The organism is Helicobacter japonicus, from assembly GCF_000762845.2.
GTDB classification, from domain to species: Bacteria; Campylobacterota; Campylobacteria; order Campylobacterales; family Helicobacteraceae; genus Helicobacter_C; species Helicobacter_C japonicus.
This window is the reverse complement of the sequence record NZ_JRMQ02000010.1, coordinates 1-57,671: the sequence shown is the minus strand read 5'-3', so window position 1 is coordinate 57,671 and position 57,671 is coordinate 1. Positions and strand designations below refer to the sequence as shown.

Below are 57,671 nucleotides of genomic sequence, written 5' to 3'. Positions count from 1 at the left end.
TTTGAGGTAGAGTGCTTTTTGTTTGTTGTCATCATTAATATTTTTATTGAGGAGATTGTCAAGCACAGCAATAGCCTCATCTATACGTTGTGTGCGCGTGTAGCTTTGTGTGAGAGCAAAATCCACATAAGGAGAATCTGCCATATCTTTTGTAAGCTTTTGCAGACGCAAAATATCTTTAGCATAAATTTCAATACCTGCCTCGTCTCTTTGGGTTTCTGCGTCTTTGAGGAGGCTAAGATTTACGCGAAACATTTGGGGATTGTCTTTTTGGTTAGCTGTCAAAAATGCATAAGTATTGAGCGCACTCTCTTTGTCATTAAGCTGTGTGAGTGCGTCAAAAAGCACAAAACCCACATCATAATATTGTGTTTTTTGTAGATTTTTAGCAAGTTCTAGTGCATCTCGTCCTGCCCTTGCCGCACTTTTGCTATCGCCGAGTTTAGAGAAATTTAATGTATCACGATAAAGCCATTCAAGCTTTTGGGACAAATCTTTAGAATCCTCTGCCATATTTGCAGAGATTTGAGCTGCTTCTTTGTTGAGTGCTTGGGAATAAAAGCAGTCAAAAAGTTGCATTTTTTTGTCTTTATCAATCTCCACTTGTGGATATTGTAAATAGATAGAAGCCATACTCTTACAATCATTGTTATTAAGAGCATTATTAAGCATTGCAGTATAGCTTTGCCCTATGAGTGGAGTGTTTTTAAGTTTATCTTTAAGTGCTAAAACTTCTTCATACTTACCCTCGTCAAAAAGTGTTTGAGCTTTAAGGGCAAATGCTTTTTCTTGTTCGGGAGAATTGGCGTAATTTTCAATAATATAGTCATATTTTTCTATTTTTGAATCTGCACTTTCATCAGCTGCTAAATCAAAGAGGAGTTTATCATCTCTTTCTTTAACTTCATCTGCCAAGGGGCGATGTTCAAATTCTTGCATAAAAATTTTATTGATTCTATGTGCATCTTGCACGGCATTAGCAGCTTGATACCATAAGCTTACATTGTTTAAAAGTTCTTCTTTATTAATATCATCACTTAGGAGATGTTCGTAGAGATATTCACCAAGAGCTGCAGCGATAGGGTAAAGCCCCTCTTCTGCTAGGAATTTTAAGAAATTATAATTTCTAATAGGATATTTTGTAATGTAGCTTGGATTGACTTTTAACATTGTTTCAAGGAGTTTTTGGGCTTGGTCTTTTTCGTGATGAATAAGATGAAAATTACTCCACTCGATTGCTATTTCACTTGCACTATCTAAGTCTTTTGCTTCTTGATAGGCTTGAGCAAAGAGTTTAGTAGCGACTTTTCCATCAGTGCCGCTGTTAAAGTGTTTTGCAAGTGCCATTTTGGCAAGGGGCATATAGTGTGATTGCGGATATTCACTAATCAGTCTTTCAAGATAATATTTTGCCTCATCTGGGATTCTCATCTCTGCATACGCATTGCCAAGATAGTAAAGCACTTCAGGTACATTTGCATCTGTTGGGTATTTTTTTATCCATTTTGTTCCCATATCGGCGATCATATCACTATTTTCAGTAGAATCAAAATGCTCTAATGCGCGAAGACGGAAGAGGAGAAGGTCTTTTGCAAAAATTGTTTTAGGATAAGCAGTGAGCGTCTCATCAATAAGTTTTACAGCTTCTATATGGGCGTGATTTTTTATTAAAGTTTTGATTTGGCTATAAGTAGCAAAATCCTCACCTTCATCATAGTGTAATGGTCCTCTATTAATGTCAAGATCATTAAAAAAGAGTTCATTGTTTTTAATAATTTTAATAGGAAAATTTAAGCCATTTGGCTTTTTTTGATGTGCGTAATCATTGAGGAATGGAATCTCATTTTGATAGCCGATAATTTGCCAAGCTGAACTTTTGCGTGGCTGTTCTTTGGTGATGAGAGTAGATGTCTTTAAATCACTGGGTGTGGCAAAAAGTTTGATTTTATGTTTTGGTTCAATGTAGAGATAGAATCTTCCATCAACCACACGACTCCAAAAGCGAAAGAAAAGCGTTTGTGTAGGAGAAAAACTTGCAATAGGTGTGCGATCAAGAGTGCAAACAATGTGAGTAACTTCATTTTGTGTGTTATGGTTTTCTACACATTCTAAGGGCTCACTATGTGCAATATTTAACACAGAAAAATACTCTTTTAATTCTTTGCCATAATTGATTGTAACATCAAGTCCGAGGGCATAGAAAGGAAAAAGACACACAAAAGCCACCACAAATTTTTGCACATACACTCCTAAGGTGGCTTAAAAGTGAGACTTAAAAACCACCACTTCCAATATAGTTTGCAATAATATCAAGCAAATTTTGGACCATAAATATACAGCCTATGCTCACAATAGTGGTGATACCTAAAGCAAATATACTTGAAGTTTCAAGTGATGCACGATGAGGGATAGCATCTCGTGGCTCTTTAGCAAAAACATAAATTATTACTTTAAGGTAATAAAAGGCAGCAAGTATGCTGTTTATCGCCATAATGACTGCAAGATAAACATAATCAGCACTCAACACGCTTTGCATAAGATACATTTTTCCCCAAAATACACAAAATGGAGGAATACCACCGAGCGCAAACATAAAGAGTGTGAGTAAGATGGCAAGTGTAGGATTTGTTTTTATCAAACCACTAAGAGATTCAAAGGTATGGCTATCATTATTTGTGTCTTTGCAATCTATACTTAACCATAAGATTCCAAAAGCACCCAAATTTGCAAAAATAAAGAAAAACCAATACAAAAATACAATTTCGGGAGCATTGATTAAAATCGCACCAAGAACAAATCCTGAATGCGATATAGAACTATAAGCAAGCATTCTTTTAACATCTTTTTGCACAAGAGCTATAAGATTTGGCACACTTATGGTGAGAACAACAAAGGCATAGAGTGTATATTCTACAAATGGGTTGTGAGATTGGGTGAATACGCCCAAGATTCTAATAAGCACTCCAAGAGTTGCAATTTTTGGTGCAATAGCGATAAATGCAGCGAGAAGTGAGTTTGAACCTTCATATACATCTGGTCCCCAAGTGTGAAAAGGCACAATAGAGATTTTAAAGCCCAAAGCACAGAATAAGAATATAAAACCTGCAAGCACTAAAAAAGAGAATTTACTTGATTCTTTATCAAGGAAAAGTGCAATATGTGATATTTCTATACTGCCTGTGGTAGCATATAAAAGAAGTGCGCCAAAGGCATATAAGGCTGTGGCTAAAGCACCCATTACAAAATATTTGATGGCAGCTTCAAAAGCTTGTGCTTTATTATGAAGTGCAATAAGTGTATAAAGACTTAAAGAAGCACATTCTAGCCCCAAGAGGATAAGAATAAGATTCTCACTTGAAACCATAAAGCCAAATCCTGCAATGGCGAATAAAAGGAGTGCGTAAAATTCGGCGTGTTGCGTTTCTTCTAATGTATTTTTATGCATTAAAAAGAGCAGGATTATAAAGGTAGAGATAAGAATAATAAACTGCACAAGGAGAGAATATCCATCGACAAGCAAGAGATTAAAAAAGCCAAATTGACGTGTAGGATTTCCCTCAAGGATTAAGAATCCAAGATTTAAAATCACAAAAAGCATACTGATAGCAATATAGAGCTCACGTGATTTTGTTTTACTGAATATGCCTACTCCAAGCAGCACAATGCCGCCAAGAAGTGAAATACACATAGGAATGAGGAGTGGCAAGTTAAGTTGCATAAATGAAAAATTCATAGATTCTGGCATATTAATCTCCTATGTTTGGGATAATAAGCACCCCTTCATCATCAAAGTCATTAGGGATATGTTCGTAAGAGTAAGGATTTTGCCCTTCTATCATACGATCAGTAACGTTGCTAGGTTTTTTGAGCTCAATCATTTGAGTAAGCGTTTGTGCGCTTGTATTGATAGGGTTAAGCAAGGGTTTTGGATACACACCAAAGGCTATGATGATTGCTATAATAGGTGCAAAGACAATTTTTTCTCGCAAACTAAAGTCCTTTAAAGTGCTGTATTGAGGTGATGTAGTGCCTAGAAAAGTTTTCTTAAAGACAATGAGCATATAAATTGCTCCTACAAAAAAGCTACTTCCGGCTAAAAATGTCATTATTGGATTAACTTGAAAGAATCCATATAAGCAAAGCACTTCTCCTACAAAACCCATAGTCAAAGGTAAGCCAAGAGAACACATCATTACAATACCAAAAGTGGCACTTAGATTTGGCATACTATGCGCTAAGCCTTGAATCTTGCTTATTTGTTGGGTTTGAATTCTCTCATATATACAGCCTATGAGGAAAAAGAGTGCAGCTATTACGAGTCCGTGTGATACCATAAAGAATGTAGCTCCACTTATTCCTTCAGTATTGAGTGAAAAAATACCTAGCACGATGATACCCATATGTGAGATAGAACCATAAGCAAGAAGGGTTTTGATATCTTTTTGCACAAGACTTAGCATTGCGCCATATACTATCATTAAAACACATATAATACTGATAATAAAGCTCATCGAGTTGCTTGTATCTGGAAAAAGAGGCAGGACAAAGCGTAAAAGCGCATACGTTCCCATTTTGCTTACAACTCCTGATAAGAGAGCAGAACCTATGATAGGTGCTTGTGTATAGACATAGGGTTGCCACGAATGAAACGGAAAGAGCGGAATCTTGACTGCCATACCAAGAAAAAATGCAATAAAAAGCCATTTTTGAATCGAAGCATCAAGAGAGAGTTGATACCAATCAAGTAAATTAAAATTCCACGCACCCATAGTGAGCTTATATTGATAAGCAAAGTATAAAATACCTACAAGCATAATAATTGAGCCACTAAAAGCATAGATAAAGTATTTGATACTTGCGTAGATTCTCTTCTCACCACCCCATATACCAAGTATGTAGAGTATAGGTAAAATTGAAATCTCCCAAAAGATATAAAAGAGTATAACATCAAGCACACAAAATACACCCATTGTAATGCTTTCAAGGAATAAGATTGCAATGGCTACCGAAGTTTTGATATATTTAAAGAGGCACAAAGCAAGGAATACGACAAATGCGTTAAGTGCGATGAGGAAAAGAGAAATACCATCAATTCCCACAGAATAGCTTATACCATAGGAATGGACAATTTCTATATGGTTAAGGAATTGAATCCCTCCGTAATTGACATTAAATTCATTCCATAAAAGCAGGACAAAAAGCAATTCAAGTGCTGAGACTATAATCGCAAATATGCGCCCTTTTTCACCTTTAAGTATATATAAAATAACCGCGGCAAATGCTGGGAAAAAGATAACAATATTTAAAAGATAATTCATAATTGCCTCCATATAAAATAAGACACACACGCAAGGAGTAAGACACACAAACCTCCAATAATGAGTTTAAGCATACGCGTGAGTGAGCCATTTTGTATAAGGGAGAGTTTGCCGCCCAATGCTTTTGTATAACGCGCAAGAGAATCTACAAAATAATCAATACAGCCCAATTCTATTTTTTGCCATAGGAAAATAGCACATTTATGATAAGGTTTGATGAAAAGATTCTCGTAAAGTTTGGGGATATAGTAATTATTACTAAGAATCTTGTAGATAAAAGTATGTTCCCAAAAGCTTCCAAAGCCACCTTTAGCATATTTGATAATACTAAAAAGAGCCACAAGACATACAAGAGTGAGCGTAGAGCCAATAAGGAGCAAATGTGTTTGTGTCGGTAATTCAGGAAGTGCGTAGGGTAAATGTATGCTTAAGAATTTTTCAAGTATAGCTCCGAGTCCGGCAACCATAGAGAGGATAGCAAGAGGTAACATTGCAAGAAGCATATAAGAATAGGCTTCATGTGGGTTTTCAGAATGAGATTTTGGCACAAAAAATACAAGCATAAGCAACCTAAAGCTATAAAATGCTGTAAAAAGTGCTGAAACAAACAAAATTGCCCATATAAAAGTATGTTGAGAAAAAGCGACTTCTAAAATTAAATCTTTAGAGAAGAATCCTGCAAAAGGATAGATTCCAGCAAGTGCTACAGAAGCGATACACATCATAATCATTGTATAACGCAATGGTTTATATAACCCACCCATTTTTGTAATATCAAGCTTATCATTCATAGCGTGCATTACATTGCCAGCACCTAAGAAAAGGAGGGATTTAAAGAATGCGTGAGTGATGAGGTGGAAAAGGGCAATCCAATACGCCCCAAAGCCTGCTGCCACAAACATATAGCCAAGTTGAGAGAGTGTGGAATAAGCAATAATGCGCTTTAAATCTTTATTTACAAGTGCCATACTCGCACCAAAGATTGCTACAAATGCACCAAGAGAAGCAATAAAAAAGCCAACATCAGGAATCATTTGGTAGAGTGGATTTGCACGCACGAGAAGATATACACCCGCAGTTACCATCGTTGCTGCGTGGATAAGTGCTGATACAGGAGTTGGACCTTCCATAGCATCAGCAAGCCAAGTATGGAAAGGGAATTGAGCAGATTTACCCATAGCTCCTACAAAGAGCAATGCACCAATCCATAAAAGCAAGCTTGTATCAAATTGTTCTGTTTGTAATAAAGCAAATATTTCTTCATATTTGAGACTTTCGCAATGATAAACAATCAGGAAAATACCTATAATTAATGCAAGATCGGCTATTCTGTTCATCACAAAGGCTTCTATGGAGGCAAAATTTGCACTTTCTTTTTCATACCAAAAGCCAATAAGGAGATAAGAGCACAGACCTACGCCTTCCCAGCCTGCAAAGAGTCCTAAGAAATTATCGCTCATCACGAGAAGCATCATTGAAAATACAAAGGCACTAAGGTAGCTAAAATAGCGATTAAATCCCTTATCGTGTTTCATATAGCCGATAGAATATATATGCACAATTGTAGAAATGAGACTTACGACAATCATCATACTCACGCTAATGCTATCAACCATAAAACCAAATGAGCTATAAAAGTCTCCTGCTTCAATCCAATCTAAAAGGTCAATATAAATGACAATATCGGTTGTATATACAGCAGCAAAAAGTAGGCTTGAAGCGACAAAAGAAGCACAAAGCAAAAGTGTAGGGACAATACCCGCGAAGAGACATTTTTGTCTATGTCCAAAAAATGCGGCAAAAACTGCTCCTACAAGAGGAGCAAAAAGCGCAATATATACCATTTGAATGAGAGTTTCACTTGTCGGTATCATATTTTATCCTTTGAGATTCTCTAATGAGCTTATATCAAGCGTGTGGTGTTTTCTATACCAAATAACCACCAGCCCTAATCCTACAGCAATTTCTGCTGCGGCAATTGCAATGATAAAAAGTGCAAAAATCTCGCCTTGTAAATCATTAAGATATGAGGCAACCGCAACAAATCCGATATTAACACTATTGAGTAGGATTTCGGTTGAAAAAAATAGCATAATAATATTGCGCCGTCTCAATATGCCAAAAAATCCTATACAGAAGCATATTGCTGATAAAATCAAATAGTGATTAAGACTGACCATTATTGCTCCTTTTAATGCTGAGTATAATCCCTGCTACCATAGCTACAAGGAGCATAAAAGCAGCAATTTCAAAGGGAATGAGATATTTTGTGAAAAGCACATAACCAATCATTTGAATATTGTTCATTTCTGCAATATCAATGAGTTTTTGAGAATCTGCAACGATTTCTAGATTACTTCCTATTGAAGGCATACCGAAAGCTCCAACAAGCACGATAGCAATGCCCACACATAGCACACACGCTACCCATTCATTTTTGCGAGATTCTATAACTTCTTTTGAAGTATCAAAAAACATCATTGCAAACGCATAGAGTGCAACCACAGAGCCTCCATACACGACAATTTGCACTGCACCTAAAAATTCTGCATCAAGCACAAAGAATATGCCAGATACAAAAATCATTCCGCTTGCAAGTGCTGTCATTGCATAAAGAATCTGCGATGAGCTTACAACGATGAGAAAGCTTACAATACATAATGTGCTAAAGAGATAAAAAGCAATTGTTTCAAACATTTGCACCCTCCTGTGTGGGAGATTCTGATATTTTTGTATTCGATTCCGAATCTGTGCTGTTTGCTTCTTTTGTTAATACATAGCTTAATGGTGTTTGTTTGACAAGTTTATCAGCATTAGGGGATACTGACCCATAGCCATCAAATTCAAGTAGCGAGGAGGTGGATTCTAAAAGAATATCTTTATAGCCAAACAATGCTCGTTGTGTGCTTGCACTTTCAAATCGATCAGTATGCACAATAGCGAGTTCAGGGCAGACTTCTGCACATAATCCACAATAAATGCAACGTCCAAAATTAATGCTATAATCTAAAATTTTTTTACGCCCATCTGTATCCTGATCAGTAATAATGCGTATGCAGTTGCTCGTGCAGATTTTTTCACATAATCCACAACCAATGCAACGTTGTATGTCGGATTCTAGAAGTCGTTGTAGTTTATGTACAGCTCTATATCGAGGGCTTAAAGGAATTATCTCCAAAGGATAATGAATCGTTGCTTTTGGCGCAAAAAATGCTCCTAAAGATTTTTTAAGCCCAGCAAATAGGTCAAGACTTAAAGTTGTTTTGAGTGTGATACCTACGCGTGTAAGAAAAGCTTGTTTTTCACGCCTCTTACGAGGAGCTAAGACATAATAATCTGTTTTCATTTTATCTCCTAAAATAATAAAATGCAGCCTGTGAGAAGCACATTAAGCAACCCGAGAGGAAGCATAATTTTCCAACACATACGCATAAGTTGATCGGGGCGAACATGTGGAAATGTTGCTCTTACCCACATAAATAAAAAGATAAAAAAGCACACTTTGAGTAAAATTGCAATTCCACCAGGGATAAAGCCCCAGTCATTGAATCCACCGCAAAATATAAGGCTTAAAATAAAAGCAGTGGCAAACATATTAGCGTATTCGCCAATGAAAAACATTCCCCATTTTAAGCCGCTATATTCTGTCGCAAATCCTGCGGTAATCTCTGATTCGTGTTCAAGCAAGTCAAAAGGTGTGCGGTTAAGCTCAACATATGCTGCAATAATAAAAAGTACAAAGGCGAGAGGCTGTTTAAAAATAAGCCAATCAAGCACACCATCTTGCTGATAATTATTAATATCTACAAGAGATAGAGAACCAACAAGCATAAGAGGGGCAAGGAGTGAGAGAAAGGTAATGACTTCAAAACTTAGAAATTGTAAAGCAGCTCTCGCTCCACCAATAAGCGACCATTTATTGCCAGAGCTTAATCCTGCAAGAAGCGGCGCATAAATCCCACAAGAACTTACTGCTAAAACAAAGAGAATCCCTACATTGATATCAGAGATAATGGGCGTAATGGTATGTCCAAAAAGCTCAAATTGAGGGAAAAAGGGTATAGGAGCCATAGCAATAAATGCTGTGATAGCAGCAAGTGAGGGTGCTAGGATAAAGATAGGTTTAATGGCATTTTGCGGAATAATATCTTCTTTGACAAAGAGTTTGATACCATCAGCAAGCACTTGCAATAAACCATAAGGACCTACATAATTTGGTCCAATGCGTCTTTGAAAAAACCCCAATATTTTACGCTCTAAATATGTGCCAAATCCTGCAAGTGCAGAAAAAATAAGCAACACAACGATAATTTTTAATATTGTTTCAATAATGCCACCTGTCAAATCGCTCATATTTGTTCCTTATGTGAAATATGTAAATTCGTCCAAGCACTGGAAGCAAATATATCGTTTGCACCTTGGAGCATAGGACTAACGAGGAAGCAAGGCATATTGAGATAATAATCAATATATACTGTTCCACTAATATGGTGCGTAGAATCTGTAAGTGTAATATATTGACCTTCTTTTAACCCAAGCTCTTGCAAGAAAGATGCACTCACATAGATACCAACTTTGTTTTGTAAATGCACACTTTTTGCCGTATAAGTATTGAATTGTGAAGGAGAATTTAACATATAGGCATTATATGTGCGTTCATATTGAGGTAATGTAAGAGTGAGAGAATCAAGAGACGTTAAAGGCGTAAGGGGAAGATTCTTGAAACGATAACCACGCATATCTGTGCCATCATTTAAGAACTTATTGTCAAAATCATCAAACTCGCAACCACAGATAAGACTTGTGTAGTCAATAAGATAATCACCTTTCATATCAAAAGCTTTAGCAATATCACTTAAATCATAGCCTTGAAATGTAAGAGCAGGTTTAAGAGGTAAGATTCTGCAATCAATGCTTGTGTAAGTGCCTTCAAGTTGGTTGATAGCAGGGAGGATAAAATCCGGTGTATCTTGGGAAGATTTGGTTATATCCTTTGTGGATTCAGTGTATGGAGAATCTATGCTTATAAAATCAGATTCACATACAAAATCACCACTATCGCGGTAACCAATAATAAAATCCTCTTGTTGCTCAGCTTTTTTAGGACTTAAATCACAAATCATTGCTAAACCGAGTGCATTAGCAAATGGTGGCACAAGAATTACATTGATGATATTTTTATATTCTAAAATACCAAGTATTTGTGCGAGGATTTGTGCTTGAGAATCTGCATACACATCAGCTCCAAGCACGAGAGTTGGTTTGTTTTGACATATTGTGCTAAGTGCTGCAAACTGCTCGGGGCTTATTTGTGAATCTATAAGGGCTTGATAGATGATTTCTTCTTTCATCTCTTCAATTGTTTCTGTAACTTCTGTGCTTACTTCCTCGCCAGCTTCATTTTGTGAAGTAATTGTTTTTTTTACTTCCTTTTGTATAGGCGTTTTTATTATGCGTTTGCTTTCAAGGAGGGGTTGAATAATACTTTTTAATGTTTGAGTATGTTCATCATCACTCGGATTTGTATGAAGATAAGCAAGAGCCAAGCTTGCAACCGCAATACTTAGTGCATCTGGGTGGTAGCTTATGCTTGTAACACTCTTACTTAAGGCTGGTATAAGTGTGTCATTAAGTGGGTGCATATATACAGCTTGCGAGCCTTTAAGAATCTTAAGCTTATTATTTAACATATAGCGCAATGTAGGCACTTGATAATTAATCGCACTTCCTATGAGAATCACATTTTGAGATTCTTTAAAGTGAGAGAGGTGGTTTAGCATTGTTTTGTGTGCATAAGTAAGAAACGCATTGATAAAATGCTTAAAGTTAAGGGCTTCTTCATTATACAAAGAGTAGTTATTAAGCTTAGCGAGATGATTAAGCACAAATGCTTCTTCATTTGTTGTTTGATTGCCTACATTAATACCTGTCGCTTTTTTAAAGGCTTGAATGGCTGTTTGCAAATTTTGTGCTGGATTCACGCTTGAGCTTACATCATATGCATATCGCCCAGTGCCACAAATAGGATTAAAGTAAAAGTCATTTTTTACACGATAAATATGAGGTGTGCCGAGCATATCGTTATGGCGCACTTCATAGGTAAGCTTACAACCCATAGGGCAGTGGATACAAGTAGATTCTATTTTTTTAAGCTCCCACGCATTCGCCTTGTATTTAAAGTCATCTGTGCTTAAAGCACCTACAGGACATACACTAATACACTCACCACAATCAAAACAAGGTGTATCACTTACAAAATCAATTAATGCCTTTTGCTTTCGCGACCACACACTTAGAGCATCTTTTGGCATAGAATCTTTCCATAATGCACTATCAAGTGGCTCTAAATCAGCTTTTTGTGCTTTGAGCTTAGCTTCGCCAAGATTATCTTTACAGGTTGTTGCACAACGTTCGCACATAATACAAAGATTTGGGTCATAAACTGCTTTTGCCCAAGATTTGTGAGGTTTGTAGCTTTCTTTGATATGATATTCTTGAGTGCTTACTTGCATTTTTAAGGTATAGTTTTGTAGCTCACATTCACCACTTTTATCACATACACCGCATTGGAGTGGGTGATTTACATCATAGCTTTGCATAATGGCATTGCGTTCTTTTATAATTTCGGGTGTATGTGTTTGGATATTCATACCATCTTTTGCTTTAGAATTGCAAGAATAATTGCGTTTGCCGTCAATATCTACCATACAAAGCTTACACGCCATAGTAGGAGAACAACCAGAAAGATAGCAAATTGCAGGGATTTCAATACCCTCTCTGCGTGCTATTTGTAAAATGCTCTCTCCCTCATTGCAAGAGAGAGTTTGTCCATTGATTGTGATAGTAATTTTGCTCATATTATCACCTCGACTTTCTTATAAGGATAGCCCATATCGCCTATTTTTGAGAGATACAATAAAGCAATTGTGCCTTTTTTTGTATCATCACGCTCGCATATTGCTTCAATATGTTGAGATTCAAAATTAAGCGTAATGTGTTGTTTGTCTTTTAGTTTGAGTGTTGGGGCAAAAAGTGGCGGAATTTTTAAGGTATTAAGTGTAACAGAAGAGGGCATAATATACACAAAATTTCCGTTAGATTCAGGTAAATCTTCACATAATTCAAGTGAGATATGTTGTGGTGTTGCATAATCTTGAGAATCCTCGTATTCAGGCATAATAATGTTAATCTTATCACTTGCGCCAAGTATGCCACAAATGAGAGCAATATCTTGTGCGTGTGGATGAAGGGCTAATTCTTTTCCTAGAATAAGGGCTAGAGGTTTTTTGAGCGTATTTAAATATTTCATAATAGATTCCAATTCTTCTTCAGCGAGATTAGTCTCTGAAGAAAGATAGCCCACATCAATAAGTTGCAATTTTGTCTTAAGTTCTTGCGTAAAAGTATTTGTTGTGTTGAGCAATGGAGAGAGAGAGTAAGCTAAAAGCCAAGCAATACCGAATTCTGTGCCAACTTCATAGCGCAAGCATTGAATAGATTTATTTTCTGGCATAAAGAGTGGGTGTAAAGCAAAAAGCTGCCTGCAAGAAGGCATATCTTCCCAAAAGTAGCCAAAACTTATAAGAGTATCATAATTAGCAAAATCTTTTTTAACGGGTTTTTGTGAGATTTTGCTAATGAGTGAGGCAAATGCTTTCATTACTTTTTTCTCCTTATCACAATACTCCAATCTACTTCATTAAAGCGCAGACTATTTAAAAGCTCATCACCGCGTCCTAAAATGCAGTCAATAGCTTTTTGCACATTTGTAAATTCACGTACCTCAAAGAGAAAGATACCTACCTCTCCATTTTCTAAAGTATCACATAATTCATTTAAACGCTTGTCAAAATCATTGGATAAATGTCGTAAATCATATCGTTTCATATCAATCCTTTATCTATCGATTTCACCAAAAACGACATTTGTTGAAGCTAAAATTGCAGGAATATCAGCAAAATAATGCCCAACCAAAAGGTCTTGTAATGCACCTATGTGATAAAAGCTTGGTGTGCGGATTTTTAGGCGATGAGGCGATGGAGCACCAAGAGAATGGATAAAAAATCCAAGTTCACCTTTAGGAGATTCTGTTGGGACATATACTTCACCCACAGGAGGGCGCATACCTTGTGTTACAAGCACAAAATGTTGCATAAGTGAGTAGTTTTGTGTCATTATATCTTCTTTAGGCGCAGATATGTAACGAGCATCTCTTGCCATAAGCTCACTTGGAGTGCTAGGATAAAGAGCTATGAGTTGTTTTAGAATCTTGAGAGATTGATATACTTCTTCAATATAAAGTTGGTAACGCGCATAACAATCACCTTCAGTTGCCACAGGCACTTCAAAATCTAGTTGTGGATAGAGTTCATAAGGATTATGTTTGCGAATATCCCATTTGATACCGCTTCCTCGAGCCATAATCCCGCTTAGACTCCATTGCTTGACAAAATCCTGTGATATATAACCAACATTTTCAAGGCGAATGCGCCAGATTCTATTTTTATCGAGCAATCCACGCACAAGGTCAAGTGTTTTTGGCACGCTTTGTGTCCATTTTTCTACACTTTCTAAAAAATTATGGGGTAAATCAAGTGGCACACCACCAATACGAATGGCATTATGTGTGAGTCTTGCTCCACAATAATCTTCCATCAAATCTAAGCCATATTCACGCTCAATAAAGCAATACAAAAATATAGACAATGCACCCACATCCATTCCGTGTATGCCAAGGAAGAAAATATGTGAGATAATACGATTAATCTCTAAAAGCATAGTGCGGATAACTTGCGCACGCAAAGGTACTTCTACACCAATGAGTTTTTCTACACTTGCTGCAAATGCGTAATTATTGCTTGTCGCAGCAATATAATCAAGTCTATCAGTTGTAGGCATAAATTCATTATAAATCATATTTTCAGCCATTTTTTCTACACCACGATGCAAATAGCCAATATCAGGAGTGGCTTTGATAATTTTTTCGTGTTCAAGTTCTAAAATAAGACGTAATTGCCCGTGTGCAGATGGGTGCTGTGGTCCAAAATTTACTACCATTTTGTCATTTTCTTGCTCAAAAAAGATATTTTCAAAATTTGGCTTTAGTCTTGTGTAATTTTGTTTCATCGTCTTGCCTTTAGCTTTGTGCTATGTTTGAAAGATTTGATAAGTGGAGGTGTATTGTTTTCTTGATAAGTAAGATTAAAATCAATTGCTCCAAAATCTTTATCATTTTCTCTATCTATTCTTGCACTATCACGTTGTTCTGGACCAATAATATCACGATATTCTTTGCCAAAAATTTTATCTACTTCATACCAAGCAGCATATTCATCGCCTTTCAAGGGGTAGGATTTAAGCAATGGGTGTCCTACCCAATCTTTTGGCATAAGAAGTCTTTGGAGGCAAGGGTGTCCATTAAAAATAATGCCAAACATATCATAACATTCCCTTTCACTCCAATTTGCACTTTTGAAAAGTGATGCAAGCGAAGAGATTTGTTGCCCTTTTTTGATTTTTGTTTTAATTTTAAGACGTTTAGAGCTTGTATCTTCAAGATTCAATAAAAGATAAAACAATTCAAATTCATTACTTTCTTCTAGCTTGTCAATCGCACTCATTTCTGTGAGAATATTGTAACCCAAAGCGTGAAGCTCACTCATAAGTGCAAAGAGATGTGTAGATTCTATCCATAATGTTGCAAGGTCATTTTCTATGTAACTTTCAGCAATAGGGGTATGAATGGCTTTCATTTCAGAATCAAAACCATTAAGAGGGAGCTTTGGTGATATAGGAGCAACATCAAAACGATGTGTGTAATATACTGATTTTTGCACATTGGCTTTTGGTGGATTTTGTCGTATCATCTTGCCTCCTTCTTAAGATCCTATATAAGTCGCTTTTTTGTGCTTTGCGGCACGATTTTTTGTCTGCGAATTTTTTGCTGCAAGACCATTATTGCATACTGCAAAGTTTCTGGACGCGGTGCGCAGCCGGGCAAATAAATATCTACGGGGATGATTCTATCTACGCCTTGCACGGTGGAATAAGTGTTAAACATTCCACCAGTATTAGCACAACTTCCCATTGATATTACCCATTTTGGTTCGGGCATCTGGTCATAAAGTCTGCGAGCAAATTCTGCATGTTTTTTAGTGAGGGTGCCTGATATAATCATCAAATCCGATTGTCTAGGAGAGGCACGAAAAATCGTGCCAAATCTATCAAGGTCAAAACGACTGCCACCAGTTGCCATCATTTCAATGGCACAACACGCCAAGCCATAGGTAAGCCCCCATAATGAATTGCTTCTTCCCCAATTAAGTAATTTATCCACACTACCAAGAGCAATGGGTAATCCTGCACTTTGAGCATAATTTACTTGATGTTTTGCCATGAGAGAGCTCCTTTTTTCCACGCATAAATAAACCCTATAACTAAAAGGGCGATAAAACTAAGCATTTCAAAAAATACAAAATTACCAAGCCCTATGTATGTAAATAGTTTGAAGTCAATCGCCCAAGGAATCATAAAAATTACTTCAATATCAAAGAGGACAAAAAGAAGGGCGAGGATAAAAAAATGCGTTGAGATTTTGTTTGGTTGTCTTGTTGGAGTAGGACCGCATTCATACGTAGAGAGTTTGAGTTTTTCTCTATCCTTTTTGGCAAGTTTTCTTGAAAGAATACGCTGCAAACGGAGAGTGAGCGTAAAAGCAACGCAAGTAAGCACAAAGAGTATAAATACACCAAAGTAAGGGTGCTCAAAGGTAGAATGACTCATTTTTCTCCTTCATTTTGTTTTTGTGTGGAATTGTAATGTGAAGTTTCTAATAAAAAGCTTATTTGGTAAAAAAATATTTTACAAATAAAATAATCAAGTTACCTTTTTGCTTTGAGAAACTTTTTCATTATTGAATATTGGTATAAACTGCTTGCACATCATCATCGTCTTCAATCTTGTCAAGGAGTTTTTCAATCTCTTGTATTTGTGCCTCATCAAGGTTTATGGGCGAAGTAGGGATTCTTTGCAAACTTGCCTTAAGAATTGGAATCTGTAGAGATTCAAAGCCCTCATTTAGCGTGCCAAAATCTTTATAATCACCATAGGCGATATAATAATCTCCTTCTTCATCTTCTCTATGTTCTAATTCTTCAAGTCCATAATCAATGAGCTCTAGTTCTAGCTCTTCAAGGTTTTTATTTGTGCGAAACTCAAATGCACTTTTGCGTGCAAACATAAAATCAATAGAACCATTCGTAAGAATACTTGCGTTTGGTGTTTTATTGAAGTAACTTTTGATATTAGCAATTGTGCGTGTAGGGTTATCGGTCGTGCATTCTATGAAAATTAGCACACCATAGGCTGCTTTACCTTCATAGGTAATCTCACTAAAGACACCATCTTTACCGCTCGCACGTTTGATAGCAGCATCAATATTATCTTTTGGCATATTTTGCGCTTTGGCATTGGCAATAGCAGTGCGGAGTTTTGCATTCATTGCTGGGTCTCCACCACCTTCTTTAGCGGCAATAGTAATGGCTTTTGCAAGTTTGGGAAAAACTTTGCTCATTTTGTCCCATCTTTTTTCTTTTGCTGCACGGCGGTATTCAAATGCTCTTCCCATAAAATTCCTTTGAGTATCAAAATGTAGCAGATTCTAAAATATTGTATTATAGCCTAAAGCTTTTAAAATAATCTTTAGGATATGTTTTAGAATCTATATCTATTGCAAAAGTTTAGCCACTTCTTTTGCGTGATAGCTAATGATAATATCAGCTCCTGCGCGTTTAAAACCTGTGAGCGTTTCAAGCAATACACGTTCATAATCAATAAATCCTGCTTGTTGAGCGCATTTGAACATAGCATATTCACCACTTACATTATAGACTGCTAAAGGAAGTAAAGTGTGTTCGCGTATGTCGCGCACAATGTCTAAGTAGGCGAGAGCAGGCTTTACCATAAGAATGTCTGCTCCTTCTGCTTCGTCTGTTAGGCTTTCTAAAATTGCCTCTCTACGATTTGCCGAATCTTCTTGATAGGAGTTTCTATCGCCAAAGCTTGGTGCTGAATTTGCTACATCACGAAATGGTCCATAATAAGCACTTGCAAACTTAGTTGAATAACTCATAATAGGGATATGTGTGAATCCAGCCTTGTCTAAATAACTGCGAATAACGCTTACCATTCCGTCCATCATTGCACTTGGAGCTATCATATCTCCTCCACAACTTGCAAGCACTACGGCTTGTTGTCCTAAAATTTCAAGTGTAGCATCGTTATCAACACTTTGAATCTTTTCATCAAGTATCCCACAATGCCCGTGGTCTGTGTATTCACAAAAGCATAAATCAAGCGTAACAATCATTTGTGGAAAATGCTTTTTAATTGCTTTTATGGCTTGTGCCACAATATTTCTATCACTTAAAGCTCCGCTCCCACAAGAATCTTTATGTGTTGGCACACCAAAAAGGATAATATGGTATATACCAAGATTTAAAAGTTCTTCACATTCTTTGAGAACATTATCAACACTTAATTGGAATACTCCGGGCATAGAAGGAATACTATTCTTAATAGATTCTCCCTCTACAACAAAGAGTGGATAAATAAAATCTTCTTTGTGCAAATGATTTTCTCTCACTAATGCTCTCATTTGAGGTTTTAAACGGGTGCGTTTTAATCGTCTAAACATAATTTCTCCTTATTGCTTTGGTTTGGCATTAATATGGCAATAATTTTCTACTACGCAATGATGAATGATAAAGATATTGTAACCATCTTCGTGTTTGTAACTCAAATCAAAACCTTGGTTATCAAGTGTATTTTTAATGATATACATACCAAGACCAAATCCCTGTGATGAGGGATTTTTATCGTTTTTAAAGTAGGGTTTAAAATAATCTTCTAATGCGTGGGCTAAAGGTTCACCTTTAGAGCTTGTGTAGAGGCGATCATTTTTTGCATACACCCTTACTTTTCCGTCATTGCTATATTTCATAGCATTGTCAAGAAGATTTTTAAGTGCAATGGCAAAGAGGTCAAAATCTGCCTTGATAAGAGTATTTGGGGTTTCAAGTGTGATAGGATTAGATTCATCATCAATAAGGAGCATATCTTCGGTATGATTTATCAAGTCAGAAAGGAGAAATTCTTGCTTGTTGATATGATAGTTTTTAGAAGTAATTTCTTCTAGCTTTGCAAATTCATTAATGAGTTCATTAAGTCTTATAAATGCAGAGCAAAGTTGTTTTTTTTGCACATTATCTTGCACCATTTCTGCAACAATGCGTCCTTTTGTAATAGGAGTTTTAAGTTCGTGCATAATGGAGCGTAAAAGCAAACCACGAGATTCATTAAGAGATTTAATCTTGTTTGAGGCTTTGTAAAACTCTTGATAAAGTTCATCGATTTCATCTTTTGTGTGTTGTTTGTGGTGCATATCAAAATTACCCTCTGCGAATTGCTTAATCCGTTCTTTGAGAACCTTTATAGGCATAAGACTTTTTAATACAATAAAAAATACAAAAGTTAAAAGCACGATACCAATGAGCGTAATGATATAAAAATTTTCATAAGATTTACGGGAATTATCTTTGTAAAGAGTAGTTTCATTACTTGTTTCAAGGAGAATGTAAATACCATTTTGTGTATTAATCGCCTTAGCAAAAATACCATCAAAATCATAAGGAATTTTATTGATTTCCTGCAATACGCGCTTAATCTCTTCTTCCTCTATGGGGATAAATTGTATATTGTTTAAATATTGTTTGATTGTGTGGAGGCTGCCCCCGTGTTGCATAATTTCATTGATAGTTGCAGTAAATTGCTCATAACGCACTTGTGAGAGGAGATCCTCATTTTTGATATGGTCTTGAATAAAGTAGTAAGAGACTGCAAAGAATCCAAATAAGGCACATAAAAAGAGGACAACGATTTTAAAAAAAATAGAGTGTCGAAATTGAAACATATAATACGAATCCTATGTTTCGAGTTTATAGCCCACACCACGAACAGAAATAATATATTGTGGGTTTTTTGGATTTTCTTCAATTTTGGAACGCAATCGTCCAATAATCACATCAATACTTTTATTTGAACTTTCAGGATTGATTGATTCAGATTCAATAGCAATAGCTTCACGCGAGAAAACATGTCCCTTTTTGCTTATAAGTAAGGTAAGAATTTCATATTCTGCGCGAGTAAGTTCAAGTTTTTTGTCCTTAAAGAATACTTGTCGGCTATATTTATCAATCTTAAATACACTATCTTTTTCTTTATCTTGCTCTTTGATACTTTTTTTATTGTAGCGTCTAAGGAGGGACTGAATCCTTGCAACCAACTCTTTAGGGTCATATGGCTTTGAAATATAATCATCAGCACCAGATTTGAGTGCTTCAACTTTATCATCAACATCGCTTCGTGCAGAAGAAACAATGATGGGCACACTATTTTGTTTTGCCACTCTTTTGCACACCTCTAAGCCATCAAGATTAGGCAATGTTAAATCAAGAAGCAAAATATCAAAATGTTTCGCATTCACTGCACTCATACCAGTGTATGGTTCATCATAGTTTGTAACATTCATATCATATTGCTTAAGGTAGCTTGTAATAATTTCTGCAAGTTCCACATCATCTTCAATCATCAAAATTTCCAACATATCTCCAACCTTTATATGCAAGTAAAAGTGTGAGATTGTATAATAAAACACTTTTTAGATAGCTTAAGTTAAGGATTGAAAGTGGTTTGAATGTAGGCTTATAACTTTAACAAATTATGAAATTGCCCAATATAGCCTTAAGTATTGCATTAATGTGAAATATTATAATCTTTAGCATTTATTGTTTTAAGAGTACTGATGTATTTTAGTTTCAAGCGTTATTTAGAGCGTATCTACAAGCAAGAGAGCAGATAATGCAATCATTAGGGATTGATTGAAATATGGAAAGACACCGCCCAAGTGGGGTCTTAGGCGGTTCAATAAAGGTTTGGTTTTTCGATGTGAGTATCTTAAATTAAAGAGGAAGTTGGAGGGGGAAACCTCTTTTTGAGATGATACTCACGGAATGGGTTAATCCATCACCTCGCCCTATCTCATTCGGGTCAAAGGCTGGGAGAAATTCTAAATGAGATTATTAAATGTAAATTTAACAGAAATTATTTTTTTATGTCATTTAATCGTTCATTAATCACGCTAAGTTCGTATTCAAGGAAATTTATGGTAAGGTTTAGTTTTGTTTGTATATCTTGGTTATGCTCTGCACATAAGCCTTCAAAAAGCACCAAAAGCCGCTCTTGAAGCATTTCTAAAAATTCACATTCTTCTCGTATATTTTCATTTTGCCAAAAGGGATTTGCCACAGGCGGGGTAGGAGTTGTTTGTATTGAAATATTTTGATGAGTAGGGAGGGTATTAGAATCTTCGCTAGGTTGTGAAAATTCATTAAGTGTTTGGAGTATTAAATCTTTGAGTTCCATTGGAGTAGCCACCTTTGAAATTGGATTAAATCCTCTTGGGATTTTGGATTAACAAAAAGCTCCTTTTTTGCAAGATTAAGCGGAGGAAAATATTTTTGGACAAGCATTAGACGTTTGATTGCCATTTGTGCTTCTTTGTTTTCAGGAGATTCTAAGAGAATTTCACGATAAATCTTTAACGCGTCCTCTTTTAGCCCTTGCATTTCATAGATTTGAGCAAGAGTAAGTGTTTTAATGCTATCTGCCATAATATATCCTTTGGGAGGATTTTATACTTTTTTTGTTTGCAAATACTTTAAAGTAAGTTTATCAATTTATATTTTAAAATAGCGTTCATCGCAAAAGCTCTCCGCGTGGATATTGCTAAAGGCATTTTTGAGGGATTTGAAAAAATCTGGGTTTTGAGATTCTATATTTTTAAGAAATTGTTTTGTGGTTTCTCTAGCATAAGGTTTTTTATCAGAATCTAGCCAATTTATGGGGCAATTACAATCAGGTGCGATATAAATGTGATTATGTGCAATAAAATCAATAATCTGTCTTTCCCTCACAAAAATGAGTGGGCGGATAACCTCCAAACCATTTTGAGCACGATATATAGGTGGCATAGAGCGCATCGCCCCGTTATAGGTAAGATTCATAAAAAAACTTTCTGCGGCATCATCAAGATGATGTGCGAGAGCAAGTTTATTAAATCCTCCCTCTAATGCCTTGCTATATAAAGCCCCACGTCTCATACGAGAACAAAAGCTACAATAAATTGTGCCCTCTCGTTTATTTTCTTCTAATATTTTATAAATATCTGTGCGATAAAGTTCATAAGGAATGCCAAGCTTCTTGCAATATTCAAAAATATATTCATACTCACCACCCCTGCCATAATCAATCGTAATAGCTTTAAAATCAAATTTAAAAGGAGCGTGTTTTTGCATATAAGATAATAATGTGGCAAGAAGAATAGAATCTTTGCCTCCACTTAAGCCAAGCAATACTTTGTCACCCTCTTGAATGAGTTGGTATTGTGCATTTGTTTTTCCAACAATGCCAAGAATTTTTTTGCTTATTGTAGGTATTTGTGCAAGATTCTTTTTTTTAGTTTGGATAGGGCTATTTGTCATTTTTATTTTTATCTTTATTTTCTTCTGGGAATATGATTTCTATAAAATCTCCACTTCCATCTTGGGTTTCTATCCTTATCACATTATCTGGAATTTCTTCATCATTATCTTTTTGCTTGTTTGATTCCCTATTATTGGGCATCGTGCCCCTTTTGAAAATTATATTTTCATCATTTTTTAAAATGATACCTTTTTTTGAAGTATGTTTTCTAAAGTAATCTCTATTTTGATAGATTAAAAAGCATAAGTATAGCCCCATTGCAGAGGCAATGATAATTTTTTCATATAATTCCATAATTTTAGCCTTTGTTTAATGCAGATATGATTTGCTCTTTTTTTATGAATGTATCATCGTATTTGATAATGGCAATATACTCATTTTGATTGATATACCATTCAATTATGCCTTCAAGCTTATCAAGTGTGCTAAGTTTTTCTAAAGAGTATTGTTTATTATCAAGAGGGAGATAGATATTTTTCTGATTGCGTGGATTGCTCAAAAAGACAATAAGAAGTGCCGCCCATATTATACATACTACAGCAATAATAAGCGAAAGATAAAAAAGCCCCACTTCTTCATAGAGCCAGCCTCCACACATACCACCAAGAGCTGAACCCACATAGCCAAGTGTTGTAAAAATACCAAGTGCCGCACCTTTTTGATGTGCTTTTGGATAACGACTTGCTAGAGATTGCATAATAGGCTCGTGGATAGCAAATCCTATAAAAAATATAAAGACACCAAGTGCAAAAAGCACAATGCTTTCTTGAGGAATAGAAAAAGCCATTAAAAAATATGACAGCACAAAAGCAAAAATACCAAAAAGCATAACACCCTTAAATCGTCCTTTTTTTTGTGCAAAAACTGATGATGGTCCCATAGCAAAAACACCCACAATCGCTGCAGGAGCATAGATATGCCATAAATCTCCTTCAGGTATATGGAATTGGTGAGTGAGGGCAAGACTGATACACACAAAGGCAAAAATCATTAAAAACTTTTGCAAAAATGCACTGAGATTCATAATGAGGAGGTTTTTATCTTTTAGGAGAGCATTAATAGTGTTATCTTGAAAATGATATTTTACGCTCGGTGTATCAGGCACTTTCCAATAAAGGATAATAAGTGAAATCACACAAAGCCCACTTGTGATAAAAAAAAGTGTGTTTAATCCATAATAACTTGCAACAATAGGGCTTAAAAGCATAGCAAAAATAAAGCTTATAAAAATCCCTGCACCCATAACAGCCATAGCTTTATTGCGTTCTTCTTCTCGCACTAAATCGGCAATTTGTGCGCTTACTACACCGCCAACTGCACCAGCACCCTGTAAAAATCGCCCGATGATAAGCAGCGTAATATCAGTAGAAAACGCACATACAAGTGAGCCAAGTAAAAAAATGATTAAGCCAATACCGACAACGTGTTTGCGATTATATTTATCACTCCAGATACCAAAAGGTGTTTGAAAGATAATTTGAGTAAGTGCATAGCCGCCAGCAGCAAGTCCTGCAAGAAATGCACTTGTTTGAAATTCATCTGTATAAAGTCCGATAATAGGCAATACAATAAAAAGCCCAAAAAATCGCAAACTTGAAATAAGAGCAAGAGGAAAAATTCGTTTTATCACAATAATACCCTTAATTTTTAATGTGTATCATTTGAAAGCGAATCATAGATAGTAATAGATTCGATGATATCACCTTCTTTAATGCTATCGAGCACACTAAGGCTTGCCTTATCATTTGCTTCAATTCTGCCAAAAACCGTGTGCTCTCCGTCAAGATGAGGTTGTGGTGCAAAGCAGATAAAAAACTGACTTCCTCCTGTATCACGCCCAGCGTGAGCCATAGACAATGCTCCTTTAGTATGTTTATGTGGGTTATTGCTGAGTTCGCATTTGATGCGATAACCAGGACCTCCTGTGCCATTTCCGTAAGGACAACCACCTTGTGCAACAAAGCCGGGTATCACACGATGAAAAGTAAGTCCATTATAGAATCCATTTTGTGCCAAAGTGGCGAAATTAGTAACACTTTGTGGAGCTTCTAAGAAAAGTTTTAAAGTTATCGCTCCAAGTGGCTCTCCATTTGCTCTTTTTACTTTAATAATGGCATAATTAAGTTTTTCTAGCTCTTCTTGTTTGATATCAAAGACTTTTAATTCTTCTCGCATTTCCTCTCCTTGTTAGTTTTTCGTGAAATTAAGATTATGGCATAAAAAAGTCTGCGGATTCTACCGATATTAATTTAATCATTTTTCAATGAAAGGATAAGGAAGTGTTAAGGCGAAGTGCTTTTTGTTTGTCTTTATGGAGCATATTGTGTATGGGATATATAAATATGCTTAATGCTTCCGAAGATTCTGTAGAGGCAGTGCTTGAAGGATATGAAAGCCCACAAAAACTTTTTACGAATCTAGAAAGCGGCACAGATTCTATTGTATCCCAAACCACTTCACATCAACCCACGCAATTAGAAGAGAAAGAGCAAAGAAAAATACACCCAAAAGATATGAAACTGCCTTCACAACCAAATTGGATTTATAGCACAGCAATTATAGAGACTTCATTTTATGATGGCTCATTTAGAAAAGGATTAGGGACATTGCTACATAATGGTTTTTATCTCACCTCAGCAGAGATTCTTTACAATGGTAGAATTGCACCCAAAAAGATTTATGCCAAAATGCAAGATGACTTGAATGCGAATATGATGTGTGTAGCGAGTTTAAATATCAAGGCACTTGATTTAGATTCTGGACTTGCACTTTTAAAAGTGTCGCACTATGTAGATAGCTATTGTGAAAAACGCGATAAAAGCTATTATCAAGATAGAATCTATAAGCGATTTGGTATTGATGTCTTCGCGTCAAATGCACTTGTTACTGCACACACAGAAGCATTTTATCCTTATCTTAGTGATGCGTATGTATTTCATACTCAAAGTGTAAAGCTTGAAAAAGTTGCTACATATTATGATTTTTCACGTAAGCAAGAACGTGAGTATGGTTTTGAAATGGAGCGAGATTCTTATGAGGAATTTACTTATGGAAAGGCGTTTTATGATAATAAGGGTATATTTTTGGGCATAATGAGTAAAATAGCTGATACATATTTACCCGTATTTATTAATCGTAACGTAATTCAGGATTTTTTATGTGATGTCCAGGAAAAGGGTATTATTAATGATAGCACCATAGGCAGGGCTTGTTCTAAGCTTGGCACTAAGAGAATACGATTTTTTGTTGATGAAAATGCTACGATGAGTTTTTATTAATATAGTTTTAATGAAGTAGATTCTCTAGTTTTAAAAAAGAAAGTTTAAGATAATTTAGAAAGATATATATATTTTTGAGATAGAATATTATCTTTGATTCTAAAAAGTTCTCTTTTATAAAGGTAATAGCAATGATGAAGAAATCACGAGTGATTTTATCGGGTATTATTATTTCATTATTGGTGAGCTCTGTGTCGTTTGCCGGGTTGTTGGCTGATGAAACACAAAAAAGCAAACCAAAAGTTCAAGAAAATAAATTAGAATCCCTCAAAAAGCTTCGCCGCATTATGGCAATAGTTGAGGAAAATTATGTTGATGAGCTAAGCTTTGATGATATTGTTGATAAGGCTATTGATGGACTTCTAAGTAATCTTGATGCGCATTCAAACTATTTAAACAAGAAGAAATTTGATGATTTACGCGCAAATACTGATGGCGAGTTTGGTGGGATTGGTATCACTGTTGGCTTAAAAGATGGTGCTTTGACAATTATTGCACCAGTTGATGGCACACCCGGTGATAAAGCTGGATTAAAAAGTGGCGATGTGATTGTGAGGGTTAATGATAAAAGCACAATAGATATGAGCATAGATGATGCGGTCAATCTTATGCGTGGTGCGCCAAAAACAAAAGTGGAGCTTACTATTGTGCGTAAAGGCGAATCAAAACCGCTTGTCTTTAATATCGTGCGTGATATGATCAAAATAGATTCTGTAAAAGTGCGTAAAATTGAGGGTAGTGATTTTGCCTATGTGCGTGTGTCTTCATTTGATAAAAATGTAACGCGTAATGTTTTAAGTGAATTAAAACAGATTGGTAAAATAAATGGAATCGTGCTAGATTTGCGTAATAATCCTGGAGGCATACTTGATCAAGCTGTTGATTTAAGTCGGCTTTTTATTAAAAGTGGTGTGATAGTTACACAAAAAGGGCGCACAAAGAGTGAAAATATCGAATACAAGGCTAAAAGCGCGCCTTATGCTGATATACCTGTGGTAGTTCTCATTAATGGTGGAAGTGCAAGTGCAAGTGAGATTGTAGCTGGTGCATTGCAAGATCACAAGCGTGCTGTTCTCATAGGAGAGCAGACATTTGGTAAAGGTAGTGTGCAGACGGTTATGCAGATTGATAAAGATGAGGGTTTAAAACTCACTACAGCTAAATACTATCTCCCAAGTGGAAGAACTATTCAGGCAGTAGGTGTAACACCTGATATTATCGTGTATCCCGGTGTAACACCTGAAAACGAAAATAACTTTAGTATTAAAGAATCTGATTTAAAAAGGCATTTACAAAGTGAGCTTGATAAAGTAAATACACAAAATACAAAGACAAAAACTGAAAATGAAGATAAAAAGATTATTACTCAAAATATGATTTATCAAGATATTCAGCTTAAAAGTGCGATTGATGTGCTTATGGCTCTTAATGTAGTAGGTGCTTTTAACCCAAAGAAGTAAGGAGTATGCAATGGAGAAACAAATTATGCTTTATGAGGGAAAGGGAAAGAAACTTTTTGCTACAAGTGATGAAAATGTAGTGATTGCAGAGTTTAAAGATGATTTGACTGCCTTTAATGCAGAGAAAAAAGGCACAGAATCTGGCAAAGGAGCATTGAATTGTCGCATTAGCACTTTACTTTTTACACTTTTAGAGAAAGAGGGTATAAAAACACATTTTGTGAAGCAGTTAAACGATAATGAAATGCTATGCAAAAAAGTGTCTATTATCCCCATAGAAGTGGTTACACGCAACATTGCCACAGGTTCACTTACAAAACGTTTAGGCATAAAAGAGGGGAGTATTCTTGCCTATCCACTTGTCGAGTTTTATTATAAAGATGACGCGTTGGGTGATCCTCTAATTAATGATGAACATTGTGAGATTCTAGGTTTGGTCAAAACACGAGATGAATTGGAGATTCTCAAAACTCAAGCGCGTAAAATCAATGAAATACTAAAAGCTTTTTTTGATAAAAGGGAGCTTAAACTTGTTGATTTTAAATTAGAGTTTGGACGCGATAATGAGGGAAATATCATTCTTGCTGATGAAATTAGTCCAGATAGCTGTCGTTTTTGGGATAAAAATACAAATCAAAAACTTGACAAGGATAGATTTAGACAAGATTTGGGTAGTGTGAAAGTTGCCTATGAAGAAGTATTGCGTCGTATTTTAATGTAGAGGATAGGATATGAAAGTAAAAGTTCTTATTTCCCTTAAAGAAGGAGTGCTTGACCCACAAGCAAAAGCGATTCATCACGCGTTGTGTGCTCACGGATTTGAAGGTTTGCAAAATGTGAAGCTTTCAAAAGAGATTATTTTAGATTTACAAGAGAACGATTCTCAAAAGGCGCGCGTATTGGTGCAGGATATGTGTGAGAATCTCCTTGCTAATGTAGTGATTGAAAATTATTCTATTGAGATTTTGTAATGAATGTAGCTATTATCCGTTTTCCGGGAACGAATTGCGAATTTGATACGCAATACGCCTTTTCTTTACTTGGCGCAAAGACTTATATTGTATGGCATAAAGATGAGGTATTGCCTGAAGATATACATCTTGTTGTTATTCCCGGAGGTTTTAGCTATGGGGATTATTTACGATGTGGGGCGATAGCGCAATTTTCACCTATTATGAAAGCAATCAAGGCATTTGCATCACAAGGTGGTTATGTGCTAGGCATTTGCAATGGCTTTCAAATTCTATGTGAGGCTGGATTATTGCCCGGAGTTTTAAAACGCAATATAAATTTGCATTTCATATCAAAAATACAACAGCTTAAGGTTGTGAATAAAGACAATGTTTTTTTGACTTCTTATGCGCCAAATCAAGAGATAAAGTTGCCTATTGCACACGCTGATGGAAATTATTTTATCGATGAAGTAGGATTGGAGAAATTGCGTTCAAATGGGCAGATTCTGCTTGAATATACAGATAATCCTAATGGTTCGGTAGATTCTATTGCGGGGATATGCAACGCAAATAAAAATGTGTTTGGTTTGATGCCTCACCCTGAAAGAGCAATTGAAGCTATGCTTGGTAGTTGTGATGGTTTGGCAATGCTCGATAACTTGTTGCATATCCCACTATCAAGGTAAAACATAATGTTTCAAAAGATTCAAAGTCGTGTGATAGGGCTGCTTCTATGTTTAAGTTGTGTTTTTGGAGAGACAAATACCGAATCTGCCCTCCCAAAAATTGCTTATATTAATGTGCAGTTCCCTAGCACAGACACAAGAATGTATGTAGGGCAGAATATAGAGATAAAGTATAGCCTCACTTTGCTTGCTAATGCGAATCTTGTTAGTGCTGAATTACTTGATTTAGATGCAAAAAATAATGTTGTATTAAAAAGCAACGATACATATTGGCAAAAAAATAATAAAGGCATATTACAAAATACTTATGTGTATAATATAACTGGTAAAAATGTGATTATCCCACCTTTGAGTGTGAATGTGCGTTCAGAAGAAGGCTATGAGGAGAATCTTATCGCCCCGGGAGCGACCTTTCAAGCTATTGAACTTTCAAGCAATGCAAATTATATATCTGTGATTGCCGATAGCTTCGAAGTTGTGGATTATCGTGTGAAAGAGTATGATGAGACACATAATATTGTGATTTTCCAATTTGAAAGTAAAGGTGCTATTTTAGATTCAATGAAAATTGCCAAATACCCACAGCAAGGGCTAGAAAAAAGTAGGGTAGTTGATGATACAACTTATGGTATTTATTATGTAGTCCTTGATAAATCAATTCGCTCACTTACTTTTGATTATTTTAATCTCGCCCAACATCAATTTGTGAATATTTCATTACCTATTCATCTTGTTCAAAGTGTTGCTGATGAAAATGGGGATATTAAGCCACGTAATACTATTTTGATATTTAAGAATCTTCTCATTGGCGGGCTTATTGCTTTTGTTGTGATTGTATGGATTGTTTTTAGAAAAATACGCAAGGTAAGCCTATTTGTGTTAGGAATCCTTGTTGCAATACTCGGATATAATGTATTTTTTGGCGCAACTTCAGGTATAGCGCAAATCGGAGCAAGTGTTAGCATTATTCCTACACATAATTCTACGATAATGGAAGTTATTAAGACACCCACAGAGGTAGCCATTATTGGGGAATATAAGGATTATTATAAGGTAATGATAGAATCTAAAGTCGGTTGGATAAGGAAGGAATATGTTAGCAAAGATTAGAGCTATAATAGCTACACTCTCAATAGCATTGTATTTACCTATTATTATTGTGCAGATTTATCTCACAAGAAAGTGGAATAATGGCAGGTGGGCAAGAAGACAATGTCGTTGGTTTTTTAGTCTAAATGGTTTAAAAACAGAGTGTATAGGTGAATATGATAAAGATGCACAGCTATTTGTAATGAATCATCAAAGTGTGATTGATATTATTTATTTTGAATCCTATCATCCTGCAAATTTATGTTGGGTAGCAAAAAAGCAGCTTGGCGAGATTCCATTATATGGGCACGCATTGAAAGCTCCAGATATGATACTTATTGATAGGGAGGATAAGAAAAGTATAGTTTATCTTCTTAAAGAAGCAAAAAGACGCTTAGAAGAAAAGCGTCCCATAGCAATTTTTCCTGAAGGCACAAGAAGTAAAGGTGGAGAGGATTTTCTTCCTTTTAAATCAGGAGCAAAGATTCTTGCTTCAAAGCTTAAACTTAGAATCCAGCCAGCAGTGCTTATTAATACGCGCAAGCTCTATAATAGCTCACCTATATCAATAGAAACAGGTATGGCAAGGGTGGTGCTTATGGAGGCTTTTACACCAGATTTTAGTGATGAGCAATGGTATGAAAAGCTTGAAAAGAGTATGCACGAGGTATATTTGAAACATTATTACGAGTTAAATCAGAATCTTTTAAGCAATAACGAGGCAAAATCTTAAATTTTAATTTGTGGGGTGTTAGCTCAGTTGGGAGAGCGCAACGCTGGCAGCGTTGAGGTCAGGGGTTCGACCCCCCTACACTCCACCATTATTTTTTTAGGTTTTATTTCTTTTGCTACAATAATGCTTTTTACTCTCTAATTTTAGTTTATTTATAGAGGTGTTTTATGTCAATATATCAAAAAATTTCCCCTTATCTCTTTAGGATTGATGCAGAAAAAATGCACGATATAGCGGAATGGACAATTAAAAATATTGCACCATTGCCTTTAGTGCAAGATTATCTTGTGTCGCAGTATTGTGTTTTTGATGAGAGTTTGCATACTCAAGTGGCAGGTATGAGATTTTATAATCCTGTGGGATTAGCTGCAGGTTTTGATAAAAATGCGACAATGGTGAAAGGGTTATCAGCATTAGGATTTGGTTTTTTAGAGCTTGGCACAATTACCCAAGCTCCACAATCAGGGAATCCAAAACCTAGACTTTTTCGATATATACAAGAAAAAAGCTTACAAAACGAAATGGGTTTCAATAATCAAGGCTCACTCAAAATCGCAGAGCGTCTAGAAAAAATTTACCCTTATAGCATACCACTTGGTATCAATGTAGGAAAAAATAAAATTATTGCTCAAAGTGATTCGTTAAAAAATTATGAAAATGTACTCCTTGATTGTTTGAATATCGGAGATTATTATGTTTTTAATCTTTCTTCTCCAAATACACCAAAATTGCGTGATTTACAAAATGTGAGTTTTGTGCAGGAGCTTTTTGCAATGGCAAAAACTCACACACAAAAGCCAATTTTTATAAAAATCTCTCCCGATATGAAACCAGATGATATGCTTAAAGTCGTAGAAATGAGTATTAAATGTGGTGCGAGTGGTATTATTGCGACAAATACAACGATTGATTATAGCGTTTTAAATGGTGCTAAAGAGAGTGGCGGTGTGAGCGGTGAGGCATTGAAAGAGAAATCAAGAGAAATCTTGCGTATTCTTAGTGAGGCATTTTTTGGCAAAACTACATTTATTTCTGTAGGTGGGATTAGTGATGCAAATGAGGCTTATCAGCGTATTAGACTCGGTGCATCACTCGTTCAAGTATTTAGTGGTTTGATTTTTCAAGGTCCAACACTTTGTAGGGAGATTAATGAGGGATTATTGCAACTTCTTAAAAATGATGGATTCACTTCACTTAATGAGGCAATAGGATATGATATTATCAATAAAACTAAAAGGGTAAGTAAAAAACCTAAAACAGAAGCTATAGAAAAAACATCAATAGAAACTCAAATACAACAAGATACTCCTAAAAAACGTGGCAGAAAACCAAAAATCGTAGAATCTGTTGGTAAAATGGAAGAGAGTAAGGCAGAAAAAAAGCCAAGAAAAACAAGAACTACAAAAACAGAGTCTAAAAGCGCAACACAGGATTCTAAAAAACAAACCAACACGCAGAATCTAGGTAAAGAAAGCATTCCTAAAAAACGCGGTCGAAAGAGCAAAGTAGAATTACTTGCTTTGTCTTTGCAAGAGAAACCTCAGGAAGATTCCAAAACGACACCAAAAGTGCAAGCAGGAGAAGATTCTACAAATCATATAGAGAATCTTAAACAGCAAACTCATAGTCAAGTGGAGCAGACAACAGCAGAAAGAAATCAGCCACGAAATGATGCTCTTACCCAAATATTGGTAAATGAGAAAGTGGATTCTCAAAAAGAGTAAGTTGTGAAGTTTATTTTAGGAGTATTAATGAGTATTTCACAGATTGTTGGCACTCAAGCAACACTTTCAAGTGCATTGCCTCATTATTTTACAAAGACATTGCATAATGGTTTGCAAGTTGTTGTTGTGCCGCTTGATAATAAAAGTGATGTGATTCAAACAAGTGTATTTTATAAAGTCGGGAGTCGTAATGAGGTAATGGGGAAAAGCGGTATTGCACATATGCTTGAACATTTGAGTTTTAAATCTACAAGCAATCTTCAAGCAGGAGAATTTGATGAGATTGTGAAAAGTTTTGGTGGAGTAAATAATGCTTCAACAAGTTTTGATTATACTCATTATTTTATTAAATCAAGTGCAGGGAACCTTGATAAATCTTTAGAACTTTTCGCAGAACTTATGAGCAACCTCTCACTGAAAGAAGAAGAGTTTTTACCAGAACGTAATGTTGTTGCAGAGGAGCGTTTATGGCGGACAGATAATTCGCCTATGGGTTATTTATATTTTCGTTTTTTTAATACTGCTTTTGTTTATCACCCTTATCATTGGACACCGATTGGCTTTATGCAAGACATTCAAAGTTGGAATATTGAGGATATTCGCTCTTTTTATCATACATACTATCAACCGCAGAATGCGATTGTTTTGGTAAGCGGCGATATTGAACCAAATCTTGTTTTTGAAAGTGCTTCTAAGTATTTTAGTAAGCTTGAAAACCATACCCCAAGTATCCCGCAAGTTACAGCTAAAGAACCAAAACAAGATGGTATGAGGCGAAGTATTGTAAAAAAGGATTCTCAACTTGAATACATTGCTATGGGCTATAAAATCCCTAACTTTTCAAGTGAAGATCAAGTTGCTTTAAGCGCGATAAGTGAGATTCTAAGTGGAGGCAAGTCAAGTGTGTTACAAACTGAACTTGTCGATAAGCAGCAGATAGTAACGAGTGTATATGCGTATAATATGGAACTTAAAGATGATAGTGTATTTTTGATTATTGCTACAGCAAAGCAGGGAGTGCGTGCAGAAAAAATTGAAGAAGAGATTTATAAAATTTTAGAGAATCTTAAGCAGGGCAATATTTCTCAAGAAGAACTTGATAAGGTGAAAATCAATACAAGGGCAGATTTTATCTATGGTCTTGAGGGTGCTTCATCAGTTGCTGAGCTTTTTGGTAGCTATCTTGTAAGAGGAGATATTAAGCCATTACTCTCTTATGAAAGGGATATCAACGCTTTAAATATAGAGAAGATTCAACAAGTTGCAAACAAGTATTTTGTAGAAGATTCATTGAGTGTAGTGATTTTAAAAGATATTAACAAGGAGAAATAAGTAGTATGGTTTTTGGAGCAATGAGCGCACTTATTACACCTTTTAAAAACAATAAAGTTGATTTTGAGAGTTATGAGAGACTAATCAAGCGACAAATTGCTTACGGAATGGACGCGTGTGTGCCTGTAGGGACGACAGGCGAATCTGCTACTCTTTCGCATAAAGAGCATATGGAATGTATAGAATCTGCGGTGCAAATATGCAAAGGAAGTAATGTAAAAGTGCTTGCAGGTGCAGGTAGTAACTCTACAAGTGAGGCACAAGAACTTGCTCTTTTTGCCCAAAAATGTGGAGCTGATGCACTTTTGTGTGTTACTCCTTATTATAATAAACCTACACAAAAAGGTTTATTTGAGCATTATAAAGTAGTGGCAAATGCAGTAGAAATCCCAGTGATGCTTTATAATGTCCCATCACGCACAGGTGTTAGCATAGAAATAGACACAATAAAATCTTTACATCAGCAATGTCCAAATATTTATGCTATAAAAGAAGCAGCAGGTCTTATGGATAGGGTTGTAGCACTTGGTGCAGAAGTGCCAAGTATTGCAATTTTAAGTGGAGAAGATGCAATTAATTTTCCAATTTTGGCTAATAATGGTAAAGGTGTTATTTCTGTAACAGGGAATCTTATGCCACAAGAGATTGCTGATTTAACACATTTTGCACTTCAAGGCGAAATGCAAAAAAGTTATGAGATGAACACAAAGCTTTACGAACTTAATAAGATTCTCTTTTGTGAAAGCAATCCTATACCCATTAAGGCAGCTATGTTTTTAGTAGGATTATTACAAAATTTAGAATATCGTTTGCCATTAGTGCCACCTTCTAAGGAAAATATGGCTAAAATACAAACAATCTTAGAACAATATGAGGTGAAGATATGAAAAATGCACAAACTTCTACTACGGATTTTATGAAAGGCAAAACACTTGTTATTAGTGGGGCTACAAGGGGAATTGGTAAAGCTATTTTGTATAAATTTGCTCAGAATGGTGTGAATGTAGCTTTTACTTATAATAAAAACGAAGAAGAAGCGGCGAAAATTGCCCAAGATGTGGAAAGTAAATATGGAATCAAGGCACGATATTATCCACTTAATGTTTTAGAAACAGAGCAGTATATTGAGCTTTTTAAAAAAATTGATGAAGATTTTTCACGCGTTGATTTTTTTATCTCTAATGCAATTATTTATGGCAAAAGCGTTGCGGGTGGATTTGCACCATTTATGCGTTTAAAACCCAGAGGATTAAATAATATTTATACGGCAACAGTGCTTGCTTTTGTCGTGGGTGCGCAAGAGGCGGCAAAACGTATGAAAGAAGTTGGTGGCGGAGCTATTGTTTCTTTAAGCTCAACTGGGAATCTTGTATATATGCCAAATTATGCAGGACACGGAAACTCTAAAAATGCAGTTGAAACGATGGTAAAATATGCTGCAACAGAGCTTGGTGAGTGGGGCATACGCGTAAATGCAGTGAGTGGAGGACCTATTGATACTGATGCGCTTAAGGCATTCCCCGATTACGCACAGGTGAAAGCCAAAGTAGAAGAAGAATCTCCTCTTAATCGTATGGGAACACCTGAAGATTTGGCGGGTGCAGCATTTTTCCTCTGTGATGAAACACAAAGTGCGTGGCTTACAGGTCAAACAATTGTTATTGATGGCGGAACCACATTTAAATAATAGCTTAGATTTTTTTATGTCTCCTTTTTCTTTTAACTCTTTATCTCAAAAGCCTTGTAGGCTACTTGAGATGCCATACACACCTTTTTCATTTCGCAATATTCGCACCTATAAACCTACTCTTGTATGGCTTAGCATTTCTTTTCTATTTGCATTATGCTGTGTTTTACCTTTTTATGCGCAATGGGTTTTTGAGTTGTGTGGAGTTGTTGATATACCACCATTTTTAGCAACTTTGTTTGGTTTTTTAAGTATTGCAAGTGTGCTTTTTACACCAGCAAATCGCCGATTTAGCACAGGATTTTTTATTGGAATCTTGTGGTTTTATTGGGTTTCTCTAGGAATGCGTTACTTTGATATGGGTTGGTTTATCCCTATAGTTGTGATATTGGTAGGTATATTTATTGGTTTTGTGTTTTATGTTGGTTTATGGTGTGAATGTTTGATTGTGCGGTTTGTATTTTTATTGATTTTAAGTTATCTTACACCTTTGGGCTTTGATTGGATTATATTGGAGAGTGTTTTTGCTTATAGCTATATTGGTGTGGATAAATTAAGTTTTGCCTTTGTTATCCTCGCCTTGTGGCTTTTGGTGAAATATCAATCGTGGTGGAAGTTGCTTGGTATAGTTTGCCTCATACTTGCCCTTGATTTTCGCACATTTGCTCACACATCGCTTCAACCTTATCAAATGCAAGGAATTTCTACCCAAATCCCTCAACTTTACCCTGAAATGTCACTTAAAATAAAATTGATACAGAGTGAAGTAAATCAAGATATAAAATATCGTATAGAGCAGATTCATAGCATCTTTGAAATGTATATGCAAGAAGTAGAGCAAGCCATTAATGAAGGCTATGATGTCATAGTTTTACCTGAAAGTGCATTTTATGTGCCTATTGATATGTCCAATTTTACAGGATTTGCACCTTTTGAGAGATTTATGGATTTGAGTGAAGATATTGTGATACTTAGCGGTGCATTGCGTGAGCAATTTGATAGAGATACGGGCGAGCAGCTGTATTTTAACAGTATGTTTAAATTTGAAGATGGTAAAGTAAGCTATTATGATAAAGTTTTACTTGTGCCTTTTGGAGAGTATTTACCTTCTGTGTTACTTCCTCTTGTGAATCTATTTTTTGAGGGTATTGGTGGATTTAGTAGCGGAGAGAAATTTGGTTATTTTGATATTAAAGGTGTGCGGTTTAAAAATGCAATTTGTTATGAAGGGACACACAGAGAGTTTTATAAGGATAATCCCCAATATGTGATAATGATAAGTAATAATGCGTGGTTTGTGCCAAGTATTGAGCCTATATTGCAAAAGAATCTTATGAAATATTATGCAAGGATTCATAAAAGCACTATTTTTCACGCTACAAATCGCTCACATTCTGCAATTATTACTCCTTAAATCTCTAATTTATTTGCAGAGACAGGGATTAAGTATCCTACAAATGCATTAATTTGTTAAAAAGAACACTTTTAAAACCGATTTTTGTTTATCGGTGGTATAATACACTATCTTGATTTACACAAAGGAGTAAAGATGATTTCTTTAAGAAAAGTATTTTTAATGGCTGCAGTTGCTACAAGTGTGGCATTTGGTGCGCCAGCAACTAATCAAAAATCGCTTGGTGATGCAAAAAAACAGCTTTTGGGGAACTTTGCGAGTGGTTCGATTCTCAATGGTTCTAATAAAGCTGGAAATGTAGCGCGTTGGTATCTTTTTAACGAGGGACATTTAGGGTATTCATACTCAAAACTTGGTAATTTGAATCTTCATTCTGCTGATGTTGGTTATTCTATTTATATAACTTCTATTAAAGCAGCAAGTGGCATACGCCCTTATATTGGAACAGAAATTACCGTGCCTATTTATCTTAAATCTATTGGAGATTCAAATGCGTTTCAGCCGAATCAATCTACAGGTCTTCCGGGTGATAAAAAGGTTATGACAGATTTAGGATTTAATGGTTGGGGTGTGCAAGTGCCAGTGATTTTAGGTATTCAGGCAGGGTCTTTTTATGTGCAAGGTATGGTAGGTTACTCATATCACAAAATTACAGATAAGTTTTTTGTAAGTGATACTCAAAATGATACTTCACTTGATAATACTTACCACGGACTTATATATGGGCTTGGCGTTGGCGCAAAATTTTCAAATGTATTTAGTGTAGGTGTGCGATATGTAATGGGTGAATTAACAAGCTCTTCACGTGAGGCAGGTGCAAGCATTTCTACAACTGCTGTAAGGACAAAAGACTTTAAAGATAATTATCAACGCATTTCTGTGATTTTTGGTGTAGTCTTTTAAATTCTATCTTCTTGTTTTTATCCTTCCTTAACCACTCTTGACAAAAGAGTGGTATCTTTTTTGCTTTAGCTCTTTGGAAAATATCAAAGGGAGAGTATGTCTCAACAAAAATTTGATGTTGTCTCTGCGGTAGAAACAGCATATCAGCTTTATGAACATAAGCATTATCATCAATGTATGGATATATGTATTTCAATATTAAGCATTGATTGCACACGTGCTGATATATGGCATCTTGCAGGTGTAGTGATGTTTGAGCTTGAATTTTATGATAGGGCAGTAGAATATTTTACTCAAGCAGCACAATGTCAGCCTACGGAATCTTATCATCGTATTAATCTTGCTGAATCTTACCGCCGTAGTGGGAATCCTGTGCGTTGTATCACAGAGCTTGAAAACCTCTTGCTTGAAGATTCTAAAATGCAAAATAACTCTAATCTCCATTTTAATCTTGCTAAAGCTTATTCAGATATAGAAGATTCTCAGAGTTCTATCAAACATTACACGATTGCAATCAAACTTGACCCTAACGATTTAGGGGCAATGTTTAATCTTGCTAATGCTCAAGTAAGTTTAAAACATTTTGGTGAGGCGATAGAATTGTATTTGAGTGCGCTCAATAGGGGCTATCTTGATGCAGGCGTGAATCTCGCAAATACTTATGTGCAAATAGGGCTTTTTCGTGAGGCAGTGCAAGTGTATAATGTATTGTATGAACATTACAAAGATGATAGCGATTTTTTATTTAACTATGCAAATGCACTTAACTATGCAAATGATGATATGCAGCACGCACTCGCACTTTATAATCAAGCCATAGCCTTTAATCCTAATAGAGTAGAGTATTGTATTAATTACGCACATTTTTTGCTAAAAAATTTACATTTTGAAGAAGGCTTTAGAATCTACGAAGAGCGTAAAAAATTACCTAAAATGCTCCCAGAAAATATTATAAATCTGTGGCAATATAATGGAGAACAATCAGATTTTACAAATAAATTTGTGCTTGTATATCACGAGCAGGGTTTTGGTGATAGTATTATGTTTGCACGATTTTTACCGCTTCTTGCACAAAGAGCAAAAGGTGTCTGTATCATTGCACAAAAACCACTCGTCCCACTTTTTGCTAAAATGCAGATTCCTTGTGTGGATTCTCTTAATAAAGTGGGGCAATATGATGTGGCTATTTCTCTTGTGTCTTTGCCATTGGCTCTTGGAATAAAAAGTGTAGAAGATTTACACGCTATGCCTTTGAAGTATGAGGATATAAAAGAGAGTGATGATAGAGAGACGAAAGATAAAAGTATAAAAAAGATTGGCATTTGTTTTAGCACAGATTCACACTTTAGTGAAGCAGAGGCTAAAAGCATTCCACTGCACATACTTATGGACGTATTACAAGAATATCACCACAATATAGAGATTTATTCACTTAATAAAGCGCAATGCGAGCATATAGACAAATATGATATTATTCAAAGAGATATGAACGATTTTGCTGATACCTATGATATTATCAAGGATATGGATATGGTGATTAGCATTGATACCGCAGTCGCTCATCTTAGTGCAAGTATGGGTAAGCATACGCTTGTGCTTTTACATAAGAGTTATGATTGGCGTTGGGGGAATGGTATCTCAACACCGTGGTATGAAGATGTAGTATGTATGACACAAAGCAAAATGGGTGAATGGAGCGATGTCGCGCATAATATTAAGGCTTACCTCAAAGGTTGGATTTTCTAACCTTTTGGGTTTGTGATAAGCAATTTATTTCCAATACTCTGTATTTGTGATTCCTACATCAGTGGCTTTAAAGACAGGATTTTTGCCTTCTTTGCATTGTTTTTCATAATCTTTAAGCACTTTGATGGCAATATTACTTAAAAGTAAAATGGCAATGATATTAACACTTGCCATAAAGCCCATAAAAATATCAGCTAAATCCCACGCAAGTTGAAGATTAAGCTGCGCGCCAATAAAAACCATTGCTACCGCAGAAAAGCGAAATATTTGTAAAGCGAGTTTATTGTTTGTGATAAATTTAAAATTTGCCTCCGCATAAAAGTAATTTCCAATAAGTGAAGTAAAGGCAAAAAGCACAATAGCAATGCTGACAAAGAGTAAGCCAAAAGTGCCAAAATAATCCTGCATTACACTTTGCATAAGTATCATACCTTTTAGTTCGCTCGTGTTGCTTAAATCAGAGCATAGCACCATAAAGGCACTTGCAGAGCAAATAATTAATGTATCAATAAAAACAGAGAGTGTTTGCACCATACCTTGTTTAGCTGGGTGGCTTGTGTGTGCAGCTGCTGCAGCATTTGGAGCAGAACCCATACCTGCTTCATTGGAGAATAATCCTCGTTTTATCCCAATGACAATCGCACTTCCTGCAAAGCCACTAAAAATAGCCTCAAAATTAAAAGCTTCTTGTAAGATATTGTTAAAAATTGCAGGAATTTTCTCAATATTCATACCAATAACAATAAGTGCTACTATAAGATAGCCAAAAGCCATAATAGGGACAAGAATTGATGAGATCGTGGCGGAACTTTTCCCTCCACCAAAGAAAAAGAATGATACAAGAGCAGCTAGAATAAGTCCGACAAAGGTAGTAAAGCCCCCCCCCTCGTTAAATACTTCATTGCCTACAAAAACTTCAAAAGCTGATGTAAGTGTGTAGGCTTGCAAACCATTGAATCCATAAGTAAAGCACAAAATAAGTGAAATGGCAAAAATAATACCAAATGTGCGAGAATGTAAGGCTGTTTCAATATAATAAGCGGGACCACCTTTATAGCGATGTTCGCCATCTTTGCGTTTATACACTTGTGCGAGGGTAGATTCTACAAAGGCACTTGCTCCACCTACAAGGGCAGTTATCCACATCCAGAATAATGCACCTACACCACCACTTACAATAGCGATTGACACCCCTACAATATTACCAATGCCTACGCGTGAAGCGGTAGAAATCATTAAAGCACCAAAAGGTGAGATGTGTTGCTGATGGCTGCGCTCATTAAGCACTTTAAAAGCATCTTTAAGAAAACGCACCTGAATGAATCTTGTGCGAATGGTGAGGTATAAACCACAAGCAATTAATCCAAAAATCAGCCAATAGGTATATAAGAATCCATTTGTGGTATCGATTATGTTAGAGAAAGTATCCATTATGTTCCTTTGAAATAAGCCATTTGCAGTTATTTTACAATTCAATGGATAATAAAATATTTTTATATTTTATTAAAGAAAGTAAGGGGGTGGATAATAGTATAAATGTTACTTTTATACTATTATGGAATGTAGTGTTTATAGATTCTATTGATAAAATGTTACATAATAATAGAAACATTTATACTTATTAACAACTCGCCAAATTCAAAATACAAAAGCCACGAAAAGCATACAAAAAGTAATCCACAAATTCTATCAATGATTATAAAGGTGTGTGTGTTGATATAATTTCTTGCTATACTTGCACATACTATTACAGATACAAAGGCTATAAAAAGCGAACACCATAGGGCAATTAAACCTAATTCCATACCTTCATCAATAAATGGTGTAACCAAAAACATAAAAAATAAGATTGCTTTAGGATTAGAAAGATTAATGATTAAGCCTTGTAGATAACCATCTTTTTGTGTTTGTGGAGATTCTGCTAGGTTGTAATTTTCCTCTTTTATTGTGAGCATAAGGAATCCTAGATAGAGTAGATAACTACCACCAATAAGGCTAAGAATGAGTTGTGTGATAGGGGTATTGAGCCAATGACTTAGCCCCATATAAATAAATACAAGATATAAGCACCAGCCACTTGCAATACCAAGTAAAACCTTAAAAGCCTGAAATGCACCAAAACGCAAAGTTGTTTTAATTGTAAGAAGTATATCAGGTCCAGGTGTGATTGCGGCAAAAAATCCTATAAGGCATAAAAGAATAATTTTTTCCACTATTTCCATTTTTAAGATTCTCTATTGTAAGATGTATTATCAAGGCAATAAATTATATAAACTTTTGCTTAAAAGTAAGCCTATTTTTAGCGAATTTGGGCTAAAATATTAGGTTTTGAAAACCTTGTTTGGAGCAATGTAGCAATGGAGAGTATTATAGAAAATAATAGCATAGATGTAAAAATTGATGATTCTATTAAAGAGAGCTATCTTGATTATTCTATGAGTGTAATTGTAGGCAGGGCATTGCCCGATGCAAAAGATGGCTTAAAGCCCGTGCATAGGAGAATATTATATGCAATGAATGAGCTTAGTCTCTCGCCTCGTCGTCCTTATAAAAAAAGTGCAAGAATTGTAGGTGATGTGATTGGTAAATACCACCCACACGGAGATACAGCAGTTTATGATGCACTTGTGCGTATGGCACAGGATTTTTCAATGCGACTTGAACTTGTCGATGGACAAGGTAACTTTGGTAGTATTGATGGCGATGGAGCTGCAGCTATGCGTTATACAGAGGCTCGTATGACAAATGCAAGTGAGGAAATGCTCCGCGATATTGATAAGGATACCGTGGAGTTTGTGCCAAACTATGATAACACACTCAATGAGCCAGATGTGCTTCCCACACGATTCCCAAATTTGCTTGTGAATGGTTCAAGTGGTATTGCAGTGGGTATGGCAACTTCTATCCCTCCTCATCGCATTGATGAAATCATAGATGCTCTGGTGTATGTGATTGATAATGATACACGAAACGTAGAAGATGTGCTTCATATTGTGCAGGGACCAGATTTTCCAACAGGTGGGATTATCTATGGTAAAGCAGGGATTTTAGAGGCTTATCGCACAGGGCGTGGGCGCATACGCGTGCGTGCAAAAGTGCATATTGAGAAAACTAAAACAAAAGATGTAATTGTCGTTGATGAGGTGCCTTATCAGGTTAATAAAGCAAAGCTTGTAGAGCAAATTTCAGAACTTGCAAAAGAGAAAATCATTGATGGTATTTCAGAAGTGCGTGATGAAAGTGATAGGGAAGGCATACGGGTTGTTATTGAATTAAAAAGAGATGCAATGAGCGAGATTGTGCTTAATCATCTTTTCAAATCTACAACGATGGAAAGCACTTTTGGTATCATTCTTCTTGCAATTAATAATAAAGAGCCAAAAATTTTTAACCTCCTTGAACTCTTACAGATTTTTATTGCCCATCGTAAGACGATTATTATTCGTAGGAGTATTTTCGAACTTGAAAAGGCAAAGGCTAGGGCACATATTTTAGAGGGGCTTATTATTGCGCTTGACAATATTGATGAAGTTATTAAGACTATCCGCGCTTCAAAAGATGCTGATGAGGCAAAAAATGCACTTGTGTCTAAATTTAAATTGAGCGAATTGCAAGCTAAGGCTATACTTGAAATGCGTTTGCAGAGACTTACAGGCTTAGAGAGAGATAAGATTAATGAGGAATATGCCCAGCTTCAAGCACAAATTGCTTATCTAGAATCTATTCTCAAAAGTGAAGAAAAGCTTAAGAGCATTGTTAAAGAAGAGCTTTTAGAGATAAAGGAAAAATTTAGCACCAAAAGGCGCACACAAATTGAAGAGGATTATGATGCTATTGATGTAGAAGATTTAATCCCTAATGAAAAAGTTGTAGTTACAATGAGCCATAGAGGCTATGTCAAGCGAGTATTACTCAAAACTTATGAAAAGCAAAATCGTGGTGGAAAGGGTAAGATAAGCGGTAATACACACGATGATGACTTTATAGAATCTTTCTTTGTGGCAAACACACACGATACAATTATGTTTGTAACAAATAAAGGACAGCTCTATTGGCTTAAAGTCTATAAGATTCCAGAAGCAGGGCGCACAGCTATTGGTAAGGCAGTTGTGAATCTTATCAATCTCCAGTCTGATGAAAAGATTATGGCGACTATTACAACGACAGACTTCAATGAAGATAAATCACTTGTATTTTTTACGAAAAATGGTATCGTAAAGCGCACAAATCTAAAAGAGTATGGCAATATTCGTAGTGTGGGCGTGAGGGCGATTAATCTTGATGAAAATGATGAGCTTGTAACAGCACATATTATAGATTCAAACGTAAAAGAGTTATTCATCGCAACTCATCAAGGTATGTGTATCCGTTTTGGTATTGAGGAGTTGCGTGAGATTGGGCGTGTAAGTCGTGGGGTAACAGGCATTAAGTTTAAAGCAAATAAGGATTATGTCATTGCAGCTACAACTATCACAAGTGATACAGATAAGCTTTTAACGGTAAGTGAGCAAGGTATTGGCAAACAAACCTTAGCGGGAGAATATCGTTTGCAATCTCGTGCAGGCAAAGGTGTAATTGTCCAAAAACTTACCACAAAAACAGGGAAACTTGTGAGTGTAGTAAATATTAATGATGAAAATATGGATTTGATGGTGCTTACAAGTTCGGGTAAAATGATTCGTGTGGATACGGAGGCTATTAGAGAAGCGGGGCGCAATACAAGTGGTGTGAGAATTGTCAATGTAGGTAAGGATAAAGTGGCTTATGCGAATGTTTGTCCTAAAGAGTCAAAAGAAGAAGATATGGGTGATGAAGAAGGGAGTGAAGGTTTGAATATAGATTAACAAATAGGATAAGGAGTAGTTATAAATGCGTTTTCAACTCTTGATATTTCTTTTGTGTGTGAGCATATTGAATGGGATAGGGAGAGCAAATGAGCTTGATAACATTCCTTATAACGAATCTTTTGAAGATGTTGAGGTGGAATTACTTATTTCTTATAAAATGATAAGTAGGGACAATGTCGCTTTAAAGGAACTTTATCGCGTATCTCACGTGATGAATTATCAAGGTGAAAAAGGCTATAAAGTTGCTGCACAATGTGAAATTGATGCAAGTAAATATCCTATTATGGACGATATGCCTTATTTTATTACAAGCATTCTTAAGCAAGAAAAAGAACAGGTATTAGAATGTCTTTATGCGTATGAAGTGCATATTCGTGAATCTACAAGTGGGAGGAATAATGCTTTAAGATCACGTGTGAGCCTTGAAATTGCACCTACAAGGATTAAGGCAAAGCTTGTAGATAAAAGCATTATGATGAAAATCTTATCAAAGGGGCAGGTATGAAAATAGCAATCGTAGAAGATGATATTAATTATCGTAAATCATTGGAAACAGCATTTGAAGACTATCCGGAATACGAGATTGTGAGTTTTAAGAATCCAAAAGATGCCTTAAAAAAACTTGATGAAAGTTTTGAGCTCATCATCACTGATATTAATATGCCCCAAATGGACGGCTTGAGCTTTTTGCAAGAACTTAATGGAAAATATGAGGCTATTGTCATCACAGGGAATGCTTCTGTGCAAAATGCAATTAAATCTATACGACTAGGTGTAAAGGATTTTCTTATCAAGGGATTTGAGATTGAAGAACTTATTCAGGCTATCAAACGTAGTAGTAAGGCTGCACAATTTGCACAAAAAACACAAAAATCCGCACCTAAGCATACAGCAGACCACAAAGATTTTATCGCCTCTTCCCCAAAGCTTGAAGAATGCAAAGTCTTAGCACTTAAGGTTGCAAAAACCGATGCAAGTGTTTTGCTTTTAGGGCAGAGTGGTGTAGGCAAAGATGTGTTTGCACATTTTATTCATCGCAATTCTCATCGCGCTCAAGCACCTTTTGTTGCACTTAATATGGCTGCAATTCCTGAACATTTATTAGAATCAGAGCTTTTTGGTTATGAAAAAGGTGCTTTTACCGATGCTACAAGCCCAAAGCCAGGCATTTTAGAATCTGCTAATGGAGGCAGTGTATTTTTAGATGAGATTGGAGAAATGCCTCTTGCATTACAGGCAAAACTATTGCGTGTCTTGCAAGAAAAAACTCTTACGCGTTTAGGAAGCTCAAAGCCTATAAAAATTGATGTGCGTTTTATTTCTGCTACAAATGCTGATATACAGGCAAAAATTGCTAAAAATGAGTTTCGAGAGGATTTGTTTTTTAGGCTACAAACCATACCTTTACCTATACCTTCACTTAAAGAACGTAAGGAAGAAATTTTGCCCTTGAGTGAATGGAAATTAGAATCTGTGTGCGCACAATATGATTTGCCTCAAAAAAAGTTTTCACAGGAAGCTAAAGATGCGCTTTTAGCATACGAATGGTATGGTAATGTGCGTGAGCTTTTATCTGTTGTGGAGAGGGCTGGGATTTTGAGCGATAGTGATGAAATCAGTATTAAAGATTTATTTTTAGAATCTCGCACAAAAGCTTTTGGTAGTGTAAATATACAGAAAAATAATGATGAGCCAAACACAATTGCCGCACTTGAAAAAGAACTTATTACGCAGATTCTCAAAGAATGTGCGAATGACTTGCAAAGGGCAAGTGATATGCTTGGTATGAGTGTGGAGCTTTTACGACACAAAATTGCGCGTTATGGGATTTAGGCATAGATGAATGGTATCAAATAGAAAATATAGAGAGGCAAAAATGAGAAAAATAACAAAGTGCAGTTAAAGTGTATTTAATGGATTTACAATAGTTTTTGTAATATCAAAATTGCAAAAAGGAACGCTTTTAGCATACAAGATTCTAAAATCAAATACAAAGGGCTTGTATAATGGTCAGGTTTTGTAGTCTTATGTTTATCTTTATAGGAATAACTATCACACAGCCTTTGTGTGCGTCAAACTCGCAAACTTCACTGCACAAAGCTTATGAAGCGTGGAGAAAAGGTGAGTTAAGCAATGCTATTAGGCTGTATGAAAATGCGTGCTATGATGACAATATGGGTGCTTGCCACGCTATTGGAACTCTTTATTTTCAGGGAAGTGGTGTTGCACAAAATTATTCAATGAGTGCGAGTTATTATCACAAGGCGTGTAGTGGAGGATTCTATCAATCGTGTAATTCACTTGGAATCTTACATCATTTTGGTTTAGGCGTGAGGCAGGATTATGAACTTGCCTTGAATCTTTATGCACAATCTTGCCAAAGTGGCTATGGGAGGGCGTGTAATAATGTAGGTGTAATGTTTGAAGAGGGCTTAGGTGTGAAAAGAAATTATAAACAAGCAGGAGTATATTATACTGATGCGTGTTTGGCACGAGATGATAGGGCGTGCTACAATCTAGCAGAGCTTTTGTATCAAGGCAAAGGTGTTAAAAAAGATAAACAAAAAGCAATGGAATATTATGGATTAGCGTGTGATTTTGGCTCACAAGATGGTTGTGATTCTTACAAAGCACTTAATCTTAAGGGGGAGCAATGAGAATCTTTACGATACTTGGCATAGCTTTAAATATAAGTCTTGGAGCTTATCTTGCTGATGAAAATATGAATCATTATGAAAGTGTGGATATGCTTAAACGAACTTCTCCTTACATAACAGGCTGTAACGAAGGTGTGATGAATGATTGCTATCTTGCTGCATACGAATATATGAAAGGTGAGAATGGTGTGCAATGGTATGCTAAAGCAGCCCAATACTATAAGATTGCTTGTGATGGTGGTATGCTTAAGGCGTGCAGTAATCTTGGAATCTTGTATCAAAATGGACTCGGTGTCAAGCAAAATTATAGCGTGAGTGTGCAGCTTTATCGCTTAGCTTGTTCTCGTGCTGAACCCGATGGATGTAATAATCTTGGTGCGCTAAGTGAGGAGGGTAAATTTGTAAGTAAAAGCTATACAGACGCAATGTCTTTATACAGCCGTGCGTGTATGGGTGGAAGTATCGCAGGGTGTATGAATCTAGGTAATATGTATGCAAAAGGTAAGGGAGTGGCAAGGAACAAAGAAGTCGCACTTAGCTTTTATGCTCAAGCGTGTGAAATGGGATACCAAGAAGGTTGTGATTTATATTATCAACTACATAAGTGAGATTTTTATCTTATATCTTTGCTCTCATTACATTCATTTAAGTGGTCTTTGCAACTTTTGAGCTAAAATTCAATTAACATTATTTGAAAATAAAGAATCTCATTTATTGATAATAGGAAAAATGGCTTGTGTCATTTTCTATCTTGCAAGGCTTTAATTTTGCTTTGTCAAGTAATATCTGCGCTCCATTAGATGAAATGCGATTATCTAAATAATCTTTGATGTAAGGAAAAAATGCAAGAAGAGTGGGTAAAAGCTCTCCTATATCTTGAGAATCTTTCAGTGCTTGAAGCGCAATCTCATCATTACGGAATATAAAAGCATTAAGATTCATATCTGCAATATTTATACGATAATATATATTTCCATCTGCAGTTTGCTCTAGAATCTGAGAGGGGAGAATCTTATCTGTCATAAAACCATTTTCTTTATCAAAATACACATTATAGCCACAAATATTCTCTTTTGCTTCAAGAGTGGTGAGGACATTATTAATATCTTCATTTTGTGCATAGCATTGTTTATCTGCTACGCCCAAAAGCATAAAAAAATCAAAATCAATCAAATGTCGTGCAAGAGGAGTATTGTAAATAGAGTTGATATCAAAAACTTCACCGAGGCGAATACGAAACATTTCAGGTGCCACTCCTTCAAAGCCTTGTGTCTTATAAGCTTGATAGGTAAGCGAAAGCATAAATTTTGCTTCTAGCGGAGTGAGGCACATTTTTGTCCCTTGTTCAAGAGTTTCTTTTTCTTTTGCAATAAGGCTATTAATTTGTGCTATTTCTTGGGGAGAGAGTATGAGTTGGACTTTGATATATCCTGCTTCATCTGTTGGTTTAGAATCTGCAAGATTGATGGATAAAAATTTGCTTCTATCAGTTTTATCTAGGAGAAAGAGTGCATCCTCATAATTTTCTATATCATCACTAGACATTACATCTCTATAATGAGCTAATTCTGTTTTAGCTGAACGCAATAATTCATCAAAATATACTTCATTTTCATAAAAATGAGCCAAAATATAAGCCCCTATAATAAAAGAAGCCATATAGTTTTGAAATAAAGGTGCATCAAAGCGGTGCTGCGTAATTTGAAATGTGTGAAAATCCTGCTGTAAATATTCTAGTGCTAAAGGCAAATTACCTTGTATATTTTCACCCAAAAGTGCCAAGCTTAAATAATCAAGCCCATAAAGATAATGCGTCATAAGTGTTTCACTATAGACATTTTTCAAGGGGTTTTGTGCGATATTAATAATCTCTTGTGCAAGTGGAGAGCGGATATTGTGCGCTTTGAGTAACTCGTAAGCATTTGTTATGCGTTCAATATGTAAATATACATCATCGCGGTCGATTAAAGATGGGTCGGAATAATGTGGATATTGCAAGATTTTTGTAAAGATTTTGTCTATGGGTGCTTGATGTTTGAGAATCTCATTTTTAAGGAGTGCTAAGGCTTTTTGGTAAAGTGTATAATGTTCTGCTACTAAAAAATCTTTATATTGCTCTAAATCTCTCTCGAGACTCATACGCACCTTATGACTTGCTAAATGTTCCATACTCTGATTGATGGAATCAAGATGATATAACCCATAGAGTGCTAAAAGTCGCACTTGGATTTGAGATTCTATAATCGTGCTTAGCTCGCCGCTATTTTTTGCATCTTGATATTGCCCTTCAAGTAGGCTATTTAGAGTGGTGCTATCACCTTTATTGTTGTTTAAAAATAAAAGGCTAAGAGCTATGGCAATTTGTGTGTCATATTTTTCAAGTAAAGGAATCTGCATATAAGGTTTAGCCGAGGCACAAAGCACGCTCCATTCTTGCATTAATCCTAGTGCCTTTTCAAGTGTAGCAATTTCAATTTGATGGGATTGATTTTGCTCAAATGCGTGCCAAAGGAGTTGTGTAACTTCATTTTTTTTATCTTCCACAGGCATAAATTTATGTTTATGTGTCTCTTCAAGATTTTGAGGCAAAAGCGATTCTAGGCTTGTTTTTAATGGTTGATAATATGTGAGAATCTTCTTCATAAGGAGATGAAGATTGTCTTCTCCCTCTAGTGCAATTGAGGAGTGTATTTGGTGTTGTGTCGAATTTTCATCGGTTTTATCACTACAAGCAATAAAGCTAATACCTATAAAGATAATTAATAACATATCCAAACAAGCTCTTTTCATTATTTCCCCTTACTTTTAAGATTTAAAATAAAAATATGCTCATCTTCACCGACACGCACTTTAAGTTCGGCTTGTCCTTTTTGTAAAGAAGAGGGTGAGTATATCATAAAACCTCCTCGTGGCGCACTTTTTGGCTCAAGTGTGTTTTTTTGAAGCATACTTGAGAGGATAATTGCGCGCCTCATTCTTTGCTCATCAAGCTCGATTTGGCGGCGTATTCTCTCGCGTGCAGAAAAAATCATCTCATCATATATATAGAATCCGCCCATATATCCTCGATAGATAATCGGTATGCTCATAGGTTGGCTTGGCATAGGTGCAGATGGGATAAAGAGATGATAAGATTCTATAATATATCCTAAATCTAGATTTTGTCCTTTTAATTCCTTTTCATTAAGAGGTGCAATAATTTTTTGATGCTGGTAAAGCACAATGTTGCTTTTATCAAAGATTACATTTTGTGTAGAGAGATTTACAGCAGAGATAAAAAGTGCCAAAGGCACTACATTTGCACTTCCTACAAGTGTTTGTCCCACTTCAAGGCGCACTTTGCTTTTTGCTTTAATAGAATCTGCAATTTGCACACCATCGTGATACATACTTACATTTGCTACTTGTAGCTCATAAGTTGCACAGGCTGTGAAAATACCATTGTATGCAAAAACTATTATAGAGAGTAGAGCTTTGCATATTGTGCGTTTGGTGTATTTCATATCTAGCCTTTAATCTAGTAATCACTCTCCTTATTTTTTGCTCCACCAATACAAAGTAAAACAATAGAAAACAAATTTGCTACTACTGCACCTATGACGAGTGCAGTAGCCATTTCAATATCACCAAAAACTTGCAAAAATACAAAAGCAGGTATGAGATGAAAATCTGCCACAAGTGAGCTTGCAAAAAGTTCGGCTGAAAGACTTGTCTTGACACCTATGCGTAAAGTTGTCGCAATAAAATTAATTGCTGTAGCTATAAAAAGTATAATGATATTACTTTCATACAAAAAACCTAATGTAAAAGTTAGGCTCATTAAACTAAAAAATACAAAAAAGACTTTACCCCAATCCATTGTTGCTCCTTATATAGTTCCTTGCTCATACATTGCACGTAATCGCTTTTTTTCTTCTGCCCTTTTGAGTTTATTGCTTTCTCTTTTATAATATTCATCTAGGTTAAAACCAAAGAGTATGGCTAAGCGCGGTGCAACAAACATTGAGCTATAAGTAGCTACAATGACTCCTACGAGCATAGGAAGTGAGAAACCTATGATAATCTCTCCGCCAAAAAGATAGAGTGTAAGCACTACAAAAAAGACTGTGAGGGAAGTAAGAAGTGTGCGTGAGAGTGTGCAGGAGACAGCCTCATTAATTACATACGCCATATCTTTTTGACGCTTTATCATCATTTGCTCACGGATTCTATCAAAGATAATGATTGTATCGTTGATAGAATAGCCTATAATCGTTAGTAATGCTGCTAATACATCAAGGTTAAAATCTACTCCTGCAAGTATTACTACACCTGATACGATAATCACATCGTGTATGAGTGCAAGGACACCAGCGAGAGAAAATCGCCATTCATAGCGAAATGAGATATAAACCATCATTGCTATAAGAGCAAGAGTAAGTGCGATAATGCCATTTTGTTTGAGTTCATCGCCTACTTTTGGACCCACAGAATCCATTCTGCGAAGCTCAAAATTTCCACTTGATTCTAAAAGTGTGAGAATATCCTCTGAAATATCCTCATTCACATCTAGGGGGGTATAAGGTATTTTTAAGAGCACTTCTTCTTTTGAGCCAAATTCACTTACTTGAGAGTTTTTAAATCGTTCATCTTGTGCAAGAAGTGTGCGGATTTGTGCTAGTGGTGCAGCTTGTGCGTATTGAAGCTGCACAACAGAACCACCAGCAAAATCAATACCTAGATTAAATCCTTTCACGCCTAGTAATACAAGTGAGGCAACAATTAAAATACTAGAAAATATTAAGCCATAGAAGCTATATTTTACAAAATCATATACTTTTACTTTCTTTAAAATTTCCATTACTTTGCCCTTTTATGCACTTCTTGTTGAGGTAGGGTAATGCCAAACCATAAAGGTAGATTTCCACTTTTTAGAATCCAACTTAAAATAGCCTGATAAATGCCGTGTGTGCCAATAATTGCTGTTAAGATAGATGCGCTAATACCAATACCCATTGTGATAGCAAAACCTTTAATAGCACCTGTGCCAAAAGCATAGAGTAAAAGAGCGGCGATAAGTGTGGTGAGGTTAGAATCAAAAATTGCTCGAGAAGCGTTTGCGTAGCCCATTTCTATGGATTTTGCTATACCAAATCCTGAACGCAATGCCTCACGGATTCTCTCATTAATAATGATATTTGCATCTACCGCCATACCCACGGTAAGCACGATTCCAGCCATACCGGGTAATGTTAATGTCGCTCCAAAAAATGCCATAACTGCAATAATAAGCACGATATTTACAAAAAGTGCTATAACTGCAATCACACCTGCAAGGGCGTAATACATTATCATAAAGATAACAACGAGGGCAAAGCCACTTATGAGCGCAATGAGTGAGGCTTTTATAGAATCTTCACCTAAGCTTGGTCCTACACTTCGTTTTTCAAGCACTTCCATAGGCGCAGGCAAAGCCCCACTTTTAAGTGCAATCGCTAAATCAGTTGCTTCCTCTACGCTAAAGCCACCGCTAATTTGCCCGCTACCTCCGCCGATTCTATCGCGTATTACTGGAGCAGAATATACCTTGCCATCAAGCACAATTGCCATACGCTTACCAATATTTGCTCCTGAAAATTCACCAAAAATTTTTGCGCCTTTAGAATCAAGGTTGAAACTAACAATGGGTTGATTGTTTTGGTCAAATGCAGCACGTGCATCTGTAAGCATTGAACCATCAAGTATAGGGATTGCTTTAAGCAAGATAACTTGATTTGATTGGGCTTTTTTGGCACGTATTTCTTGTTCTAATGCAGCAATATTTCCCTCAAGCTGTGTGCGTTGTGTAGAATCTGCGGCGGAGAGTTGCTCTTGTAAGATAAGGAGTTTTTTTTCAAGTTTTTGCATTTCGCTTGAATTTGCAAAAGGTAAGATAACATCATTATATTTTTGCGCTTCAAGCTCACTCATTGTGCTTACTCGTGCATTGCGCTCCTCATCAACTGCCATCATTTGCAAATGTGCGGGCTTAGCTATCAAATCTCTCGCTCTTTGCTCTTCTTGCAAGGTTTTGATACCGGGTAATTGCACGAGAATATTGTCTTGTCCTTGTTGTGTTACGCTTGGCTCACTCAAACCAAACTCATCAAGTCTATTGCGTATAGTGCCAATAGCTTGTTGAAGTGCATTATTTTTTATTTCTTCTTCATATGTAGGAGTAAAATAAATGAGATATTTACCATCATTTTCATTGATTTGCAAACCACTAATATCGGAGAGAATTCTTTCAAGCTGTGATTTTTCATCACTATCAAAAAGCTCAAAACTAACATTATTTTCATTGACCTTAAGGTTGTCAATAAGAATTTTTTTGCGTTTAGTTTCAAAATCAATTTGTGAAGCAAGAGAAGAAAAACGCGCATTGATTGCTTCTTGTGTCTTGACACCTAAAAGAAGATTGAGACCCCCTTGTAAATCAAGTCCAAGTGATATTTTGCGCCCACCCATATCTGTAAAAGATGGCAGACTAAAGATAATGCCAAGTATCGTGGCAATAATAAGCACCCAAAGTCTATAATTTAGACTGCTATGGGTGGATTGAGTATGTTGTTTTGTCATTATGTTATGTTCTTGAAATTATGATTCTTGTGTCTCATTTTCATCAAGTTTATAAGCGATAAACTCCCGTGAGAGACGCACAATCGTATCATCATTTAAGCGCACACTAAAAAATGTTTTTTCAGGCTTGACAATTTCACAAATAAGCCCACCTGTAGTAATAATTTTATCTCCCTTTTGCAAAGCATCAATCATTTCTTGATGTTTTTTGCGCTTGACATTTGCTGGGCGAATAAGTAGAAGATAAAAAATAGCTATAAAAAATACAATGGGAAGTAATGACATTATTACTTCTTGTGCTCCACCTTGTTCTGCCATATGTAGTCCTTTGTATTAAAATTAAAGTAGTGAATTCTATCCAAGAATAGTTAAGATTTAGCTTTGCCAATTTGATGATTGATAATCAAAAACAATGAACCTAATATCCCTGCAATGCTTGAAGCGAGTAAAATTGCTATTTTTGAAACATCTGTAGAGTAAATATCATCAAAAGCAAGATTTGATACAAACATTGACATCGTAAATCCAATACCTGCAAGCATACCTGCACCAAAGATATGACTCCAAGTTACACCTTCTGGACGAGCGGCGATTTTGCATTTTTCGCATAAAAAAGTTAAACCTAAAATACCCACAGGCTTACCCACAACAAGTCCAAGCATAATGCCAAGCATAATATGGTCAATGTGGAAATTAACCTCTCCGCGTATATCCACACCTGCATTTGCAAAAGCAAAAAGTGGCATAATGATAAAAGCACATAAGGGTTGTAATGCGTGTTCTAAGCGCAAAAGTGGATTTTGCACCTTTACAAAATCCCTTCCTACGCTGTCAATCGCACTCATCTGCTCTGTATCAAGCAAAATATTTTTACGTTCTTTATCCTTGTTGGCAAAAATTTTAATCATTTGCTGCACGACTTCGATAAATTCTTTACTCTCAATTTTTGGTTTTACAGGGATGCAAAAAGCTAAAGCTACAGCAGCAATAGTCGCGTGAATCCCTCCGTGATGCACACAAAACCAAAGTATGATACCAATGCCTATATATATTCCCAAATGGCGCACACCAATATAATTTAAAAAACTAAGTATGCCTATGATCCCTACTGCCATAAGCAAAAATGAAAGATGTAAGCCTTCAGGCGATGGATAGAATATAGCAATCACAGCGATTGCACCTAAGTCATCAGCCACAGCAAGTGTTACAAGAAATACTTTTAGTGCCAAAGGCACACGTTTGCCAAGAAGTAAGATAACGCCTAATGCAAAGGCAATGTCTGTTGCCATTGGGATTCCAAAGCCGTGATATGAAGGTGTATTCACATTGAGTGCATAATAAATTAAACCCGGCACAATCATACCACCTATAGCACCAATTACAGGAAATGCTGCTTTTTGAAATCCAGATAAATCCCCAAAAAGCAACTCACGTTTGATTTCAAGCCCTACCATAAGGAAAAAGATTGACATAAGCACATCATTAATCCAATCGTGAATACTAAAACCATAGAACCCACCAGCAAAACTAAAACCAAAAGGTTGTTCCCAAAATTCCTTATAAATGTGCGATAGAGGAGAATTAGCAACTACCATTGCACTAAGAGCACAGAAGAATAGGAATATTCCGCTGAATGATTCCGCTTGAATAAAGTTGCTAAGTGTTTCTGATATTTTGTTAGTTGTTTTTTTCATAGGCTTCTCCTTATTTTTAATAGAATTTATATCACACTTTGAGTATTTTTAAGCTTTTGTATCTCATCTTGAATCTTTTGCTGCTCATTTTCTTCATTAATACTCTTTGATTGTTCATCTTGATTTCTCGTGCTAAGATAAACTGCTAGAAGACCGAGTATTGCTGCAATAGAGCTTGCTATAAGGATAGAGATTTTAGACATATCAATGCTAAGTATATCATCTTTATAGGCTAAATTTGCTACAAATATAGACATCGTAAAACCAATACCCGACATAAATCCTACCGATAAGATATGTGTATAGTTTAAATCTTTTGGACGTGTGGCAAGATTTAGCTTTTCACCCAAAAAGCAAAATATAATGATGCCAAGAGGCTTACCCAGCACTAAACCCAAAGTCGTGCCAAGCATTACACTATTAAGACTAAGTTCAATGCCACTATGAATTGCAACACCTGCATTTGCAAAAGCAAAAAGAGGGACAAAAAAATACGCACATAAAGGTTGCAAAGCAACTTCAAGTCGTATAAGGGGATTCTGTGCGTAGCGAGAATAAGTGCCTATAGTATCGAGCATATGCACAAGTTGTGAGGTTTTTACCATATCAATCTTTTTTTCTATATCTTGATTTTTAGACATAAAATTTCTAATATTTTTAAAAACTCCTTTAAAAAAGCCCATTTTTTCTAATTCTTTTGCTTGTATCACATCGTCCCAGCCATTTGTGGCAACTTTCATTTTATCAAATTCTTTAAGCATATTAATAAAATATTTTTTATTTACACGTGTGCGTCCTGGAATTGCCATAGCGAGAATAACCGCAGCAATCGTTACGTGAATTCCACTATGATGCACACAAATCCACAGCAAAATACCTACTAAAAAATACAAAGAAAGATATTTTGTATCGCGATAATTGAGATAAATAAGTATTGCTATTAAGAAGAGTGAGGCATAAATCCATTGCATATCGATATGATCGGAATAAAAAAATACTATAACCGAAATTGCGCCTAAGTCATCAGCCACAGCAAGTGTTACGAGGAAGATTTTTAGAATCTTAGGCACTCTATCGCCAAGAAGCATAATAAGCCCTAGTGCAAACGCGGTGTCTGTGCTCATAGCAATACCAAAACCACTTTGATATGCCGTCCCCATATTGAAGTAGAGATAAATCATTACAGGGCAGATAATGCCTCCAAATGCTGCAAGGAAAGAAAAACTCACTTTTCTAAAACCCGCAAGTTCTCCATAGAGCATTTCGCGCTTCATTTCTAAGCCTACAAGCAAAAAGAAAAAAGACATCAGCACATCATTAATAAAATCCTGCAAACTTACCTTTAAAGTAGAATTGCTAAAAAATATACCAAATTCAGTATGAAAAAATGAAAAATATGTATCTGCATAAGGAGAATTTGCAACAAGCATAGCAGCCAAGATACAGACAGCAAGGAGAATTCCACCAAAAGATTCGTGGGTGATAAAGCGATTAAGCGATTCTTGCAATTTATCTTTAATATAAGAGGGTTGGCTTCGCGTGATTATTGCCTCTGGCATAAGGTAAAATCCTTTGATAAAAAGATATTTATGGTTTGGGGATTGTATATGTTTTATAAAGTTATATTATACTTAAAAAAGTTAAGATTTAATACACATATTAATTATGGATTTGACTTTGTGTTATGATAGGATTGAATCTGTGCGTTCAATAAAGAGAGATAAGATTCCACATTGTCTTTTGTAAGCAGCACACCAAAATCAACTGGAACTTCAATACTTGTATCATTAAAGATTCTTGCCATTATTAATTTACCAACTTTTGGTTTAAAATGCCACCCCTCATCATCAAAATTTGCCTTATTAAGTGTAATGGAATTTATTCCATAGAAGATCCAAATTTTTGCGTCTGTGTGTTTGACTAAATATGTGATTGCTTCAAAATATTTACTCTCTATGTTATCATATTTTTGAAAAAAATGATAATACGCATAATATTTAGGAAAAATGATGATTATATCATTTTTATCCGTGAGTTGCGCGAGTGTGTGAATTTGTTCCCAAGCAATATCAAAGTTTTTATAATGCAGATGATTTTCATCTTGTTCAACAAACATTTTTTGCCTAATCTCCTCTTTTGTAAAGGTAAATTCTTTTTTATCAAAATCTGTAAAAAATGTATCGTATGGAGTGAGATTTAATATTTCTTTCATAGCTTTTGTTGCGGATTTAAAACCAAAATATGGATTTGAAAAACTTTGTTTAAAAGAATCTTTGAGCCTATCTTTAGGTTCGAATCCATTAATATTGAGCGAAAAAGCATCAAAGCCTAATATAAAATTGCTCGAGTTGGCTTTGATTTTTTTAATGAGGAAAATCCATTCATACAACATTGCACTTGATAAACCAAGTCGAATGCAATGTTTATCTAAATATTTACTTAATCTATCATAATCAATGTATCTTGTGCGTGAAGTACCAACAACATAATAAGGGGCTTTAGCTTTCACTCTTAAGGGATAGAGGAATTTTTCTTCACTGATAAGATTTTCTACGCGCTTATTGTGTGTGCTTCTTAATCCATATATATCGGTAAAATAATTAATAAGCACTACAGGCAAAAAAGATAGGCTTAGTAAGCATATGAATATAAGAGTAAAAGTTGTTGATGAAATATTATTCTTAGAAATGATAAATTTTAACATACAAACCCACTTAGAAATTAAAATACAAAAATACAGATTCTTCTATATCTTGCATACGATAAAAAGCTATAATAAATAGCATATAAGCACATATCAAAAAAGTCCATTTGCTTTTAAAATCCTTCAATCTCTCCCCACTACCCCTTAAATACAAACACACCACAAACCCTAAGATAATATAAATAATCGTATCATTTCTTCCACCTATATGTTCTAAGAGTGCAGGCATACGATGAACCTTTAAGGGTAA

54 protein-coding genes, 1 tRNA gene and 2 pseudogenes (1 of these 57 running past the window's edge) are annotated in these 57,671 nt (G+C 35.8%); 20 read left to right on the top strand and 37 right to left on the bottom strand.

Annotation, left to right across the window (positions count from 1 at the left end; all coding sequences use genetic code 11):
* The 25 genes from LS65_RS07340 to LS65_RS07220 form a co-directional block, all read right to left on the bottom strand.
* Window positions 1-2,241 carry the 5' portion of a tetratricopeptide repeat protein gene (locus tag LS65_RS07340; RefSeq protein ID WP_034362201.1) on the bottom strand. 129 nt of this gene lie to the left of the window's left edge, so the window shows 2,241 of its 2,370 coding nt (coding positions 1-2,241); its start codon is at window positions 2,239-2,241; its stop codon lies beyond the left edge, outside the window.
* Window positions 2,242-2,272: 31 nt separating this feature from the next.
* Entirely contained in the window at window positions 2,273-3,745 is a 1,473-nt protein-coding gene (gene nuoN / locus LS65_RS07335; RefSeq protein WP_034362200.1) for an NADH-quinone oxidoreductase subunit NuoN, read from the bottom strand.
* A 1-nt stretch (window position 3,746) separates the two neighbouring features.
* Entirely contained in the window at window positions 3,747-5,318 is a 1,572-nt protein-coding gene (locus LS65_RS07330; protein ID WP_034362199.1) for an NADH-quinone oxidoreductase subunit M, read from the bottom strand.
* Window positions 5,315-7,192, bottom strand: a complete 1,878-nt coding sequence (nuoL, locus tag LS65_RS07325) for an NADH-quinone oxidoreductase subunit L (protein ID WP_034362198.1) — start codon at window positions 7,190-7,192, stop codon at window positions 5,315-5,317. Before nuoL ends, LS65_RS07330 begins: the two co-directional genes overlap by 4 nt.
* A 3-nt stretch (window positions 7,193-7,195) precedes the next feature.
* On the bottom strand, window positions 7,196-7,498 hold the full coding sequence (nuoK, locus tag LS65_RS07320) for an NADH-quinone oxidoreductase subunit NuoK (protein ID WP_034362197.1): 303 nt from the start codon (window positions 7,496-7,498) through the stop codon (window positions 7,196-7,198).
* On the bottom strand, window positions 7,485-8,015 hold the full coding sequence (locus LS65_RS07315; RefSeq protein WP_034362195.1) for an NADH-quinone oxidoreductase subunit J: 531 nt from the start codon (window positions 8,013-8,015) through the stop codon (window positions 7,485-7,487). The genes nuoK and LS65_RS07315 overlap by 14 nt, the downstream gene beginning before the upstream one ends.
* Window positions 8,008-8,664, bottom strand: coding sequence for an NADH-quinone oxidoreductase subunit NuoI (gene nuoI / locus LS65_RS07310; protein WP_034362193.1), 657 nt, complete (start codon window positions 8,662-8,664; stop codon window positions 8,008-8,010). Before nuoI ends, LS65_RS07315 begins: the two co-directional genes overlap by 8 nt.
* Before the next feature lie 8 nt (window positions 8,665-8,672).
* Complete coding sequence (gene nuoH, locus LS65_RS07305; RefSeq protein WP_201274343.1) at window positions 8,673-9,662, bottom strand: NADH-quinone oxidoreductase subunit NuoH; 990 nt, start codon at window positions 9,660-9,662, stop codon at window positions 8,673-8,675.
* 5 nt (window positions 9,663-9,667) lie between these two features.
* Window positions 9,668-12,175 carry an NADH-quinone oxidoreductase subunit G gene (locus tag LS65_RS07300; protein ID WP_034362188.1) on the bottom strand — a complete coding sequence of 836 codons (2,508 nt, stop codon included), beginning with the start codon at window positions 12,173-12,175 and terminating at the stop codon, window positions 9,668-9,670.
* A complete protein-coding gene (locus tag LS65_RS07295; protein WP_034362186.1) occupies window positions 12,172-12,978 on the bottom strand; it encodes a hypothetical protein in 807 nt (268 codons plus the stop codon). Before LS65_RS07295 ends, LS65_RS07300 begins: the two co-directional genes overlap by 4 nt.
* The gene (locus LS65_RS07290; RefSeq protein WP_034362183.1) at window positions 12,978-13,205 is read right to left on the bottom strand and encodes an NADH-ubiquinone oxidoreductase subunit E family protein; all 228 of its coding nucleotides are present in this window, start codon (window positions 13,203-13,205) and stop codon (window positions 12,978-12,980) included. The genes LS65_RS07295 and LS65_RS07290 overlap by 1 nt, the downstream gene beginning before the upstream one ends.
* Before the next feature lie 9 nt (window positions 13,206-13,214).
* Complete coding sequence (gene nuoD / locus LS65_RS07285) at window positions 13,215-14,444, bottom strand: NADH dehydrogenase (quinone) subunit D (protein WP_034362180.1); 1,230 nt, start codon at window positions 14,442-14,444, stop codon at window positions 13,215-13,217.
* Entirely contained in the window at window positions 14,441-15,184 is a 744-nt protein-coding gene (locus LS65_RS07280; protein ID WP_034362177.1) for an NADH-quinone oxidoreductase subunit C, read from the bottom strand. Before LS65_RS07280 ends, nuoD begins: the two co-directional genes overlap by 4 nt.
* Window positions 15,185-15,204: 20 nt before the next feature.
* Window positions 15,205-15,714, bottom strand: a complete 510-nt coding sequence (locus LS65_RS07275) for a NuoB/complex I 20 kDa subunit family protein (RefSeq protein ID WP_034362173.1) — start codon at window positions 15,712-15,714, stop codon at window positions 15,205-15,207.
* A complete protein-coding gene (locus tag LS65_RS07270; protein ID WP_034362172.1) occupies window positions 15,696-16,100 on the bottom strand; it encodes an NAD(P)H-quinone oxidoreductase subunit 3 in 405 nt (134 codons plus the stop codon). The genes LS65_RS07275 and LS65_RS07270 overlap by 19 nt, the downstream gene beginning before the upstream one ends.
* A gap of 127 nt (window positions 16,101-16,227) precedes the next feature.
* Window positions 16,228-16,944, bottom strand: a complete 717-nt coding sequence (locus tag LS65_RS07265; protein ID WP_034362170.1) for a YebC/PmpR family DNA-binding transcriptional regulator — start codon at window positions 16,942-16,944, stop codon at window positions 16,228-16,230.
* A 99-nt stretch (window positions 16,945-17,043) separates the two neighbouring features.
* Window positions 17,044-18,012 carry a porphobilinogen synthase gene (hemB, locus tag LS65_RS07260; protein WP_034362167.1) on the bottom strand — a complete coding sequence of 323 codons (969 nt, stop codon included), beginning with the start codon at window positions 18,010-18,012 and terminating at the stop codon, window positions 17,044-17,046.
* A gap of 9 nt (window positions 18,013-18,021) precedes the next feature.
* Window positions 18,022-19,287 carry an ArsS family sensor histidine kinase gene (locus LS65_RS07255; protein WP_034362165.1) on the bottom strand — a complete coding sequence of 422 codons (1,266 nt, stop codon included), beginning with the start codon at window positions 19,285-19,287 and terminating at the stop codon, window positions 18,022-18,024.
* A 12-nt stretch (window positions 19,288-19,299) separates the two neighbouring features.
* Window positions 19,300-19,980, bottom strand: a complete 681-nt coding sequence (gene arsR, locus LS65_RS07250) for an acid response regulator transcription factor ArsR (RefSeq protein ID WP_034362164.1) — start codon at window positions 19,978-19,980, stop codon at window positions 19,300-19,302.
* Window positions 19,981-20,477: 497 nt separating this feature from the next.
* A complete protein-coding gene (locus tag LS65_RS07245) occupies window positions 20,478-20,798 on the bottom strand; it encodes a CiaD-like domain-containing protein (protein WP_138129814.1) in 321 nt (106 codons plus the stop codon).
* Window positions 20,780-21,046: a tetratricopeptide repeat protein gene (locus LS65_RS07240; RefSeq protein WP_034362162.1), complete on the bottom strand. Its 267-nt coding sequence runs from the start codon at window positions 21,044-21,046 to the stop codon at window positions 20,780-20,782. The genes LS65_RS07245 and LS65_RS07240 overlap by 19 nt, the downstream gene beginning before the upstream one ends.
* Window positions 21,047-21,112: 66 nt before the next feature.
* On the bottom strand, window positions 21,113-21,916 hold the full coding sequence (locus LS65_RS07235) for a tRNA 2-thiocytidine biosynthesis TtcA family protein (RefSeq protein ID WP_052061094.1): 804 nt from the start codon (window positions 21,914-21,916) through the stop codon (window positions 21,113-21,115).
* Window positions 21,906-22,211 carry a hypothetical protein gene (locus tag LS65_RS09945; protein WP_052061093.1) on the bottom strand — a complete coding sequence of 102 codons (306 nt, stop codon included), beginning with the start codon at window positions 22,209-22,211 and terminating at the stop codon, window positions 21,906-21,908. Before LS65_RS09945 ends, LS65_RS07235 begins: the two co-directional genes overlap by 11 nt.
* Before the next feature lie 4 nt (window positions 22,212-22,215).
* Window positions 22,216-23,544 carry an MFS transporter gene (locus LS65_RS07225; RefSeq protein ID WP_034363233.1) on the bottom strand — a complete coding sequence of 443 codons (1,329 nt, stop codon included), beginning with the start codon at window positions 23,542-23,544 and terminating at the stop codon, window positions 22,216-22,218.
* A 20-nt stretch (window positions 23,545-23,564) separates the two neighbouring features.
* Entirely contained in the window at window positions 23,565-24,092 is a 528-nt protein-coding gene (locus LS65_RS07220) for a peptidylprolyl isomerase (RefSeq protein WP_034362161.1), read from the bottom strand.
* A 152-nt stretch (window positions 24,093-24,244) separates the two neighbouring features.
* Here LS65_RS07220 and LS65_RS07215 point away from each other — a divergent pair, with 152 nt between their 5' ends.
* The 15 genes and pseudogenes from LS65_RS07215 (at window position 24,245) to LS65_RS07145 (ending at window position 38,922) form a co-directional block, all read left to right on the top strand.
* Window positions 24,245-25,195: a hypothetical protein gene (locus tag LS65_RS07215; RefSeq protein ID WP_034362160.1), complete on the top strand. Its 951-nt coding sequence runs from the start codon at window positions 24,245-24,247 to the stop codon at window positions 25,193-25,195.
* 131 nt (window positions 25,196-25,326) lie between these two features.
* Entirely contained in the window at window positions 25,327-26,655 is a 1,329-nt protein-coding gene (locus LS65_RS07210) for a S41 family peptidase (RefSeq protein ID WP_034362159.1), read from the top strand.
* Between the two features lie 10 nt (window positions 26,656-26,665).
* Complete coding sequence (purC, locus tag LS65_RS07205) at window positions 26,666-27,376, top strand: phosphoribosylaminoimidazolesuccinocarboxamide synthase (protein ID WP_034362158.1); 711 nt, start codon at window positions 26,666-26,668, stop codon at window positions 27,374-27,376.
* Between the two features lie 10 nt (window positions 27,377-27,386).
* Window positions 27,387-27,626, top strand: coding sequence for a phosphoribosylformylglycinamidine synthase subunit PurS (gene purS, locus LS65_RS07200; RefSeq protein WP_034362156.1), 240 nt, complete (start codon window positions 27,387-27,389; stop codon window positions 27,624-27,626).
* Window positions 27,626-28,294: a phosphoribosylformylglycinamidine synthase subunit PurQ gene (purQ, locus tag LS65_RS07195; protein ID WP_034362155.1), complete on the top strand. Its 669-nt coding sequence runs from the start codon at window positions 27,626-27,628 to the stop codon at window positions 28,292-28,294. Before purS ends, purQ begins: the two co-directional genes overlap by 1 nt.
* 6 nt (window positions 28,295-28,300) lie before the next feature.
* Window positions 28,301-29,404 (top strand): SH3 domain-containing protein, encoded by a 1,104-nt coding sequence (locus LS65_RS07190; protein WP_034362154.1) that lies wholly within the window; start codon window positions 28,301-28,303, stop codon window positions 29,402-29,404.
* Window positions 29,388-30,116, top strand: coding sequence for a 1-acylglycerol-3-phosphate O-acyltransferase (locus LS65_RS07185; protein ID WP_034362153.1), 729 nt, complete (start codon window positions 29,388-29,390; stop codon window positions 30,114-30,116). Before LS65_RS07190 ends, LS65_RS07185 begins: the two co-directional genes overlap by 17 nt.
* Window positions 30,117-30,128: 12 nt before the next feature.
* Window positions 30,129-30,204: transfer RNA gene (locus LS65_RS07180), tRNA-Ala, on the top strand.
* A gap of 79 nt (window positions 30,205-30,283) precedes the next feature.
* Window positions 30,284-31,336 (top strand): annotated as a pseudogene (locus LS65_RS07175) (quinone-dependent dihydroorotate dehydrogenase); the annotation flags it as partial.
* A 531-nt stretch (window positions 31,337-31,867) separates the two neighbouring features.
* Window positions 31,868-33,172, top strand: coding sequence for a M16 family metallopeptidase (locus LS65_RS07170; RefSeq protein WP_034362152.1), 1,305 nt, complete (start codon window positions 31,868-31,870; stop codon window positions 33,170-33,172).
* Window positions 33,169-34,059 (top strand): 4-hydroxy-tetrahydrodipicolinate synthase, encoded by an 891-nt coding sequence (dapA, locus tag LS65_RS07165; protein ID WP_236096675.1) that lies wholly within the window; start codon window positions 33,169-33,171, stop codon window positions 34,057-34,059. Before LS65_RS07170 ends, dapA begins: the two co-directional genes overlap by 4 nt.
* The gene (locus LS65_RS07160) at window positions 34,056-34,859 is read left to right on the top strand and encodes an enoyl-ACP reductase (protein ID WP_052061092.1); all 804 of its coding nucleotides are present in this window, start codon (window positions 34,056-34,058) and stop codon (window positions 34,857-34,859) included. The genes dapA and LS65_RS07160 overlap by 4 nt, the downstream gene beginning before the upstream one ends.
* Window positions 34,860-34,929: 70 nt before the next feature.
* On the top strand, window positions 34,930-36,273 hold the full coding sequence (gene lnt / locus LS65_RS07155; RefSeq protein WP_034363223.1) for an apolipoprotein N-acyltransferase: 1,344 nt from the start codon (window positions 34,930-34,932) through the stop codon (window positions 36,271-36,273).
* Between the two features lie 135 nt (window positions 36,274-36,408).
* Window positions 36,409-37,176: a hypothetical protein gene (locus LS65_RS07150; RefSeq protein WP_034362149.1), complete on the top strand. Its 768-nt coding sequence runs from the start codon at window positions 36,409-36,411 to the stop codon at window positions 37,174-37,176.
* A gap of 96 nt (window positions 37,177-37,272) precedes the next feature.
* On the top strand, window positions 37,273-38,922 hold the full coding sequence (locus tag LS65_RS07145; RefSeq protein WP_034362147.1) for a tetratricopeptide repeat protein: 1,650 nt from the start codon (window positions 37,273-37,275) through the stop codon (window positions 38,920-38,922).
* A 24-nt stretch (window positions 38,923-38,946) separates the two neighbouring features.
* Here LS65_RS07145 and LS65_RS07140 read toward each other — a convergent pair whose 3' ends face one another.
* Together LS65_RS07140 and LS65_RS07135 are read right to left on the bottom strand one after the other, a co-directional pair.
* Window positions 38,947-40,353: an alanine/glycine:cation symporter family protein gene (locus tag LS65_RS07140; protein ID WP_034362144.1), complete on the bottom strand. Its 1,407-nt coding sequence runs from the start codon at window positions 40,351-40,353 to the stop codon at window positions 38,947-38,949.
* Between the two features lie 161 nt (window positions 40,354-40,514).
* Complete coding sequence (locus tag LS65_RS07135) at window positions 40,515-41,144, bottom strand: LysE family translocator (protein ID WP_034362141.1); 630 nt, start codon at window positions 41,142-41,144, stop codon at window positions 40,515-40,517.
* Between the two features lie 135 nt (window positions 41,145-41,279).
* Here LS65_RS07135 and gyrA point away from each other — a divergent pair, with 135 nt between their 5' ends.
* The 5 genes from gyrA (at window position 41,280) to LS65_RS07110 (ending at window position 47,034) form a co-directional block, all read left to right on the top strand.
* Window positions 41,280-43,766 carry a DNA gyrase subunit A gene (gene gyrA / locus LS65_RS07130; RefSeq protein ID WP_034362139.1) on the top strand — a complete coding sequence of 829 codons (2,487 nt, stop codon included), beginning with the start codon at window positions 41,280-41,282 and terminating at the stop codon, window positions 43,764-43,766.
* A gap of 25 nt (window positions 43,767-43,791) precedes the next feature.
* The gene (locus LS65_RS07125; RefSeq protein WP_034362136.1) at window positions 43,792-44,274 is read left to right on the top strand and encodes a hypothetical protein; all 483 of its coding nucleotides are present in this window, start codon (window positions 43,792-43,794) and stop codon (window positions 44,272-44,274) included.
* Window positions 44,271-45,602 carry a sigma-54-dependent transcriptional regulator gene (locus tag LS65_RS07120; RefSeq protein ID WP_034362135.1) on the top strand — a complete coding sequence of 444 codons (1,332 nt, stop codon included), beginning with the start codon at window positions 44,271-44,273 and terminating at the stop codon, window positions 45,600-45,602. Before LS65_RS07125 ends, LS65_RS07120 begins: the two co-directional genes overlap by 4 nt.
* Before the next feature lie 173 nt (window positions 45,603-45,775).
* Complete coding sequence (locus LS65_RS07115; protein ID WP_084707926.1) at window positions 45,776-46,426, top strand: tetratricopeptide repeat protein; 651 nt, start codon at window positions 45,776-45,778, stop codon at window positions 46,424-46,426.
* Complete coding sequence (locus tag LS65_RS07110) at window positions 46,423-47,034, top strand: tetratricopeptide repeat protein (protein ID WP_034362133.1); 612 nt, start codon at window positions 46,423-46,425, stop codon at window positions 47,032-47,034. The genes LS65_RS07115 and LS65_RS07110 overlap by 4 nt, the downstream gene beginning before the upstream one ends.
* A gap of 103 nt (window positions 47,035-47,137) precedes the next feature.
* Here LS65_RS07110 and LS65_RS07105 read toward each other — a convergent pair whose 3' ends face one another.
* From LS65_RS07105 to LS65_RS10050, 10 genes and pseudogenes are all read right to left on the bottom strand, one after another.
* On the bottom strand, window positions 47,138-49,216 hold the full coding sequence (locus LS65_RS07105) for a hypothetical protein (protein ID WP_052061091.1): 2,079 nt from the start codon (window positions 49,214-49,216) through the stop codon (window positions 47,138-47,140).
* Entirely contained in the window at window positions 49,216-49,929 is a 714-nt protein-coding gene (locus tag LS65_RS07100; RefSeq protein WP_236096674.1) for a hypothetical protein, read from the bottom strand. The genes LS65_RS07105 and LS65_RS07100 overlap by 1 nt, the downstream gene beginning before the upstream one ends.
* A gap of 14 nt (window positions 49,930-49,943) precedes the next feature.
* Window positions 49,944-50,285: a DUF6394 family protein gene (locus LS65_RS07095; RefSeq protein WP_034362130.1), complete on the bottom strand. Its 342-nt coding sequence runs from the start codon at window positions 50,283-50,285 to the stop codon at window positions 49,944-49,946.
* Between the two features lie 9 nt (window positions 50,286-50,294).
* On the bottom strand, window positions 50,295-51,266 hold the full coding sequence (gene secF, locus LS65_RS07090; RefSeq protein WP_034362128.1) for a protein translocase subunit SecF: 972 nt from the start codon (window positions 51,264-51,266) through the stop codon (window positions 50,295-50,297).
* On the bottom strand, window positions 51,266-52,912 hold the full coding sequence (gene secD, locus LS65_RS07085; RefSeq protein ID WP_420536999.1) for a protein translocase subunit SecD: 1,647 nt from the start codon (window positions 52,910-52,912) through the stop codon (window positions 51,266-51,268). Before secD ends, secF begins: the two co-directional genes overlap by 1 nt.
* A gap of 129 nt (window positions 52,913-53,041) precedes the next feature.
* Window positions 53,042-53,341 (bottom strand): preprotein translocase subunit YajC, encoded by a 300-nt coding sequence (gene yajC, locus LS65_RS07080; RefSeq protein WP_034362125.1) that lies wholly within the window; start codon window positions 53,339-53,341, stop codon window positions 53,042-53,044.
* A gap of 50 nt (window positions 53,342-53,391) precedes the next feature.
* Window positions 53,392-54,717, bottom strand: a complete 1,326-nt coding sequence (nhaA, locus tag LS65_RS07075; RefSeq protein WP_034362123.1) for a sodium/proton antiporter NhaA — start codon at window positions 54,715-54,717, stop codon at window positions 53,392-53,394.
* A 26-nt stretch (window positions 54,718-54,743) separates the two neighbouring features.
* Window positions 54,744-56,276 (bottom strand): Na+/H+ antiporter NhaA, encoded by a 1,533-nt coding sequence (gene nhaA / locus LS65_RS07070; RefSeq protein ID WP_034362122.1) that lies wholly within the window; start codon window positions 56,274-56,276, stop codon window positions 54,744-54,746.
* 104 nt (window positions 56,277-56,380) lie between these two features.
* Window positions 56,381-57,337 (bottom strand): hypothetical protein, encoded by a 957-nt coding sequence (locus LS65_RS07065; RefSeq protein ID WP_138129812.1) that lies wholly within the window; start codon window positions 57,335-57,337, stop codon window positions 56,381-56,383.
* A 94-nt stretch (window positions 57,338-57,431) separates the two neighbouring features.
* Window positions 57,432-57,671, bottom strand: a pseudogene (locus LS65_RS10050) (MBOAT family O-acyltransferase); the annotation flags it as partial.

What these genes read in the sequence shown, in the direction of transcription:
- nuoN (WP_034362200.1), bottom strand. Translation starts at nt 3,745, where the DNA reads ATGCCAGAATCTATGAATTTTTCATTTATGCAACTTAACTTGCCACTC.
- LS65_RS07330 (WP_034362199.1), bottom strand. Translation starts at nt 5,318, where the DNA reads ATGAATTATCTTTTAAATATTGTTATCTTTTTCCCAGCATTTGCCGCG.
- nuoL (WP_034362198.1), bottom strand. Translation starts at nt 7,192, where the DNA reads ATGATACCGACAAGTGAAACTCTCATTCAAATGGTATATATTGCGCTT.
- nuoK (WP_034362197.1), bottom strand. Translation starts at nt 7,498, where the DNA reads ATGGTCAGTCTTAATCACTATTTGATTTTATCAGCAATATGCTTCTGT.
- LS65_RS07315 (WP_034362195.1), bottom strand. Translation starts at nt 8,015, where the DNA reads ATGTTTGAAACAATTGCTTTTTATCTCTTTAGCACATTATGTATTGTA.
- nuoI (WP_034362193.1), bottom strand. Translation starts at nt 8,664, where the DNA reads ATGAAAACAGATTATTATGTCTTAGCTCCTCGTAAGAGGCGTGAAAAA.
- LS65_RS07300 (WP_034362188.1), bottom strand. Translation starts at nt 12,175, where the DNA reads ATGAGCAAAATTACTATCACAATCAATGGACAAACTCTCTCTTGCAAT.
- LS65_RS07295 (WP_034362186.1), bottom strand. Translation starts at nt 12,978, where the DNA reads ATGAAAGCATTTGCCTCACTCATTAGCAAAATCTCACAAAAACCCGTT.
- LS65_RS07290 (WP_034362183.1), bottom strand. Translation starts at nt 13,205, where the DNA reads ATGAAACGATATGATTTACGACATTTATCCAATGATTTTGACAAGCGT.
- nuoD (WP_034362180.1), bottom strand. Translation starts at nt 14,444, where the DNA reads ATGAAACAAAATTACACAAGACTAAAGCCAAATTTTGAAAATATCTTT.
- LS65_RS07280 (WP_034362177.1), bottom strand. Translation starts at nt 15,184, where the DNA reads ATGATACGACAAAATCCACCAAAAGCCAATGTGCAAAAATCAGTATAT.
- LS65_RS07275 (WP_034362173.1), bottom strand. Translation starts at nt 15,714, where the DNA reads ATGGCAAAACATCAAGTAAATTATGCTCAAAGTGCAGGATTACCCATT.
- LS65_RS07270 (WP_034362172.1), bottom strand. Translation starts at nt 16,100, where the DNA reads ATGAGTCATTCTACCTTTGAGCACCCTTACTTTGGTGTATTTATACTC.
- LS65_RS07265 (WP_034362170.1), bottom strand. Translation starts at nt 16,944, where the DNA reads ATGGGAAGAGCATTTGAATACCGCCGTGCAGCAAAAGAAAAAAGATGG.
- hemB (WP_034362167.1), bottom strand. Translation starts at nt 18,012, where the DNA reads ATGTTTAGACGATTAAAACGCACCCGTTTAAAACCTCAAATGAGAGCA.
- LS65_RS07255 (WP_034362165.1), bottom strand. Translation starts at nt 19,287, where the DNA reads ATGTTTCAATTTCGACACTCTATTTTTTTTAAAATCGTTGTCCTCTTT.
- arsR (WP_034362164.1), bottom strand. Translation starts at nt 19,980, where the DNA reads ATGTTGGAAATTTTGATGATTGAAGATGATGTGGAACTTGCAGAAATT.
- LS65_RS07245 (WP_138129814.1), bottom strand. Translation starts at nt 20,798, where the DNA reads ATGGAACTCAAAGATTTAATACTCCAAACACTTAATGAATTTTCACAA.
- LS65_RS07240 (WP_034362162.1), bottom strand. Translation starts at nt 21,046, where the DNA reads ATGGCAGATAGCATTAAAACACTTACTCTTGCTCAAATCTATGAAATG.
- LS65_RS07235 (WP_052061094.1), bottom strand. Translation starts at nt 21,916, where the DNA reads ATGACAAATAGCCCTATCCAAACTAAAAAAAAGAATCTTGCACAAATA.
- LS65_RS09945 (WP_052061093.1), bottom strand. Translation starts at nt 22,211, where the DNA reads ATGGAATTATATGAAAAAATTATCATTGCCTCTGCAATGGGGCTATAC.
- LS65_RS07220 (WP_034362161.1), bottom strand. Translation starts at nt 24,092, where the DNA reads ATGCGAGAAGAATTAAAAGTCTTTGATATCAAACAAGAAGAGCTAGAA.
- LS65_RS07215 (WP_034362160.1), top strand. Translation starts at nt 24,245, where the DNA reads ATGGGATATATAAATATGCTTAATGCTTCCGAAGATTCTGTAGAGGCA.
- LS65_RS07210 (WP_034362159.1), top strand. Translation starts at nt 25,327, where the DNA reads ATGATGAAGAAATCACGAGTGATTTTATCGGGTATTATTATTTCATTA.
- purC (WP_034362158.1), top strand. Translation starts at nt 26,666, where the DNA reads ATGGAGAAACAAATTATGCTTTATGAGGGAAAGGGAAAGAAACTTTTT.
- purS (WP_034362156.1), top strand. Translation starts at nt 27,387, where the DNA reads ATGAAAGTAAAAGTTCTTATTTCCCTTAAAGAAGGAGTGCTTGACCCA.
- purQ (WP_034362155.1), top strand. Translation starts at nt 27,626, where the DNA reads ATGAATGTAGCTATTATCCGTTTTCCGGGAACGAATTGCGAATTTGAT.
- LS65_RS07190 (WP_034362154.1), top strand. Translation starts at nt 28,301, where the DNA reads ATGTTTCAAAAGATTCAAAGTCGTGTGATAGGGCTGCTTCTATGTTTA.
- LS65_RS07185 (WP_034362153.1), top strand. Translation starts at nt 29,388, where the DNA reads ATGTTAGCAAAGATTAGAGCTATAATAGCTACACTCTCAATAGCATTG.
- LS65_RS07170 (WP_034362152.1), top strand. Translation starts at nt 31,868, where the DNA reads ATGAGTATTTCACAGATTGTTGGCACTCAAGCAACACTTTCAAGTGCA.
- LS65_RS07160 (WP_052061092.1), top strand. Translation starts at nt 34,056, where the DNA reads ATGAAAAATGCACAAACTTCTACTACGGATTTTATGAAAGGCAAAACA.
- lnt (WP_034363223.1), top strand. Translation starts at nt 34,930, where the DNA reads ATGCCATACACACCTTTTTCATTTCGCAATATTCGCACCTATAAACCT.
- LS65_RS07150 (WP_034362149.1), top strand. Translation starts at nt 36,409, where the DNA reads ATGATTTCTTTAAGAAAAGTATTTTTAATGGCTGCAGTTGCTACAAGT.
- LS65_RS07145 (WP_034362147.1), top strand. Translation starts at nt 37,273, where the DNA reads ATGTCTCAACAAAAATTTGATGTTGTCTCTGCGGTAGAAACAGCATAT.
- LS65_RS07140 (WP_034362144.1), bottom strand. Translation starts at nt 40,353, where the DNA reads ATGGATACTTTCTCTAACATAATCGATACCACAAATGGATTCTTATAT.
- LS65_RS07135 (WP_034362141.1), bottom strand. Translation starts at nt 41,144, where the DNA reads ATGGAAATAGTGGAAAAAATTATTCTTTTATGCCTTATAGGATTTTTT.
- gyrA (WP_034362139.1), top strand. Translation starts at nt 41,280, where the DNA reads ATGGAGAGTATTATAGAAAATAATAGCATAGATGTAAAAATTGATGAT.
- LS65_RS07125 (WP_034362136.1), top strand. Translation starts at nt 43,792, where the DNA reads ATGCGTTTTCAACTCTTGATATTTCTTTTGTGTGTGAGCATATTGAAT.
- LS65_RS07120 (WP_034362135.1), top strand. Translation starts at nt 44,271, where the DNA reads ATGAAAATAGCAATCGTAGAAGATGATATTAATTATCGTAAATCATTG.
- LS65_RS07115 (WP_084707926.1), top strand. Translation starts at nt 45,776, where the DNA reads ATGGTCAGGTTTTGTAGTCTTATGTTTATCTTTATAGGAATAACTATC.
- LS65_RS07110 (WP_034362133.1), top strand. Translation starts at nt 46,423, where the DNA reads ATGAGAATCTTTACGATACTTGGCATAGCTTTAAATATAAGTCTTGGA.
- LS65_RS07105 (WP_052061091.1), bottom strand. Translation starts at nt 49,216, where the DNA reads ATGAAAAGAGCTTGTTTGGATATGTTATTAATTATCTTTATAGGTATT.
- LS65_RS07100 (WP_236096674.1), bottom strand. Translation starts at nt 49,929, where the DNA reads ATGAAATACACCAAACGCACAATATGCAAAGCTCTACTCTCTATAATA.
- LS65_RS07095 (WP_034362130.1), bottom strand. Translation starts at nt 50,285, where the DNA reads ATGGATTGGGGTAAAGTCTTTTTTGTATTTTTTAGTTTAATGAGCCTA.
- secF (WP_034362128.1), bottom strand. Translation starts at nt 51,266, where the DNA reads ATGGAAATTTTAAAGAAAGTAAAAGTATATGATTTTGTAAAATATAGC.
- secD (WP_420536999.1), bottom strand. Translation starts at nt 52,912, where the DNA reads ATGGGTGGGCGCAAAATATCACTTGGACTTGATTTACAAGGGGGTCTC.
- yajC (WP_034362125.1), bottom strand. Translation starts at nt 53,341, where the DNA reads ATGGCAGAACAAGGTGGAGCACAAGAAGTAATAATGTCATTACTTCCC.
- nhaA (WP_034362123.1), bottom strand. Translation starts at nt 54,717, where the DNA reads ATGAAAAAAACAACTAACAAAATATCAGAAACACTTAGCAACTTTATT.
- nhaA (WP_034362122.1), bottom strand. Translation starts at nt 56,276, where the DNA reads ATGCCAGAGGCAATAATCACGCGAAGCCAACCCTCTTATATTAAAGAT.